Consider the following 57671-nt stretch of genomic DNA (forward strand, 5'->3'; position numbering starts at 1 on the left):
TCGAATCTCTGAAGCCAGACTTGTCGCAAAGTCGGCGCGAAATCCCAAAAAAGGTGTGATCCAGATAGTCGCATCGGCTGACACTATGGGGCCAAAAGAGTGATGGCGCCGATACCAGTAATTGCTGTTCGAGTCCTGGTAAAACACTCCGACTGCAGCGCCGACTTCAACCAGATTTTGCCTCAGATCCCTTGGGTGCAGGAGGTTCTTAAACTCCTGAATGCTCTCTTCCGAGCCCCCGAGAAAAAAATCTCGCATTTGTTCCGCAACTTCCTGCTGCTGGGTCTCCACCTCCACCGTCACGGGCTCCTGAGCACCCTGCTGGTCAGTGGCAGGATCTGATCCGGGCTTGGCGTCAGTCTTCTCTTGGGTCGATATCTTAGGCTGGACTTTAGTACCATCGGTCTTTGGTAGAGTTTGTAGCGAATCCGTTCGAGGTGTGGTCTTTGTTTCTGGCCGGACCGTGTAGCGACTGGAATCGAGAGAGTTTTTATCTGGAGACTTCCCACTTGAACGCAAAAGAGTAGCACTTGAGGGGTCGACCTGGCCAAAAGCCAAGCTCGCTCCCAGTATTCCCGTTACCAAACTGCAAATGAAGAATCTAAAAATCACCCCACTCTCCCCGATTAAAAATCGGCATTATTGCTTATCATCTTAATGGAAATTGACCCTTCTCCCCGAGAGAGAGAAAATAAAATTGAGCGTATTTTTCATGACAAGATGTTACACGTTTGTGCTTTTGTTTTTTTCTCTTTTAGGTAACCTCTGTGTTTCTGTGGCACAGGACGATAGTCGACCTCTAGTTAGCGCTGAAGATGATTTGGTCACCATTCGTAGCATTTCTGTTTTACCTGCAACCGACAACCTTCAGGGAATCTACTCCCGCCCTCTTGAGAACTATCTAATCGAGAAGATCAAAGAAGATCACCATTGGGATTACGTGCAGGCGAACACCGTCGGCCCCGTTTTGTCACCGATGGAAATGGAGCACGACCCCTCCATTGTTCGTCAGGTCAGCCAGGGATTAAATGCCGATGCCTTTTTAGTTGCCAAAGTGACCAAGGGGCCCAACGGTGTTGCGCTCAGGCTTGATCTCTTTCTCGTCAAAGATGCTCTGCTGCTTGCTCAGGCGGAGGTCGCCAATCTTCAACAGTTTGATATAAAGTCCTTACAAGAACAGACGTCGATCCTTTGGTCACGAATTCAAAGTCAACTACCCTATCAGGGACGTGTTCTCAGCCGTCAGGGAACGAGAGTCACGGTCAATCTTGGCAAGCGGGATGGCATTACCAACGACACGGTTGTTAATGCCGTTCAAATTTTAAAACTTAAGCGACACCCAAAATTTCATTTTCTCGTCGGTGCAGAAAAAGAAATCATTGGCAAAATTAAAGTCCTCAAAGTCGATGAGACCTTGAGTTTCGGACGGGTCATTCTGGAAAAGGAAAAGGGGGCGATTGGTAAGGATGCTAAATTGGCCGGCCTGGATTCCGTATCTTACCCTGCCTCCGGCTCTCTTTCCGCTGCGGACTCTGGCGGAGACCCACTGTCCCGGGCTGACAGCGATGTTAGCTTTGGCAAAAGCCCCACCGCTTGGGTTCCCAAACGCCCGCCCACGTTTGGCCAAATCGGTGCGCGCCTTGGTCTTGGTCAGTATGCCGGCAATATGTCGCTAACGGGAGTCGGATCTCTAAGCTCAAGTAACGGCCTATATCCTTCGGTAACCTTGGACGGGGAAATCTGGATCACTCCAGACTGGACGGTGCATGCCCGCCTTACCCAGGGAATCATCCCCGTTAGTAACCCACGTTCAGGCTCAACTCCGGGAGAACTTTCCCAGTCTTTGACGGAAACCGATCTGTCTGTCGGCTACACCTTTCATGCCGGGCCCAGCATTTGGGACTCAAAGGTCGAAGCCATATTTGGCTTTTCAAAATACCGGCTCTATACTGACGACTCTACCGCTCGCGGCTTTACCACCATGGATTTTAACGGCTTCAAGTTTGGCGGCAAAGGCTCTATCCCGGTGACCGAAGATAACCTTTGGAGTGCTGGCGCCTACATTTTCTTCTTCTGGAATCCAACCATGAAAGAGAGTCCCGTCTCGTCAGGTGACGACAACGACGCCACCATCAACCAATTTGGTCTTCTCTGTGGACGCAAGCTCTCAGAACATTTAAGGCTTGAGGCCTCGCTTGATTTTGCCATTTATTCGGCCAAATTCTCAGGTTCCGGCTCGCGAGCCGAACCCGCCACCAGCGCCAGCCATCGACACACCGGCCTCGCCGCCGGTATTTACTACCTGTTTTAATGGTACCAAGTCCCATAAAAAAAAGCCCGGTTAAGCTAACCGGGCTTTTTAGCTGACCTGCCCAACAAAGATCGTCGGGTAGTCACTGGACTAAGATGCCCCTTACATCATCGGCATTCCGCCCATTCCACCCATTCCGCCCATGTCGGCAGGCATTCCTTTTTCTTCTTTCTTAGGAGCTTCAGCGATCATGGTTTCAGTCGTCAGCATCAAAGAAGATACGGACGCTGCATTCTCAAGCGCGCAACGAACAACCTTAACTGGGTCCATGACGCCAGCCTTCAGCAGGTCTTCGTACTGCTCTTCCAAAGCGTTAAAACCGTAAGCAGTGCTCTTATTGCTCAATACGCGATCAAGAACAATTGCTCCGTCAATACCGGCGTTACCAGCAATTTGACGAAGAGGCTCTTCACAAGCGCGAGCGATAATGCGAGCACCGAAGCGCTCTTCCTCACTAAGATCAAGGCCCTCAAGGTTGCGAGAAGCACGCAGAAGGGCCGTTCCGCCACCAGCTACGATACCTTCTTCAACCGCTGCGCGAGTTGCGTTCAGAGCATCTTCAACGCGAGCCTTTTTCTCTTTCATTTCAACTTCAGAAGGAGCGCCAACATGGATGACAGCTACGCCGCCAGCCAACTTGGCTAGACGCTCTTTCAGCTTCTCTTTGTCGTAATCGCTAGTGGTCTCTTCAACCTGAGCGCGGATCTGGCTCACACGAGCTTGAATTTCCTTCTTCTCGCCAGCGCCATCGATGATGGTGGTGTTATCCTTGTCGATAACAATGCGCTTTGCATTTCCGAGGTCGGCCAAAGTCGCTTGCTCAAGCTTGCGGCCCATCTCTTCGCTAACAACAGTCCCGCCAGTCAGGACAGCGATGTCCTCAAGCATGGCCTTACGACGGTCGCCAAAGCCAGGAGCCTTAACAGCAGCAACTTGGAGAGTTCCACGCAGCTTGTTCACAACCAGGGTAGCAAGAGCTTCACCATCAACATCTTCAGCGATGATCACCAAAGGACGACCTTGCTTGGCAACGCCCTCCAGGATTGAGATCATGTCCTTCATGTTGCTGATCTTCTTGTCATAGATAAGAACAAATGGGTTCTCAAGAGCAGCTTCCATTCTCTCGGCGTTGGTAATGAAATAAGGAGAAAGGTAGCCGCGATCAAATTGCATGCCCTCAACTACGGTCAGCTCAGTCAGAGCGGTCTTGCTTTCCTCAACCGTAATAACGCCCTCTTTACCAACTTTGTCCATGGCCTCAGCGATCATCTCGCCGATTTCCTTGTCGTTGTTGGCAGAAATGGCGCCCACTTGAGCGATTTCTTTTTTGTCTTTTACGGGCTTGGCCATTTTAAAGAGGTCCTCTTTAATGGCGGCAACGGCTTTATCAACGCCCTTTTTTACAGACATGGGGTTGTGGCCAGCGCTGACGATCTTCGCGCCTTCGCGGAAGATGGCTTGAGCCAGAACAGTTGCAGTAGTTGTTCCGTCACCGGCATCGTCATTAGTTTTGCTGGCAACTTCTTTAACCATCTGAGCGCCCATGTTTTCGAACTTGTTCTCAAGCTCGATTTCTTTGGCAACGGTCACGCCGTCTTTAGTGATCAGGGGGGCGCCAAAAGACTTTTCAATAACCACGTTACGGCCCTTAGGACCAAGAGTGACTTTAACCGCGTTTGCCAGAGTGTTCACTCCGCGCAAAATTGCGTTACGAGCATCTTCGCTAAAACGTAACTCTTTACTCATTTTTCTACCTCATTCCCGTTCAATAATTAGTTAAAAATTCCCAGAACATCTTCTTCACGCATCATCAAGAACTCAACGCCATCAAGCTTAAGCTCTGTACCTGCGTATTTGCTAAACAACACTTTGTCGCCAGCCTTAACTTCCAAAGGCAGAATTTTTCCATCTTCGGTCACACGGCCGCTACCGGTCGCTACAATTTCACCACGCTGGGGCTTTTCTTTTGCTGTGTCAGGAATGATAATTCCACCAGCTGTAGTCTCAGACTCGTCCAGACGACGAACCAAAATACGATCGTGCAAAGGACGCACATTTAGTTTTGCAGATGCCATTTTAGGACCCTCCTATCGATTCAATGTGTCCTGATTTTTAGACAAACCAAGCTATTCCGCTTTTTCAACGACCTCCGCAATATGAAGGTCGACCAAAAAGAGTCAAGGTCGTGACTGAAAATTTTTTGATGTTCCCCGCCCCCTGCAGAAAACTTTGCTTTCCTCGATTATTTGCGCTTGGCGTTATTGCCAAGCCCACCCACTCCGCGTAGGTGGCTAGCGACGGCCGGACTGGCCGCGGCCTCTGCGGCCGAGCGCCGCTCTTTTTCTCTCATAAGTGCTTGAATTAGTTGGGCCGATTCCTCTGAGCTCAGGCGCTCAAGAAGGCCCGTAAGGGCTTTAACATCGTCCCGATAATTCACCAAATACACAGTAATATACTCTTCAAGACCCAAATCATGGGCATATTGAAGGCTCTCGTAGGCCGAACGAACCTCACGGCCCTGGGCCTTGGATGGCTGTGGCGCGCCAGAAACTTGAATTCTCCGAGAGCTTGGCAACTCAGTGGCTACAACCTTTTGCTGAGCCCCCTTGTTTGCGGCCAGTGAGGCCGGCTCACCAGCCACCCTCTCAAGAGCCTCCTGAGCCTCACGAATTTGCTGGTTCTTCCAGTCACGAAAGGCCATGGGCGCTGCCGGATCAGTGCTCACCAGTACTTGTGTCTTCTCTGGCATCGCCGCCCAGGCTGACAGACACAGACTATATAGGATGACGGTTAAAAGAATTCGTACCACCAAAACATTCCCCGGATATTACGTACCGACGCCCATTCCACCTGGGCTCATCGGCAAACTGTTCAAGGCCTGTGCCACCGTGTTCGTGGATTCAGAACGAGTTGAATAAAGAACCCAGGTCCAAATTCGTCATTAAGTTGCTATGCGTTGCCGAAAATTGATCCTTGCTCTCGCCCGCATTTGGGGCGATTTCCTAAGTAAGACGCTGGGGGTAAATTTTCCATGTTCAGTTACTTGGCAGTTTTCACAGGCGCCGCAGTGGTTTTGGCCGCGGCATTTGCTTTCCTAGCTCTTTATATGCGACGGACCAATTCGCGGCTCAACGAAGATCTCAAGCTTGCCGAATCGGAAAAGCAGTCGGCCCTTTCTAATCTCACGATCTCTGAAAGCCGAACTCAGCAGACATTGAAACACAATGGTGAACTTGCGGAACAGCTCCAAGCTCAGAGGGAGCGAATGGAGCAAGTACTAGCCGACTGCGCTCGCCTGGAGACTGAAAAAAGGGGCCTGGCGCAAAATCTGGAAGATCAAAAGAAGTTCGTTTCTGATTCTTCTCAACAAATGGAAAACTCCTTCCGCAGCTTGGCTGCCAAAGCCCTGGAAGGCAACAATCAGCAGTTTATCGACCTGGCCAAGCAAATCTTGTCTAAAGAATCCGGCACCTACATTGCCGATATGGATAAGCGAGACCAGGGGTTTCGTCTACTACTGGAGCCCCTAAAGGATTCTCTCACCAAGTACCAAAGCTTTGCCCAACAGATGGAGGTCGAAAGACAAAAGGCCTACACCTCAATTGAGTCCGAACTCAAACGCATCACGGACACCAGCTCATCTCTTGCCCAAACCACGGCCGCCCTTAAAGACGCCCTTAAAAAACCCCATGTGCGGGGTCGATGGGGTGAAGTTCAGCTGCGCAACTGTATTGAGCTGGCCGGCATGTCTGAATACTCGGATGTGAATTTTCAAGACACAACGACCATGGACGACGGCCAACGGCTGATCCCGGATATGACGGTGCGTATGCCCGGAGGACGGTTGGTGGTGGTTGATGCCAAAACACCCTTGGACGCCTTCATCGCGTCACTTGAAACTACTGATCCAGAGGTACGCGAGGCCGAGATGATTCGCCACGGCCGTCATGTGAAAGATCATATCAAGCGCTTATCTACAAGGGCCTATGGTGAAATACTCGATGAGTCGGCCGACTTTACTGTGATGTTTCTTCCTAACGAGAGCTTTCTTTACGCGGCACTTGAGTCGGAACCGGACTTGGTGGAATACGCCCTTCAGCGCAAAGTTCTCATTGCCACCCCTCCGACTCTTATCGGTCTTTTAAAAGTCATTCGCTTCGGTTGGAACGAGGAAAAGCTGGCCGCCAACGCCAAATTGATTTCCGACGCGGGCAAAGAACTCCACAAGCGAATCTGTGATTTTGTTGAGGCCTACACAGGTGTTGGCAAGGCCCTGGATAAAGCTCGCCAGGAGTTTGATGTGGGCATGATGCGCCTGGAGCGGCGAGTTTTGGTTCAAGCCCGTCGCCTGGAAAAGCTTGGTGCCAAAAGTGCCAAGTCTTTGCCTGAGGGCCTGGGTGAAGATGATTCCCAAAGTTTTGAGGATTCCCCCTCGCCCGAGCTTATTGAGGGTGCAAATGAGCCTAACATTGAGGCGGAGCCTGACTCCAACTTGGAAACAGAAGCTTAGCATTTAAGTGACAAAAGTCTATCCCCCAGAGCCAGACTTCCACCACTCAGATCGGCGTGATGATCGGGCGATTTCTCGCCGGCTCTTCGCCCCCAGCGAACAGTACTGCGCCCAAATCCAGGTAGCCCCATGTTGTTCGCCAACTTCGAACACAAACACTCATCACACACTGCATTTCTTTGCCTCTCTCGTGTGTGTCTCTTTAGGCTGACCGCAGATTTTTTAACAACACAATTCCTTAGGGGGAATTTATGAAGCGTCTACTTTGGGGCCTTTTGCTAACAGTCGGTTTTACTTTTAATGCTCAGGCTTACATCAACGAGGATAGTTCCTGGGACGAAATTCTGAGCACCATCAACATTGAGGTCGCTGATCCTCTTGGGGTTATGAGCGACTACGCCAATCCTGAGGGGTTTCTTAACAGCTGCCTAGTTGACGGCGCCATTCGCACCATTAATCCCGTAAGCTACTGTGCCGAATACCGTGAGTGGGAAACCAACCCTCGCCGAGGTAGAGAGTCCGAGTGCGTCCGCTATGGGAAGCGCCATCTGGCGCTTCCTCTTGTTTACGAAGCTAAGCGCTGTGTGAACTGGGAAGACCTCGGGCCTCGTCGTGGTCTTGGAGAGTGCATCGAGTGGAAAACTCAAACATTCACTCGCCCGACAGATTATCAAATCAAGGTTTTTCGTAAGATTGGCAACAATAACAAGTCAGTGATCTTTACCAAAGCCTTTGCTGTACCGGGCTGTTAAACAATTTGACCTACCCTCCATTTGGGTCAACCCCGACAACGATCCTCACAGATTCGCGGGGTTGACCCGAGTCTTGACCCGGAGTGTTTATGGAAAATGATTCGACCGACCGCCAAAGTGGGGAGAAAAAATTCACTTTATCACGAGTTGAGCAGGCCGGACGTTTACAGGGATCGGCGATTGCAATAAAAGCCCAGTCAGATGACCGGGGTAATTACAAGATGGAACCACGCCAAGACCTTCTGCGCCACGCGGTTGAGAGCTATCTACACCAATCGCACCTAAGCCTTTCTGCTCTTGCAGGCAAGCTTGATATATCCAAGTCCCATTTGTCAGACATCAAAAACGGCAAGGCAAAAGCCGGCCTTGATCTTGGTCTAAAGATCCTTAAGCGCTGTGGGGCTGATCTCAATATGCGCCGGGAGTGGCTTGATGAGTACATGAAGGAAGAAGTTCCCGAGTATTCGGATCTTCAACAAACCGCTGTCGCTGACAGCTCATCCAGCAAACTCTCACAGGAGTTTTGCCAGAGACTTGAAACCAACAGCACTCTGATGCACATCATTTTAGATGTGATGGAACAAGGGGAGCTCGGCCTTGCTCGGTCAGACATCTTAACTCGGTATGGACAGGCGGGCATCGAGTTCGCCGAGTCTCTGGTGGAGGCCGGACTCGTTGTTTCGCGCCTTGAGCGCTACTACGCCTCGGACCAACGCCTTCAGCTTTCACGCAAATCCTCTTATTCCTTTGTCGAGAATACCTTGAGAGAGCAGCGGGAAAAGTATTTGGCTGGCCAGTATGAGGGCCGGTTTGAATTTCAGGTGGATGACGTTACGGAGGTCGCCATGGAAGAGTTGTTTCAGTTACATCAGGATTATATGAAGCGAGCCGCAGAGATAGTTAAAAAAGTCCGGCACCAGGATGGGGCTAAAAAATGCAAGCGGGTGATGGTCCAAGCCATGACCTCGGTGTTGCGTAACAACCTAGTAGTGATGGTCATGGGGGCTCTTCTTACCTTCTTCAGTTTATCGGATGCCATTGCAGATGGAGGAGGCCTCGGCGGAGGCTCCAACTCGGCTGGCGTCAAAGCCCTTAGAATGATGGGATTCCCAACAGAATTGCGGGCCATTGAAGCCGGAGGAGACATTGAGGCTGTCATTGAAACGGCTCAGTACCAACCCGCCATCAAAGCCGGCCATGAACGCTGCCAGAATCTTCCCGGCTATAAAGTCCTTGATCAGGTCCGCCTGAATAAATACACCGTGGATCGATATTTTAAAGATCGGCAGCAGCTGTATGAGCTCACTCTCTATTTGGAAGTCTTCTGCCGCGATACCCGTGAAAACGGGTGGGCCAAACAATAAAAAGCCTCAGCGGCCCGGAACCGAATCAAATGGTCCCGCCTGTTGCCAGGTGGAGGCCGCTGAGCGCGGGGAAGGGGAGGTCACGTTTTGGTCAATACCTACTAGTACCAGAGGCGATTGAATCGATTCTCTGGCACCCCGGATGACAACCGAGTAGTAACCTTCATTACCCTTCTGAAAGTTAAAAAGGGTCAGAGTCGGTCCCTCGGCGCCTGGAATCGGGATCTTGTTAAAGTACCACTGGTAGTGCAGCTCATCGCTACGACTTGAGTGGGCCTCAACATACATGAGAAGGGGCTGCCCTGCGACCACAGCCTGTGGACGCGGGGCCTTTACTATATGCAGTCCGCTTTGCTTTGCGGGCAAAAGGTCTGCAGGTTTTGTGTTTTTGGCTATATTCCAACCCAACCAACCAATCACACCAACCAAATAGAGCTTGAGCACCTTCTCAATCAATCCCGGCTCCTTATGCCTGTTAACTAGAGCAATGAAAGTGCCACTAATCTTTGCGCCTATACCCGGCAGTTTTAATTTGGCGCCCCGGCCTCATGTGGTTTCTGAGCAGACGTATAATCAAACTGACGGTCACCAGGTCAATTTTCAGGTGTTAACGGTGTTGACACTTTTTGCCAATATCTTTGTTGTTTCAAATGCTTAGCTGCATCGATGGGCGGTGATCTTAATTCGAACCTAAGTTGACGTGGTGCTCGCCAGCCTGCTACTAGGCTAATTAAACATAATAAGGGTGTGGCCATGCTTATCTTTGGCGTGAAAAACAAGGTGATCAGCTCCAAACCTGTTGATGTTGTATGCACCGAGTGCACGCGTACAGAACAACGGGTTCATACCTTTCAGAGGTATTTCCATTTTTTCTGGGTTCCCGTGTTTCCCCTCTCCCGCCAATCGGTTTTGGAGTGCCAGCATTGCAAGAAGGTGACGCTGGAAAAAGAATTGTCCGACCAACGCAAGGCCATCGTTAGACTTAAAGCTGGAGCCATCAAAGCACCTATCTATATGTATGCGGGCTCGGTGATTATTGTTCTTCTTGTCGGCTGGTCCTATTACTCCATCAAAGTAGAAAACAAGCAGACCATGCAGTTCTTGTCTTCCCCGGCGGCTAGTGACGTTGCTGTGATCGAGGCCGGCCAAGGACAGTTTCAACTGCTTAAGCTTATTGCCGTTGAGGGCAACCGGATTCGCTTTCAAATTGGCCAGTACGTCTACAAGAGTGCGGCCTCTGCCAAGACAGCAATCCGCAAAGAGGTCTTTAAGGAAAGCGGCTACTTTAGTGATGACCTGTTTGAAATGCCCATGGATAAGTACAAGCAAAGCCAGATTAAATTCGTTAAGCGTGAGAACGGCCACTAAGGATTCAGGCTGTCCCGTCCTTGATTGAAGTTTTACTGGGCTCCGGCAGAGGCCCTTTCGGCCGCCGTTCTCACGGATTGACCAATGTCGCCCACACCCTTCAGCCGATTCAATTGGGCCATATCAAGAGCACAGCGCTGAGACAGGTTGCGCAGCCGGGCCAGTCGCGAGCGGGCATTGCCCAAGGCGCTCTTTGCCCTTCGTGTGGCGTCTTCTGCTTTGCCCACGAGAGAATGAACCTCTTGAGTCACGGCCCAGGCGTCGCCCTTTAGATTTTCGGGGCCAAACCTTGCTTTGAAATGATCCTCGCGGGGCTGGATGTACACATCCTGAATCCGATGCCTTTCATCCGCCAGCTGCTCGACGCCATTGCCGAGCCACTTCCGATACTCGTCGAAGTTGTTTTCGGTAAAGCTAATGATCTCATTGCCTCTACCATCATCCCGATCAAAGGCATTGGCGAGATCGCGAAAGAACTGCCTTTCGGGGTTGAGCCCGTAGGTCTTTGCCAAGGGTAAGAGGATTTCCCGACCGCTTCGTCCGTCGCGCTCTCTTTGTCTTTTCTGCAAGAGCTCAATCGCCGCCACCATGATCTGCAGATCATCATAGGAGTTCTTTAATATCCCGTTGGTGGAGTCATACTTTCCCGGGTCCATTTCGCGACTGAAGTCGCCACCGTCTCCACCGTCCAAAAACGAATCAAAGGCTGCCGCCCGCTCACGAATCCGTCTCGACTGGTAGGTTTGCCAAAGCGCCGAGCTTTCATAGTAGGCTGCCCCTAGGGTGTCATAGCCCTCGACGTCCTTTTTTGCCATGGACTCTATTTCATCGACTAACTCGGCTTGATCGCTGGCGCAATCTGCTGCGGAATTCATTTGCGGCAACAGAGCCAGGACCATCGTCGAGAGTAAAAGAGACCACTTCACTGGAACCTCCTTGGGATTGCTCTTTCTATTTTCTCGAAAGCTCTGGTATGGGACAAGGCCAGCGGGCGGGAACTGGCCCCTGGGACGCTTCGCATTTGCCAAGGCCGCGCCCACAGTTCAAATCCCTTTAATGTGGTTCTTAAAACACAAAAGCCATCAGGCTGTGATGGCTTTTCTTTGAGTAACCCGGCACATGGGTAACACTTTGTACCGGACACATAGGTTACACTTTTCGGCATAGGAGGAAAGTCTTATGCCTTGGAAGGAGTGTAGCGTCATGGATGAAAAGCTGAGGTTTATCGCAAGGTTAATTGACGGCGAGAAAATGGCAAGCTTGTGCAGGGAGTTCGGGATTTCAAGGAAGACTGGGTACAAGATTTGGGACCGGTATAAAGATTGTGGACTGGAAGGTCTGCCTTCCCAGTCTCGCAGGCCCTATAAACAAGCCAACCAACTGCCCTTCCAAATTGAAAGTCTCATCGTACAGATCAAGAAGGACAAACCCAATTGGGGAGCCCGTAAGATTAGAGAGCGACTGAGACGAAAGCATCCGGGCATTAAACTTCCGGCCAATAGTACCGTGCATGCTGTTTTAGATCGGCATGGCCTCGTTAATGCTAGAAAACGACGACGTTACAAGGCTGAAGGCACGAAGTTGTCTTACACCTCTGAACCCAATGCCCTGTGGTGTGCCGATTACAAGGGCGAGTTCCTCCTGGGTAACAAGAGCTACTGTTATCCTTTGACCATCACTGACTTCAGCACCCGGTACTTGCTCACCTGCGAGGCCTTGGAGAGTACCAAAGAGCGCTATGCCTTCACTGTATTCGAAAGAACCTTCAAAGAATATGGTCTACCTAAGGCCATCAGAACCGACAATGGAATCCCCTTCTCCAATGTACAAGCCATGTTTGGCCTTAGTCGCCTGTCTGTATGGTGGCTGAGACTAGGAATCCAGATCGAGCGTACAGCCCCAGGCTGTCCCCAACAAAATGGCAGACACGAGCGAATGCACCTGACGCTGAAAAAAGAGGCCACCAAACCCTCCGGCCAAAACCTCCTGCAACAGCAAGAGAAATTTGATCGCTTCACAAGCGAGTACAACCACGACCGTCCCCATGAAGCTCTGGATATGAAATACCCAGGAGAGGTCTATAAACCGTCCATGAGGCCTTACGAGGGGATATCGGAGGTGGAATACCCAATGCACGACAAAACAGTCACGGTCACACACTGCGGACGGATCTGTGTGGACAGACGAAAGATTAATTTTAGTAGGGTCTTTGCCGGTCAGGACGTGGGCGTGAGACAGGTTGATGATAGGATATGGCTAGTGAGTTTTATGAACTACGATTTAGGGTACTTTGATGAGGAAGCTGCACGGGTCGAACCCGGAAAAAACCCGTTTGAAGCAAATGTGTTACCTATGTGATCGGAACAATCTGTAACCTATGTGTCCGGTATGGACCCTTTCTAAAATGGCGGAGAGGGCGGGATTTGAACCCGCGGAACGGGTTTACCCCGTTCGGTTGTTTAGCAAACAACTGGTTTCAGCCACTCACCCACCTCTCCGAATCGGTCGGCTTTTCAGCTGAGCGAAAACACTGCCACAAGAGCCTATGAGAATCAAGATCTGTAGTTTTCAGGAAAGAGCTGGCGCTCGACGACCTCAATCACCGTGTGGATGATCTTAATGTGGACCTCTTGAATGCGATCTGAGGTCTGAGCCGGAACGACAATAGCCAAATCAGCCATCCCTTTGAGCTCGCCCCCGTCGCGCCCGAGTAGAGCCACACTGGTGATTCCCAAGGCCTTGGCACTCTTAAAGGCGTGAATCACATTTTTGGAATTTCCGCTAGTAGACAGGCCAACCAATAGGTCGCCCTTGCGACCAAGGCCTTCGAGTTGGCGAGAGAAAATCTGCTCAAATCCATAATCATTGCTTACACAGGTGGTGTGACTAGGGTCACCCAAAGCCAGAGCCCCCAAGGGCTTACGATCCTTGCGATAGCGACCAGTCCACTCCTCAGCAAAATGCATGGCGTCACAGTGACTTCCCCCATTCCCACAGGTAAACAGGTTGCCGCCGCCTTGGAAGGTCTTGAGTAACAGCTCACCAAACTTTTCGCAGGCCTGTAATTGTTGAGAATCATTTAAAAAAATCTCGATCACCTGGTGAGCCTCCGAGAGGGACTTTAGCCAGATATCTTTATTTTCCATGGGGACCTCACTTTCGGTGTGCTCCGAATTCGAAGATAGCAGACCCTCAGGGTCTTGCCTAACCTGCAAATGGCTAAGCTCTCTAAAATTCACAGAGAACTTGATTTATTAGCACATTATGTCTAAACATTGGCCTCTGATTGTAGCCTTGCGCGCCCGTAGCTCAGCTGGATAGAGTACATGACTACGAATCATGTGGTCGGAGGTTCGACTCCTTCCGGGCGCGCCATTTTTCACCCAAAAGGCTCGGCTTATGAAACTCAGGCAGATACTTAAAATCAACTTTTTGATTCTTGGTTTGGTCGTCGTCGTGATGGTCATGTTTCGTCTTAAGGACAAGGGTCTCAATGAGAACATTCAGGCCGTGATGGGGTTGAGTCCGGGAGCTCAGGCCCCTCTGGCGAGGGTCCAGGAGGTGACCTGGTGTGAGACACGGGTGAGTTCCCTTGAGATGGAGGGCTTGCGCCTTTTTCAAGAGGGGCTCAAGTGGTTCATGGAGACCGACGGCAAAAAAGAAGCGGATTTTGTATCGGTTGAAAAATGGTTTGGTCGCTATTGCACCTTGGATGTGGACCCCGTCGTTCTTGAGGGCCTCAAGCTTGACCAGTTCAATCCATTATTTACCATTTCTTTTGTAAAAGGACCCCAACAACATGTCCTCAAATCTGGTGATGGGGTCTATCTGTGGGGAAATCAGGCCTTTCGCTCGCCTGAGCTCGACGAGGCTTTGAGGTCCCTACCAGACCTGCCCCAGAGGGTCCTCCAGTAGTCCAGCTCCAATTTATACGCGGTTGACAAAATGGCGCCTGGTCTTTAAATTTCAGAGCCTTAGTGTTCAGGTGTAGCTCAGTCGGTAGAGCAGGTGACTGTTAATCACCTTGTCGGGGGTTCGAGTCCCTCCACCTGAGCCATTTTTTTAGAAACAAAAAAACCACCTCACGGGTGGTTTTTTTGTTTGTGGAAATGGCGAAGGTGGAGGGACTCGAAGTGAAAGCCCGACCCTGATAGATGCGACCTAAGGGAGCATCTAGCTGGGCAAGTCAGACAAGATGTCTGACTTAGGGGTTGAGCCGGCGGTCTGCAGCGGGCGAGCTGGACGCGAGAACGCGAAGGACAGTCCCTACGGAGCCATTTTTTTTAGAAACAAAAAAACCACCTCACGGGTGGTTTTTTTGTTTGAACTCATTCTACACTGGCCATTAACTTCAGTGCTTCATCAACACTTTCTGAAAGTAAAATATTGCTTTGGCCAGCGCTCAATTCTGATTTTTCAATCAGCTCTTTTGGCTGTGGTCTTAATCCCACGAGGCAAATTTTTCTTTGTCCGGTTGCCAACTTTCGGACAGCACTTTCAAACGCAACAAGCCCAGTAACGTCCATCACAGGAACGTCATCCATTAAAAAAATAACTCCGCGGACATCATCGGTGATTCTAGTAAGGGTGTCAGCGGCCTTCTCTGCGGCGCCAAAGAATAGAGGTCCGTCAATTTCATACACAATAATATCATGGGGGATTTGCTTGTTATTGATAAGTGGGTGTGATTCGCCGACTGAAAGAGCATGCCCCCCTGTCACTTCAGCCATTCTTCTTATAAAAAGAAGAGCCGCAAGCACCACGCCGACCGTTACACCAAGAACCATGTCGAAGATAACAGTAAGAGAGAAGCACAGAAGAAGGACAAGAACATCGCTCCTGGGCGCCACCTTTAAAATATGAAAGAAATGTTTAGCCTCCGACATATTGTAAGCAACTAACATCAATAGCGCGGCCAAAGCGGCCATCGGCAGATATGAAACCAAGGGTGCTAACAGCAACAATACTAATAAAGTAAAAACAGCGTGGAATACCGCCGACAGTGGCGACCTTGCTCCAAAGCGGATATTGGTAGCCGTCCGAGCAATAGCTCCTGTCGCTGGTATTCCGCCAAAAAAGGGACACAATAAGTTCCCAATTCCCAATGCCACCAGCTCAGCGTCAGGATCATGTTTAGTATGAGCGATTCCATCGGCGACCACTGCAGAAAGTAGCGACTCAATTGCGCCCAATATTGCGATGGCAAAGGCAGACGGAAAAAGAGCCTCCAAGGCCTCAAGAGATAATTGAAATGGGCTCCCATCAGCAGCCTTAAAATTCCACGGAAGATTAAGGTGAGGTAAGGCTTGAGGAACACCATGTCCGATTACCCCTCCGAGATCAAAGCTGAAGCGATTGCCAATGGTGGCCACCTCAAAACCTGGGATCCATTTTCTAAGAAGAACCGTTAAGATTGAGACTCCGGTCAAGGCTATCAATGGTGCCGGAATCTTTTTGTTGATCTTTGGCCAGAAAATAAGAAGAAGTAGTGTCAATAACGCAATTGAAAATTCCGTCAGATTTGCCGTCCTCCTAGCGTCGATAAGAACCATTAACTTTTCTAAAAAGCGTTCGGGCATTTCAGGCGTTTGCAATCCGAAGAAGTCTTTGAGCTGCAGAGTAGCAATAACAACCGCAATTCCAGTGGTAAATCCTGTCGTCACCGGATATGGGATAAATTGGATCATCTTACCAAGCCGGGCCAACCCCATAGATAAAAGAATAATTCCCGCAATAAAACCAGAAAGCAGTAGCCCACCTAAGCCAAATTTGTGAGCCACGGGGGCAAGAAGAACCACAAATGCGGCCGTAGGACCCGTGACTTGAAACCGTGACCCCCCCAGAAGGGCTACCACCGCACCACCAATGATTACGGTATAAAGTCCATGTTGTGGGGGAACACCACTGGCTATGGCTAAAGCCATACCTAGGGGTACGGCAATCATTCCTACAACCACTCCTGACATGAGGTCGGAACGCAAATCAGAAAGTGAGTAACCCTCCTCAAATCTTTTTCTAAGTGCAGTAAATAAACGAACTCCAACAAATGGAAACAGGGTTGGTGACAGTTTGCGGGTATAACGTTGATGCATCAAAATTTAATATCAATTATTGCATCATGTTGCAATAAGGGCTTTGCCAGCGCGGGACGGTGCAATAGTTTTTTTGAATGTCTTAAGGGTTCTGTGCCCGATTGTTTTGGCATATGAGCATAAGGTCTTCAGATGAGTTTTCGCTTGCATCAGCTGGGTGAGATCCTCTTAGGCTTACTTGAAGAAGAAAGGCTTTTTGTTATTGACCTCTTTCCAAATAAATTTGAAACGGATCCAGTGATAACTAAAGAAATCATTAGAAGGGTGCATTTGGATGGGGACGTCGAAGATTTGGAGTTTGATCAAAAAGGCAAATTGACAATGGCGATCTCGCGATTTGGATAAGGGAGTTGTGCCATGAAAAAGCGAGCAGATTTGGTTAGCTATTTGAGATCAAAAGGGCTGCGCATGACCCCTTCGAAAGAGCTTCTCATTCAGTTTTTTATCGATAACCAGAAGAGATATGTTTCGAGTAAAGAGCTGCAGGATCATGTTGGAGTTCATCTACCAGATGTTGACCGCACCACGGTTTATAGAAATATTGAAAAATTGATCGCTCTAGAGTTGATCCAGGAATTGGACCTTCCAAAGACAGGAAAGGCTTACCAGTTTATCTTCGACAGAAAAGCTCATCACTACTATATTTGTAAGGGCTGTGGCGAAGTAAAGCAGGGAGATGGGAGACTTTTTGCTCGAATCGAAAAGGCTCTCAAAGAGATTCACGATTTTTCTAAAGCACAGATGTCTGTTGTTTTTTATGGGTACTGTTTAGAATGTAAACCTGGGGGATCAAAAGAGACCTCTATGTGAGCTCAATCAAATTCAAAGCCCAATCCTCAACGATCTTTGCTTTGGGAAACCGCCATTTAAAAACCTTAACGTCCTGTGACGGGATTGATTGAACAGCTCCACAAGAATTTACCATCTCGCGGATGATTCAGCCTCCTTGCCGGGCTACCTCGTCACCCAGTGTTCCCCTGTAATGTTCCCGGTTAAAACTTGTAATGCATGACAGCTGACCTTCTTGGTAACTCAGATGGCGTGCATTACAAGTTTTAACCGGGAACATTACTAACGGGCACCGTAGTGAAAGAGGACCATTTCGCCGCCAAAGTTGGCTATGCTATACATGTGAATGGGAAAGCGATGGGGGTTATCGAATGCAAAAAACTTGCTCCAGCTGTCCGCCACTTCGATATCCCCTTTGCTTAAGGGACCCCGACTTGGGTGGTTGTGGAAAAACTGAACGGAAACAATGTCACCGCCCTCGGGGTTAGCCCTTGAGACGGGAATAATCGCCTTTTTGCCGTCGATATGGGCTCTTGAATGACTTTCGATGATGTGTACCTCTGGATCTCCATGTTTCTTGTTGATCACCAACACACCGATCTCAGTTTCGACCGGTCGGCGGGCAAGTTCCGAGTAGATGGAGATCACAGCTCCTCGCTCGCTAGCGGACAAATGACGAAAACCCAACACTTCAACAACCAACCACTCACCTATAGATTTCACTCCGGGGACCTCAAAACCAAGAAGTCTGCCGTCGTATTTGAGGTAGTCCTCAGCCCCCCACTGCCTCCAAGTCTCCATACTCACCAGTCTGTCGGGCGGTAGGCTTCGACCCTTAAAGCTCCAACTGGCGTACATATACTGGGCTCGAGGCCGACCCTCATTGGCCAAGTCAGCCGCACAAAGGCTTCCCGGCACGCCAAAAGACGGCTGCCAGCTGACCATAAAGTAGACAACTAAGATCCCGAGATAGCTCAGGAATTTTGTGTGCTTCACGCCCTTAGAACTATTCAATCTCCAGGCCATTTGGCCACAATTTTTGTCCCAACCGGAGAGTATTTTCAGGGTCCAAAGGCTCAAGTGGCCCTGGTTTTCAGTTCTCCCGGGCAAGGCCCTTGCTTTGTTGATAGACCAATCTGATTGATTGGGTTCATTTGACTGGGTTGTGGTGATGAAACAATTGTCTCTCTGCTTTACTCTGTGGGTATTGGTTTTTGTGGCTTCAGTAATGGTAAGTCCTGCCCACTCCCTTTCCATTAAAAACATCGATAATCAGGAAATGAGACGGCTGCAGAATACCTTTCGTAATTTTCAGGCTCTCGATTCTAAGGTCGGCAAGGAATCCATTGTCGGTAAAAACTGGAACTGCGACCTATATGGAATCAGAACGCGCCTTCAGGTGGAGAAAGATCTCCTTCTCTACAGCTTTCGTGGGCTGGGAGATTCCATGATCAATAAGGGGGCTCAACCCATTTCCAGGTACTCATGGACTAAGATCGGGCTGCAAGGTACCAATGATAAGCTGACTGATGTTTTGCGCTTCTCACCAGACCGACAAAACCTCATTGCCGAATTGAGCGTGGATATTGCTGACCTCCCTACGACTAACGTCTTGGAAACCAATTCTCTCGTTTCTCCTCGACGACGAGTCGTCGCCTACGCCTTGTGTAAGTGACCTGACTCTCTACTCTCTTCTGGATCACCCGCCGTCCGGGGGACAGCCTCCTGGATTGACCCAATCTTTAGACAAAACATAAAATAGATTGAAAGCACCTCGACACTTAGACGCCAAAGGACGACATCCATGATTGTGCGCCCGACACTGATTCTATTTTTGTTTTCTCTAACTCTGACGTTGACCCCTTCATCAAGCGCCGAGCCCTGGCTTTCAGTTCGCTACGCCCAAAACTGTGCAAGCTGTCACTCCCCGGGCCGGTGGAACCTTAAGGCCGTTGACCGGCGGTGTACTCTTTCTTGTCAGGGCTGCCACGTTAACCCAAACGGGGGAGGTTTGCGCAACCAATATGGAGTGTGGAATCAACAGCGGTGGCTGCGGTCATTTTACTCTAATAACCTCCGCAATAAGAGAACTCCTGCTGCCCTCAAGTATCAGTCATATGCTGAACACCTGAGCTCGGTAAAAGACAAAAAGGGTGGCAAGGGGAAAGGTAAAGACAAGAAGAAGTCAAAGAAGGCCGAGAAGCGCAAACCCTCTTCTGATGAGGACGCGGTTCCAAAACTGGTCGTCACGACCAACTTAAGCCCTCGCGATGCAGACTATGACCGCACCGATTACCACGAATGGAAGACCGAAGTCCCCATGGAGAAATTTCTCTCGACCATTCCCCATGACGACCCCTATCGCTTGGAACGACGGGAATGGATTTATGCCGGAGGCGACATCCGCTATATCTACGGTACGCAAACTGTGAATGACAACAAAACTGACCTGAGTTTTCCTATGGCGGTTGATTTTGGCATTCGCTTTCGCCCAGTCCGAGAAAAGATTTCTTTGGTCCTAGAGCATCGGTACATCAACTCTCCCAACAACAAGGATCTGGAAGAGGCCTTTACTTCCAGCTCTCAGGTTCGCTCAGCCTACTTGATTGCCGATGACCTGTGGTGGAACACTTGGTTTATGGCCGGCCTTTATCGCCCCATGTTTGGCAACTATGTGCCTGACCACAATGCTTTGGCTCAGGAGATGGCCTTCGGTACTCAGTCTTACAAAACCATTTACAAGGCTGCCGGTATTGGCGGCTCACCCAACGTACCCTACGCCAATGTTCACATGATTGCGCCGATGGCTAACACCAACTATTCGCAAGATACAGGCTTCGTGGCCAACTTGGGTGCCCGAGCAGTAACCAAGTCGATGTCGCTCAACTTGTCCTACTGGAACACTTCAAATGAGTCATCTGGAGATAAGTTAGTCAAACAAATGCTCTCCATCTCTGGAGGTCTGATGTTTGCCCGCCTGGTGCTCTCGGGCGAATGGCTGCGGGTGGATGAAGAGTTTCAACCGGGTAAAAAAGATGGCGGTAACGTAGTGACTCTGGATGCCAAGTATCGGCTATGGCGAGAAAATTATCTTACCACCACCTACGCCTACTCTAATGTTTCGCGCAGTCCGAGGCTAAAAACTGGTAAGGCCAGTGAGGTTAGTGTAGGTCTCAAAACTTTTCTCTACTCGGGAATGGAGTTTGAGATTCTGGCCATTAACCGCCCAACGGAATTCAACGGCGTCAAAACCGATGAAAAGCTTATGCAAGGACAGCTACATCTGTTTTTCTAGTTGATTTCTTTTACCCGATTTTGGGGTCCGCGATCATTGCAGCCAAGACGGCTTCATCCATGAGAACGAATTTTTGCCCGCTTGTGTCAAACTCGTAGACCTCGACATTGCCAATATCAAACCACCAGCCGTGAAGGGTGAGTTTTCCGGCGTCAATTCGCTCTTTTACCATAGGCGAAGAGCGCAAATTATCGAGCTGGCGAATTACGTTTGCCTGCGATACCTGGTTTACTTCACTAAGGCCGGGAGTAAGCTTTTCTTCACCATACGATTTCCCCTCCTTCACCTGCTCTACCCAGTGACTCAAATGATCACAAGAGGGCGGCACTTGGCCGGTTACCGCAGCTTGAATCGCTCCACACTCCGAGTGGCCACAAACAACAATATGGGGAACTTCAAGAGCCATGAGAGCAAACTCAATTGCCGCCCAAACCGAGTCATGGCCTTTCGCCTTTCCGTCGGGCCCACAAGGAGCGACGAGGTTTCCCACATTACGGACGACAAAAAGATCTCCAGGGTCGGTCGAGGCAAAGACATTCACCGCAACGCGACTGTCTGAACAGCCAATATAAAGTACGTCAGGCTTTTGACCCAAAGCCAAATCGGCAAAGGCATCCTTCATCTCCATCCGCCGCTCCTTGCGAAACTTGGACAATCCCTGTAAAAGTTTTTTCATCGCCTTCCTCCCATAGATTCAGAGATTAGATATGCAGTCTGAAAGGAGGATTCGTCAACGCCACAGGTAATTTGGGACTGATTGACCTAATAAAAATCACCCACGAGAGGTACCCTCCTCTAGATTTTTTTCCTAACTCTGACTCGGCCGATCAGAAGGCGAACTCGAAGGCTGCAGAATAGAAGACATTGGAGTCAAACTTCACGTCGCCACTGGCAATAAAGGAGCCTGCCTCAAGACTGAGGGCAAACCAATCCACAAACCAAATCTTAGTGCCTAAAAAGGCCTGGGTGTAATTGTAGTTAAACGCCGGAATAGTCACAAACAACTCTCCGGTGTCAGCGTCCTTCAGATCAGTGGAGTCATTTTCAACGCTGGTGTAGCGAACGCTAGCAAAGGGCTCAAAGGTCTTGGACTTGTAGCTGACGAAGAGTGCCCCATTGTAATAGCTGCCGCCAAAGGAAGTTCCCGTTCCGGCCCCCAAGGCCACGGAAAGGCCTGATTTTTGGTTATTCACCAGGGCGTATTTAAGCTTCAATCCGGCACTCAAGGCTTCCCACTGGACCCCAATATCAAGATCATCCGTCAATCCATAGTCGTAATGAAATCCCCAAAGGCCATCGACTGAGGACATAATCTTGATGTCATGATTGCCATCACCGTTGGATCTGGCCACATCGTGATTGAGAATGGGGCCGATCGCACAGCTGGATACAAAAACCACGAGCAAAAGGGCATAGCCTCGACGAATTAATGACATAATTTTTCTCCTGATTCTATGAAGTGTAGCGAAGATCGGAGGGAGAGCAACCTGCAAGATGTAAAAGAGGCCGCCAGTCGGTGTAAAATCTGATCTTTGGTTGTTGATTCACAAAATCCTTTGTCAGTGACGTCAGCCGTTTGCCGACCATTCTCCGCAAATCCTCACGCGCCTTTCGGCCGCGGGCGCGTCTTCGGAACGCATCAGCTTCGCCGCTGCGCTTCGGATACGCCCCGCGCGACGGCAGAGGATTCGGATTTCCGGGAATGGCTCGGCAATCGGGCCTATTCCCAGACAACGGCCGCGCACCGTTTTGTGAATCAACAACAAAAGAGGGGCCAGGATAGAAGCATTTGCCACGGTCGCTCTTTCACTTCGAATCTCCCCTCTCTCCGCCACTAACAAAAAAAGGCCGCTCATCGCGACCTTCTTTTGCTCAGTTGCTGGGGGATTGTCCTACTGTCGCTCGCTTCACGCTCGCTCCATGCAGACCGCCGGCTCATTCGCTCTACCAAGCATCCTGCTTGGTAGCCCCTGTCAAATGGTTCCCATTTGCCACGGTCGCTCTTTCACTTCGAATCTCCCCTCTCTCCGCCACTAACAAAAAAAGGCCGCTCATCGCGACCTTCTTTTGCTCAGTTGCTGGGGGATTGTCCTACTGTCGCTCGCTTCACGCTCGCTCCATGCAGACCGCCGGCTCATTCGCTCTACCAAGCATCCTGCTTGGTAGCCCCTGTCAAATGGTTCCCATTTGCCACGGTCGCTCTTTCACTTCGAATCTCCCCTCTCTCCGCCACTAACAAAAAAAGGCCGCTCATCGCGACCTTCTTTTGCTCAGTTGCTGGGGGATTGTCCTACTGTCGCTCGCTTCACGCTCGCTCCATGCAGACCGCCGGCTCATTCGCTCTACCAAGCATCCTGCTTGGTAGCCCCTGTCAAATGGTTCCCATTTGCCACGGTCGCTCTTTCACTTCGAATCTCCCCTCTCTCCGCCACTAACAAAAAAAGGCCGCTCATCGCGACCTTCTTTTGCTAGTGGCGGAGAGAGGGGGATTCGAACCCCCGAGACCCGCAAAGGCCTGCCGGTTTTCAAGACCGGTGCTTTCAACCACTCAGCCATCTCTCCACCGACCAAATTACGCAGGACCCCTAGCCCTGGCAACAAATTTGGTGAGGGATTTTAATGGTTTTGCTTCGCGGCAACCAGGAGGTGTTTACTTTTTACTCGCCTCAATGCACTTCAGTCCGCGCATATAGGGCTGAAGAACTGCCGGCACGGAAATGCTACCATCTTCATTTTGGTAGTTCTCTATAATGGCAATCAAAGTGCGCCCCACAGCCAGGCCCGATCCATTCAGAGTGTGGACATATCGAGGCTTTGCCTTGGGCCCGCTGGGCCTAAAGCGGATCTCCGCCCGCCGAGCCTGGAAGTCCTCAAAGTTAGAACAAGAGCTGATTTCCCGATACTTCTGTTGTCCAGGAAGCCAAACCTCCAAGTCATAGCATTTGGCCGCACCAAATCCGATGTCCTTGGTACAAAGAGCCATGACTCGATAAGGAAGCTCCAACTTTTTCAAGATCGTTTCCGCGTGACCCGTTAACTGCTCATGAGCCTCATAGGACTTGTCCGGATGAGCAAAGACCATCAGCTCTACCTTGTTGAACTGGTGCTGGCGAATGAGTCCCTTGGTGTCTTTTCCATAACTGCCAGCCTCTGAGCGAAAGCAGGGGGTATAGGCCACAAATTTAGTTGGCAGGTCTCCCTCCTCGAGGATTTCCTGGGCAAAATAATTGGTCACGGGGACTTCGGCCGTTGGTACCAAGTAGTAGTCTGTGCTGTCCAAATGAAAAACATCTTCCTTGAACTTTGGAAACTGCCCTGTGCCGAACAGACTTGAGCTATTCACGACAAATGGAGGAATCATCTCCTCATAGCCATGTTCTTCACTGTGAACATCCATCATAAACTGAATCAACGCCCGCTCAAGAGCAGAGGCCGCTCCCCTCAAGAAGGTAAACCGGGCCCCTGTGACCTTTCCCGCCCGATCAAAATCGATGATGCCAAGAGACTCTCCCAGCTCCGTGTGCTCCTTAGCCGCAAAGCCCTGGCCCCGAGGCTCTCCCACTTTGCGGACTTCCACGTTGTCCTCTTCGCCCTTGCCGACCGGAGTTGTGTGGTGGCATTTGTTGGGTAATCGGGACAACAGGTCATTAAGTTCCTGCTCCTTCTGAACGGCGGTTTCGGTCATTTCCTTTACCCGACCACTCAGGGCCTGCATTTCCTCCAACAGAGATGAAGCGTCCTCTTTATTCTTCTTGCGCTTAGCGATTTCCTGACCAACCTTGTTTTGTTCAGCCCGCGCCTGCTCGGTTTGGGTGATCAGTGCCTTTCGTTCTGTGTTGAGCGCTAGAAGGCGATCCACTGCTCCCGGATCATCCCCCCGGTTCGCCAGACTATCCTTGTATTCGTCGGTATAGGCCTTCCCGGTCTCCGGGTTGACGTCGTTTTTTTCCAGGGCCTTAATATCAATCATCGAATCAGCTCCTTATTGTCCGGGGGCAATCAAAATATAAAGCCTGAGAAGCATACCCACCAGGACACAGATCAAATCAAATACCAGAACTCCGACGACTCGCCAACCCCGAGATATGCGCATAAATGCCGCCGTGACTGTAACAATGACAAACAAAAACGCCAGGGTCCCATAATCGAAAATTTGATCGCCTATCAAAGAGAAGGTCAGGCCCAGGATTGTTCCCGAAACCAAGCGAAAGGCCCCAAGGGCAAAGCTATTCGACGAATTTCGCCATTTTTCCTGCATAACTTCAACAAATTGGCCCACACGACCTCCTGTTCTTTCTCATACTTATCACTTCATCGACTGGCGCGCCAGAGTCTCTAGCCTTTGCTCAATTTGTTTCTTGTCCGCAGCACCCGGATTGAGTTGAAAATACTGATTGAAGGCCTCTGCTGCTTCATCAAACTTTCCCTCGGCCAGATAGATTTCGCCTTTTTCGCGATAGATATCCGGCAATCCCGAATCGTACTTGGATGCCTGGTCCAGCATTTTGCCACCCATATCGTAATTACCCATGAGCCTAAAACAGCGGGCCAAGCGCACATATGTGTCTGCTCCCTGGGGCCGAAGTTTGATGGCCTGGGTGTACTCCCGCGCGCACAAACTGTGCTGATTCATCTTATAGTAAGCCTCAGCTGCCAACAAATATGCGTCGGCCAGATTGGGATTAATCTTTCTCTCCGCATCTGCATGGTCCAGAGCCTCTTTGGGATCGTTCATCAGCAGTGCGGCTCGCCCCATGTAGTAGTGGACAAGAGGATGGCGGTTGTTGATGCGTAAAACCCGCTGAAACTGTGTTCTCGCCTGAACCGGCTGCTTGATCTCCAAATAGAGAAGGCCCGCCTCAAACAGTGGCTCGGTATCCGCCGGATCTAGAATCGCCGCCTTCAACAAAGACTCCAGAGCGGCCTGATTTTCACCAAGAAGCCTCTGAGCCTTGCCCAACAAGAACCAAGCCTTCTTGGGTTTGTCCTCTATCTCAATCACCTGCTGAAACACCTGGATCGCGAGAGGAAATCTCTCATCTGCCACGTACATTTCACCCAGAGCAATGCGGTACTCTGTAACCAGAGGATAGGTACTCACTAGACGCAAAAGATAGTCCAATCCCAGTTCCACACCCTTTGTGGCGGTTAACGCCTGGGCATAAACGATCTGCCCCTTGCGACTATTGATGTCGATTTCCACGGCTTTGGCTGCATGACGATAAGCTTGTTGTCCCGCCTGCGGGTCACCCTTAAGGAGCAGATTGGCCTCAGCCATCAGGATATGGGTTTCCACGTCGGTTTCATAAAGACCCAGGGCCTTTTGTCCGTAGCCTATCGCCGCCTTGGCATTCCCCCTTCTGAGTTCCACCAAAGCATAACCCCGAAAGACTTCATAGCTTTTTGGCGCCACCCGATGAGCCTGAGCCAGAATTCGGGCGGCCGCAAGAAAGTCATATCGCTGGGTGTAGTAATCGGCCAACGTCACGTAAGCATCGATCAACTTGGGATCAGACTTGATCGCCTTGTTGAGCCATTCGATTGCCTCACGGCTAAAACTCAAATCCCAAAGGCAACGTGCTGCCTTCATCGCCGCCATGGCATTTTGTTTATCCATTTCCCAAGCGGATTTGTAATGAGCCTGAGCTGAATTACAGTCCCCCTCACGAACATACTGATCCCCCTCGTAGACCAGCTGCTGGCTTTTGACTTCGGTCTTCGCCAACTTTTCCTTGCCCCCTAGGGCAACAATCAGGTTTTTCGCCTCCATGTTTGTGGAGTCGTGGGAATAGGACTCCTGAGCATGCTTGAGGGCCTGAGAATTATCCTTTCTCATCAGCGAAATCTCCGCAAGGCCAAAATAAGCGCGAGAAAGGACCGGACCGGGAACTTTTTCACTTGAAGACAGGGCTTCCTGGAGGAGGGCCAACCCCTTGTCCATGTGGTTAAAGTGTTTAAACTCAATCAAACCCAGCTGAATCTTTGAGATTTTGTGTTGTGGATTGATCTGCAAAATATGACGGTAAATCTTTGCCGCTTGAATTCGATTACCCAGTCGCGATTGAAGATCTGCCTCCATCACAAATGCCGTCAGCCAACGGGGGGATAGCTGTTGAGCTGAGTTGAGATAGTTGATCGCCGTTTGAAGTTCATTCTCCCCTGACAACAGTACCGCCTTAAAAAAGTAAAAAGGAATCGGCGGGTTGGCGGTCGCACTGTAGGTGTCGAGAATTGTCTCTGTCATGCTCTTTGCTTCGGAATAGCGGCCACGAACCAACAGATCCACAACCCGACAGGTTGCTGCATTTTGCCCCGCAGGGTCCAGACCGCTCACCCTTTGATTGGCAATCGAAACTGCCTTTAAGTCGTTTGAGTCCTGATAGGAGTAAGGCCACAATTCGTAATAGGTCAGACACAGTAGCGCCAGCATTCCAGGATTTTTCGGGTCACCCTCCACCACCTGTAGGAGGTTATTCTGTGCCTTGAGAAGACTCGAGTAGGTTCCCTCCGTATACGCCTGCTGAGCCCGTCTCATTCGGTCAATCAACTGCTCACGAGTCAGCGGCTTTGTTGCTGCCTGAATGGCTGTCAGGTGAATCCGATCTCCCGTAGGCTTTTTTCCCATTTGGCTGAATATACCAATAACCACTATGACGATGGCGACGAAGATCGGGAGCTTTAATCTCTTGGCCCGCTCCTTCTTTATCAACTGTCCCATGTCCATCAGCTCAATGACCGAGTCCGGGCCTGATCTGGTCTTTTTTCGCCGATCTGACTTTTTGTCTTCCTCAGGCTTGGCATTCTTGCCAATTGGATCCTGCTCGGAGCTTTCCCGACGAACTTTGCCCCGCTTTGGGCCCTCAGCCCCCGGCGGCAAATCTCCTGTGGGTGTTAAATTGTCTTCATTGCCGAAGACCACCGTTCTGGCTTTGGATTTAGACTTGCCCTGTTGTTCACTGACTGGAGTGTACTCGTCGAAATCGACCGGATCATCCTCTCCTGATCCTGCCAGAGCCTCAATGAGGCGATCATAGAACTGAGGCTCTCGAGAAATGGGAAACCACTCCCCTCCGGGATAAACGGCGATAGATTCCTCACCACTGATTTCCCCGCGGCCAATTTTATACAGCACCTTTTCCGTTGGAAAAGGTCCCGAGATCCGACCGTCGCCATCTTTGATGATCCAGCGCTTTCGTTGTTTGGCCATTCTATGATTCTAGCAATGATTGCGCGCGGAGGGACCTCTGACCCTCATGATGAGGGTACAAACTTCGACCAAAGACTGGCCCAGATTTCTACTTAGTTCTCTCGATTTTTGCGCCCAATGAAGACAGTTTGCTTTCGAGATTTTCATAGCCCCGATCCAGGTGGTAGATGCGACTAACAGTCGTTTCTCCCTGTGCCACCAGTCCAATGAGCACCAAGCAGGCACTGGCCCGAAGGTCAGTCGCCATAACCGGCGCACCCTGAAGTTTTCCCGGCGTTCCTCTGACAACCGCAACTCGGGTTTTGGGTGTAATATCCGCCCCTAGACGAACAAGCTCTTGAACATGCATAAAGCGATTTTCGAAAACTGACTCTGTGATCACACTGGTTCCCTCTGCCTGAGTCATAAGCGCCATAAACTGAGCCTGCAGGTCAGTGGCAAACGCGGGAAAGGGCGCCGTAGTGACATCCACACCCTGCCACCCTGAAGGGGAATGAATGGACACCTGGGTTCCATCGCGCGTGACCCTAAAGCCGCTCTCCTCCAGTTTTAGTAACAAGGCCTCAATATGATCCACAACACAGTTCTTGACCAAAACCTCTCCGCCAGTAATTGCTCCCGCCATCAGCAGAGTGCCTGCCTCAATTCGGTCAGGTATGACCTCGTGTTCGGCCGCCTTGAGTTTTTCAACCCCTTCTATTTTTAAAATACTGCTGCCGGCGCCGCTGACCTTTCCACCCATGGCATTAATGTAATTCGCTAAATCAACAATTTCTGGTTCCTTCGCCGCATTCTCAATGACCGTGGTTCCATCTGCCAGAGCTGCTGCCATCATAATGTTTTCTGTTCCCCCGACGGTGGGGGAATCAAAAAGAATCGTGGCTCCTTTAAGTCTCTTACACTTACCAATGACATAGCCTTTTTCCGTCCGAATTTCGGCGCCCATTTCCTTTAGGCCTTCAAGGTGGAGGTTGATTGGCCTGGTCCCGATCGCACACCCCCCCGGCAGACTGACTGTGGCTTCTCCGTAGCGGGCCAGCAACGGACCCAAACACAAGATACTTGCCCTCATTTTGCGAACAATATCGTAGTGGGCCTCAAGAGAGTCAGCTTTTCCCACCTGAACAAACACCCGATCACCGCGCCTCTCCAACTTAGCGCCAAGCGAGTTTAAGAGAAGTGCGGTCGAATCGATATCCATTAGCCTTGGAACATTTCCAAAACTGTGTTCGCCTTCAGCCAAGAGTGTAGAAAACAAAATCGGTAGCGCAGAGTTTTTTGAGCCTCCGGCGGCCACCTCTCCCTTTAGGGGCGGACTCTTTTTAACGACCATCTTATCCATGGCAATCCTCTCGACTTGATTCCATTACTTCTTTTTTTTAGCGGTAACCATTCTATCCCATCCGGCTAAATCCCGATAGGATTGAATCCACTCAAAATGACCCGAGTCGGCGAGATGTTTACAGACCGCCTCGCCCTGCTTGGCCCCGTGTTCAAGGCAGAGCAATCCACCAGGGCGCAAGAGAGTGACGATTGTCGGAATCCACTCTCTGATTTCCTGCAGGCCGTCTTTCCCGGCAAACAGAGCCTGGCTCGGCTCGGTACGCCTGACTTGTGGGCAGACGTGAGGATCAGACTCTGCAATGTAGGGCGGGTTAGCCAGGACAATGTCGACCTCACCCATATTCCAATTGGGTGGTAAATTGTTACTACTGAGATCTTGTACTCGACATTGTAAAAAGTTGGTCTCTCCCTCCAAGCCCAAATTCACACAATTTTGATAACTGACTCGAATCGGAATCTCTCCCGCATCAACAGCCAACAGTTTTCCGCCACAGGCCTTGAGTAAGGACAATCCCAAACAGCCGCTTCCACAGCCCAAATCGGCAATAACTGGACTCTTGAAACCATGAGAGCGAATCCAACTCTCCCCACACTCAACCAGCATTTCTGTTTCATTACGCGGAATCAAAACTCCGGGCTGGACCAGAAATCGGTCTCGATAAAAATCCTTGTATCCCAAAATATAGGCGAGTGGTTCACCCTTTTGCCTGCGACGCAACAGGCCTTTCAACCGATCTTCACTAAACAGATCCAATTCATCATTGTGCCTTAGAATCAAACTGGATCGCTCACAACTGAGCACTTCGGCCATGAACATTTCAACTTCAAGACGAGGGCTTTCAATTTGCGCTTGCTTTAAGGTTTCTGTCGCCGAGCTTAAAAACTCCTCGACTTTCATTGGTGGCCCGCACCCTGTTGCTTAAGTAGCTCCGCTTGAAAATGTGCAATCACTGGCTCAATGACTGGCTCCATATTCCCGCCCATGACCTCAGTGAGAGCATGAGTGGTCAAGCCTATGCGGTGGTCGGTAATTCGCGACTGGGGAAAGTTATACGTTCTAATTCGTTCGCTCCGATCGCCCGTTCCAATTTGTGAAAGACGGGCGTTCGAGGCTTCGGCCCTAGCCTTTTCCTCTTCAATCGCCATCAACCTTGAATAAAGAACCTTAAGAGCCTGTTCTTTGTTGGACAACTGGGATTTTCCATCCTGACAACTGACAACCAAGCCGGTTGGCAAGTGAGTCACGCGAACAGCTGAATCCGTTGTGTTCACCGATTGGCCGCCATGGCCGCTAGAGCGGAAAACATCGATGCGCAACTCGTTAGGATTGATTTTTACACTGACCTCATCAGCTTCGGGCAGCACTGCCACCGTCACCGTTGACGTGTGGATACGCCCTTGGGATTCCGTCTTAGGAACACGTTGTACTCGGTGCACACCACTTTCAAACTTGAGGCGCGAGTAAACACGATCTCCAGAAATTGAGCCAATGATCTCTTTATAGCCACCCACGTTTCCTGGAGATGATGACAATAGGGTGACCTTCCAGCCCTGCTTAGAGGCATAATGCGAGTAGGCCGCAAAAAGTTCGGAAGCAAAAAGGCTGGCCTCATCCCCACCGGCTCCGGCTCGAATTTCGACAATAACGTTTTTGTCATCATTGGGGTCTTTGGGCAAAAGCAAAATCTGCAGTGACTTCTCCAGGGCTTCCTTTGATTCCTCTAAAGGAGCCAGTTCTTCTTTTGCCAGAGCCCTGAGGTCACTATCACTTTCCTCTTCCAGTATCTCCTTGTTGCCTTCGATATCCCTAATGACTGTCTTATAATGACGAAATGTCTGAACAATCTCTTCGAGGTTGGCCAGCTCCTTCATGAGGGCGCGAAATTTCTCCTGATTGTCCGTGATTCCAGGCTCTTGAAGGTTTTGTTGGATTTGCTCGAAGCGCTTTTCCACTTCCTCGAGCTTCGAAAACATTTTCTGCTCCGCTTCACTTAGGGTTTTCGAATTCTTTTTTCTTTGCAGCGAATTTTCAGCCGTGTTAGAAAATTTGTTCCGAAAAATTTTACACACATCGATTGGGGACAAATCCCCAGAGTTATCCACACCTGTGGCGCCTTGCGTTTTTTCACGTCCCGTGAAAGCCCCGCATGGGGCCTTTGCTTTTTCTTAAGAATTATCCGCCGCTTATCAGCCACTCATGTTGGTGAGGAATTCGTTGTTCGTCTTGCAGTCCTTGAGCTTGTCGATCAAAAACTCCATGCTATCCACAACATTCATCGGTGCTAAAACTTTACGCAAAATCCACAGGCGGTTGAGGTCTTCCTTCTTTATCAGCAGGTCTTCTTTTCGAGTTCCCGACTTATTGATGTCCATACAGGGGAAGATTCGTTTTTCCATCAACTTCCGATCGAGATTGATCTCCGAGTTACCCGTTCCTTTAAATTCCTCGAAAATCACCTCATCCATGCGTGAACCTGTATCGATCAGGGCTGTGGCAATAATTGTAAGGCTACCACCCTCTTCAATATTTCGTGCCGCGCCAAAAAAGCGCTTCGGTTTATGAAGAGCGTTTGAGTCCACACCACCAGAAAGGATCTTTCCTGATGGCGGTACCACGGTGTTATAAGCGCGGGCCAAACGAGTGATGGAGTCGAGCAAAATCACCACATCGTGCTTGTGCTCAACCAATCGCTTCGCCTTTTCAATAACCATTTCCGCAACCTGCACGTGGCGAGTCGGGGGCTCGTCAAAGGTCGAGCTCACCACTTCGCCCTTTACCGTGCGAGACATGTCAGTCACCTCTTCAGGCCGCTCATCAATCAGAAGCACAATCAATTTTACTTCCGGGTGGTTGGTGGAAATGGCATTGGCAATGTTCTGTAACAAAACAGTCTTGCCCGTTCTTGGTGGCGCCACGATCAGAGCCCGCTGTCCTTTTCCGAGCGGGGCCATCAAATCCACAACCCGTGTTGTGAACTCGCCTGGCGAGTGCTCCAACTCCAGCCTTTCCTGGGGATAAAGCGGAGTTAAGTTATCAAACAAGATTTTGTTCTTAGCCTTCTCAGGCGGCTCAAAATTGAGGGCATCGACCTTGAGAAGAGCAAAGTAACGCTCACCATCCTTCGGTGGTCTGACCGTACCCGTAACCGTGTCACCTGTGCGCAATCCGAACCTGCGGATTTGCGACGGACTCACGTAGATATCGTCTGGACCTGGAAGGTAATTGTAGTCCGGCGAACGTAAAAAGCCGTAGCCATCGGGAAGAATCTCTAAAACACCATCACCATAAATATCCCCCAACTGAGCCGCTCGCTTGAGAATCCAGAACACCATGTCCTGACGACGCATACCTGCAGCATTTTCAATTTTCAGCTTAAGAGCCAAGGCCGTGAGGTCGCGAATATCCTTGGACTTTAAGTTCTTCGAACTCAAATCCCGGCGTTCATCGTCCGTCAAATTGATGTCAGATAAATCCACATTCTCATCAATGGGTTCGACTTCATCCTCGTCACGCATCTGGGCCATGCGATTCTTATTGCTTTGATGATGTCCACCCTTTTTGCCGCCACCATTGCGATTCTTGTTTTTACGAAAATCTTTTTTACCTCTTGGACGGCCATCGCCTCCACCGCCACCACCGCCCTGCGGACGACCCTCTGGCTTTTCAGAAGCTTCTCTCGGTTGAGGCTCTTTTTCTTCCGACATGATTCCCTCACTTTTTGGGCTACCACTTTTTTGGTTACGGCCACGCAACCGATGGTTTCCTCTGTAATTGATTTGATCCTTTGGCTCCAAATGATGAATTCTGAGGGGTTTCGCCTTAAGAGTGGAATTTATCGGGTTTCCAGCTAACTAAATTGGATAGGATTCTTTAAGCGAAAAAGTCCTCTAATCGAACTCTTGAGTTACTTGGTAAAAATGGAGATCCAAATCTTGGTTCCCCTTAAGTATGGCCGGGCAACATCCCTTGTCAACGGCCAAAAACGTTAAAATAACGCCAAGCACTATTGTCGCCTTGAATCTAGACTTCCGCAAGGCTTGTTCGGGCAATTTCCTCGACCATTTCAGCGAATTGAGATTTGTTGCGTAAATCTAGATGGTTATAGGTGACAAAAGAACCGATTGTATGAAATTTGGCACTGATTTGTCGAATTTCATTGCACCTCTTTGATCCGCCTCAAAACAGCACGCGAAAACCGGCTTTTTCGTCAAAAAACCTCACACTTGACCAGAAAATTTTTAAACAGGGCCTCAACCTTTCTAGAGTCTAGCCGATAATTTAAATGGTGTGGGAGGGTCTAGCATGGAGACGAATAATACTACAGTCCCTGCTCCTAGGCTTCCTCTAGCTATGGATGTGGAATACCGACGCAGTTATGCCCGGCATTCCGATAGGGGTAAGTTGCGCAACATTAGTCTAACAGGAGCATTCCTGGAAACTGATGTTTTGGGCCTGGGAACAAACGACAAACTGATGGTCACCTTCATAGTGAGTGGCCGCAAAAGAAATGTCACAGCCACTGTCGTGTGGAAAAACGAGAATGGATGTGGCGTGCGCTTTCACCCAACAAATAACAGAGACGTCCAAATCGTGGATGACCTCATGTACTTTGTTGAGTCGAAGCGGGAAACTCGCAAGGATGTTTTAGATAGCATTTTTCGCCGAGTCTCCTAGAGAGCATTGAAAGCCAAGTAAAAAAAAGAGCACCCAGGGTGCTCTTTTTTTTGCCATCCTCGACGAAAGTCGGGGCTTACTCGATCTGAGTCTGAGTGGTGGTGTTGAAGTCCAATGACTGCCGGCGCTTTTTCTTTCTCACGACAACAAACAGCGCAACAGAAGCAAGCAACAGCAATGCGCCCACGCCCAAGGCCATCGTCTGGTTTGGATCATCACTATTTAAGAAGTCCAACTCAGACATGGCATCCGCCGTCGGACCACCGTCTCCTCCGCCAGGTGGCGGTTCCGCAGGTGGCGGGGGAGGAGGCGGCTCTACACTTCCGGCGCCGACCGGTGGTGGTGGCGGCGGTGGTGCCTCAAAGTCTCCCGGTGGGGGAGGTGGAGGCGTATCCAGATCTGCCACTTCTGTGGGAGGAGGTGGCGGCGGTGGTGCCTCAAAGTCCCCAGCCGGAGGCGGCGGGAGTTCATCAGTCATAGCCATTTCAGGCGGCTCATCCGTAGGCCCGCCAACTTCAGGCATTTCATCGTCAGCGGGTGCTGCTGCCATAGGCGGCGGGGCCGGTGCGGCCGCTCCTGCAGCCCAGTATCTGAGCTGGGTGCCCTCAGCTAACTCCCCTTTGGACTCCACATCGGCATTTGTCGCCCAGACTTCTTTCCAGCTGTTCTCGTTACCCAAGAGCTTTTTGGAAATGACTCGGATGTTTTCGCCGTCCTTTGCCGTATAGATGTCGGCGGACATTCCGCTGTCTTCGTAAAAAGTCATCAGTTGATTCTCGTCCGCGGGCCTGCGCGGAGAATTGTAATAGACCTTATCTCCTACTTTCACGCCACGGCTGCGGAGAGTTGTATTGACCTTATAGAGCTCTTCCTTCTTATTGGCCCCATAAATCTTTTGGCTAATGCCATCCATTGTGTCATCTGGACGAGCCAGGTAAACGGCGTTCACCAAAACCCCATTTTTACGATAAGGCGTTGAGGCAATCTTTTTTACCGGCACCCATTTCTTGGGCTCATCCATTCCACCCATATCGTCGCCAGAAGCTGCCGACATTCCACTGTCGCCAGAATCTGCATAAGAAGAGGTATCTTCACTCGTGGTTTCTTCTTCATAAGCGGGGGCTGATGAATCCGCCAGGTCTGCCGTTTCGGTTGGCTCGGGAGTTGGCTCAAACCCATCGCCACTGTCGGCCATGTCGCCGGCAGGCTCCTCGCTGATATCCGACAACATATCGTCCGACTCGCCGCCAGCCTCATCGGCAAAGCCATCGTCAGTGAATCCGTCTTCACTCATGCTGTCACCGACATCGGAGGACTCGGCAAACTCCGACTCTCCCTCAGAGGTCAAATCGTCTCCGCCGCCATCCGTACCATCAATGGCCAGATCGTCTCCGCCCTCTTCAAATCCGTCGGAATCACCGCCCTCAATAAGTTCGTCGTCACCGCCTTCGGCCATGTCGCCGGAATCGCTGGCACCAGCCTCCGCCGCTTCATCCGAGTCTATGTCGCTGGATGAGCAGGAAGTGAATCCAATTACGAGGAACAAAGGGAGTAAAAGAACTAAGAACTTCTTCATAGGCGCCAAACCTCAAGTTGAGCGATCACCGCTAAAACATCGTAAACATTAGATCATAGATGGATTCTATCTGTAAGAAATAATTAAGCTGCCCCAGCCCTTGGTCATTGACCCGAAGTCGCCGGACCTTGGTCGGTACCTGACTTTTCGTCGCCACCGGACGCCCAATTCCACTGGGTTCCGACCTTTATTTTGTGCCGCTCGAACCACCCCTTGTTAACCTCAAGAGCGTACTGGGCTGGACTTTGGCTGCGATAAAGAGGGGTCTGCTGATCCATCACCGACTTCATGGGCTCCATATCCAAAACCTCAACCAGCCTTCTTCTTTCGTCAAAAAATCCGATCGAAAGAGGAATATAGGTGTTTTTCATCCAAAAAGAGAGCGCCCGCTTTTTCTCAAAGACAAAGAGCATCCCATGGTCGTCCGCCATCTTTTGCCGGTACATAAGCCCTCTGGAGCGGCGAGCATCGCTGTCTGCGACTTCAACCAAGAGTTTGACCTTTCCCAATTGAATTGTCTTTTGGGAGAAGCTGACTTTTTCCTCGCCTCCCGCCCAGCAGGAGTAGAGAAAAAAACTAAGGACAAGACAAGTCGCTATTTTCATTTGCCAACTCCTGAGCCACTCCGAAGCGTACACCTCGGGTCGATACAATCAAGCTATCCTCTGCGAAGAACCTTAGAGACTCTGAAAGCAAAACCAGGCCAGCCACAATCACATCAGCCCGCAAGGGAACCATGCCTGGAAGCTTAGCTCTGTCTTCGACGGTCATTGCCGCAAGCTTCATCAACCATTCCTCAATGACTGTTTGGCTAAGCTCATATCCATGAATTTTTTCTGCATCAAACTCCACACCCAATACGACGGCAGCCAAAGTGGTCGGCGTGCCCGCCACAGCAACAAGAGGGCCACTCCCCTTTTTTATGCCCTCACTCAGCCCATCTAACTGACCCCGAATGGCTGCGCGCATATTACCCAACTCTTCCTCGGGAACCGGGTGGGTGGAAATGAACTTTTCTGTCAGGCGAACGCAGCCCATATCAAGAGATTGACCAATCGGCTGATGCTCGCCACCACCCACAATGTACTCCGTCGAGCCCCCGCCAATATCCACCACCCGACATCGGCGGTCGGCCACCAGATCGTCGACGGCTCCGCGAAAGGTCAACCTGGCCTCCAAGACTCCCGATATCACTTTCACGGGAATTCCGGCCTCGTGGGCAATATTAAAAAACTCGTCTTTATTTTTGGCATCTCTTGCGGCGCTTGTGGCGACGGCCAGCAATCGCGCTGGCCTGTGCTGCCTGATTGTTTTTCCATAATCATCCAGACACTTTTTCGCTCGCGCTAGAGCCTCTGAATGGAATTCTCTCGACGCGTCCACGCCTTGAGCAAGCCGAGTGACCTGACACTCATCATGGTAGACCCGGACGATCTTGCCATTTTCCACTTCAGCAATAAGTAACAAAAATGTATTGGAACCAAGATCAAGAGCTGCGACTTTCATTATGATCCCTTGAGTTTTTCCCTTAGCAATCTGTTGACGACTTCAGGATTGCCCTGTCCCTTTGTTGCCCGCATGACCTGACCGACAAAAAAACCAAATACCTTTTCTTTTCCGGAACGGAACTCTTCTACTTGCGTAGCGTTATTATCCATAACCTCCGAAATCACGGCGAGAATTGCCAACTCGTCCGACACCTGCACCATTCCCTTGGCTTTAACGATGTCCTCCGGATCGCCTCCTGACTTGAACATTTCCTGAAAGACGACCTTTGCCATCTTGCCGGAGATCTTACCTTCATCAATCATAAGAATCATTTTTGCCAACGACGAAAACTTGACCGGCTGGTCCTCAATCGAGAATTTCGCTTCATGCATTTCACGGATCAACTCAACCATAATCCAATTGGCAGCCGCCCGAGGATTGCCACATTCGCCTGCGACACCTTCAAAATAGTCTGCCAGGCTCCGCTCTTCGGTCAGGTTGGAGGCGTCGACAAGGGAGATTCCATAATCATGATGGAATCTCTGCTGCCGAGCCAGGGGCAGCTCAGGGAGATTCTTTTTTAGGTTTTCAACCCATACTTCCTCTAGGCGAACCGGGAGTAGATCAGGATCTGGAAAATACCGGTAATCATGCGCTTCTTCCTTGGTCCTCATCGAGAAGGTTCGGTTTTTTGCAGAATCGTACAAACGCGTCTCCTGGACGATTTCCTCTCCGGCCTCAATGGTATCGATCTGGCGTTGGATTTCGTACTCAATCGCCTTTTCAATAAAGCGAAACGAGTTCAGATTTTTCAGCTCCACTTTGGTTCCCAGTTTGGGATCACCAATCTTGCGTACACTGACATTGCAATCACAGCGCATGGATCCCTCTTCCAGATTGCCATCGCAGACACCTAGATAAAGCAAAACCCTTCTCATCATCCGAGCATACTCGGCAGCCTCTTGCCCGGAATGCATTTCAGGGCCCGAGACAATTTCCAGCAAGGGAACTCCTGCGCGATTGTAATTTACCAATGTGGCGTCGCCTTGGTGAATAGATTTTCCCGCGTCTTCCTCCATGTGAGCTCTCTCAATAGTCACTCTGTGCAATTTTTCATCAACATAAAACTCCAAAAAGCCCTGGCGACAAAGGGGCTCTTCAAACTGAGATATCTGATAGCCCTTGGATAGATCCGGATAAAAATAATTCTTCCGCGCAAAAACAGAATTCCTATTAATCGCACACCCTAAGGCCAATCCAATTTTGGCAGAATACTCGACCGCTCTTTTATTCAATACGGGTAGGGTGCCCGGCATCCCCAAACTCACCGGATGGACATACTCATTATCTCCTCCACCATAACGGGCGCAGTCGGATGAGAAAATCTTACTCTCGGTGAGAAGTTGGGCGTGAATCTCTAGGCCAATAACAGCTTCCCAATCCTTAACCGACATCGGGAATCCCCTGGCTAAACTGCATGAGCTGCTCCAGAGCCGCAGCCACATTCAACATCTGTTGTTCCCTAAATTGTCCTGCCATCAATTGAACGCCAATCGGCAACCCCTCCCTCGAGCGCCCTCCCGGAACACTCATTCCCGGTAGCCCCGCCAGATTGGTTGACGTGGTGTAGATATCGTTAAGGTACATTTGCAAGGGGTCGTCAATCCGTTCACCAATGCGAAAAGCTGGCGTTGGTGCTGTCGGGCTGAGGATGACATCACAGCTTTCGAAGACATCAACAAACTGATCGTGCAACAGTCGACGAACCTGGCAGGCCTTGCGGTAGTAAGCGTCGTAGTAGCCGCTGCTTAGAGCATAGGTTCCTAACATGATTCGCCTCTTGACTTCAGAGCCAAACCCCTCACCCCTGGTCCGACTGTAAAACTCAATCAGATCCTCAGGTGGACGATCTTCAAATTTGGCACGATAACCAAAACGAACACCATCGTATCTTGATAAGTTACTTGAAGCCTCGCTGGTGGCGATTAAATAATATATCGGCACGGCCATTTCTGTCAGAGGAATAGATACCTCGACAATCTCTGCGCCTTGACCCTTGAGTTCTGTCGTGGCCTTTTCCACCACCTTACGAACTTCCTCGCTGAGGCCCTCCGAAAAGTACTCCTTAGGAAGGCCAATCCTGACCCCCTTAATGTCTGTCGCAAGATCACGAGAGAACAAAGGCACTTTTTGCCTAGAGGACGTAGCGTCCATAGGGTCGTGCCCACAGATGGTTTCAAGAATGAGGGCGGCGTCGCGAACCGTCTTGGTCATGGGACCCGCCTGATCAAGGCTGGACGCAAAAGCGATGATTCCGTAACGACTCACTCTTCCATAGGTCGGTTTGAATCCAACAACGCCACAAAAGCTCGCCGGCTGACGAATGGACCCGCCCGTGTCTGTCCCTATTGCCGCCAGTGCCATTCCCGCCGCGACCGCGGCTGCCGACCCTCCACTTGATCCACCAGGGACAAAGTCAAGGTGTTGTGGATTCCGGCACACTCCAAACGCCGAGGTCTCATTGCTCGAGCCCATGGCAAACTCATCTAGATTTGCCTTACCAACAATCAGGGCTCCTGATCTTTTTAGACGCTCAACGAGAGTGGCGGAGTAAGGGGGAACAAAGTTTTCAAGAATCTTAGAGCCTGCAGTTGTCCTGAGACCCTCGGTGCAAATCAGGTCCTTAATGGCCAAGGGAGCCCCTGCCAGGGGGCCCGGCTCTTCTCCCGATGCCAACTTTGTGTCAATGATCTTCGCCTGTTTTTTGAGCTCTTGATTGAGGCTAATGTAGGCACCAACCCTGGGGTTCAGCTGCACAGCTCTTTGAGAGTAGTGTTCACACAACTCCGTCGCCGAAATATCCTTTTTTCTTATCGCCCAAAGGGCCTCTGTCAAATCTCGAAACTCCACTCGACCCTTTCCTAAACCACAGGTGGTACCTTAAACAGGCGACCCACCAACTCAGGCGCCTGTGACAAAGCCTCCTGATTTTTTTCAAAGACAATAATTTTATCTTCCCGCAACTCCGATTCGATCTCGATGGGAGTCACCATGGGCAGGACGCCCTCGGTGGATACCGACGAGATCCTTTCGAAGGCCTCAAGGACCCGCGAAAGCTGACCCTCATAAGCAGACGCCTCCTCCTCTGTTAGACGTAGCCTGGCCAATCGTGCGATTTTAGTGATTGTTTCTCTGTCTATTGCCATTTTCCCCATTCCTCAAAAACAGTTTCGGCTGTTTATTTTATCCATGAGGCGGGAGCAAGGTCACCGCCCGGCCGCCACTGCGCGTCACCCGTCAGGCGCGAGAACTTTGACCCAGACTTTTGGCTCCATTACTTTCCTTTCCATGAGCCATAACCAACAGTCGGCCACTAAGCGCCTTCACGAACTTCGCGCCCTGATACAATCCCACGATCATGCTTATTATGTCTTAGATCGGCCCTCGATCACTGACTACGAGTATGATCAATTGTTTCAGGAGCTGTTGAATATTGAATCCCAGTTTCCCGCTTTGGTCACGGCCGATTCTCCTAGCCAAAGAGTCGGTGGCGCACCTTTGGATAAGTTTGAAAAACGCGAACATCGACGCCCCATGCTCAGCCTGCAGAACAGCTACAGCCCGGAAGACATTCAATCCTTTGTAGACCGGCTCGGTAAGCTACTTGATGACGAGAGAGCGATTGAACTTTTTTGCGAGCCAAAACTCGACGGCCTGGCCATTGAGCTGATTTACGAGCAGGGTCTGCTCGCCGCCGCCATCACTCGCGGCGACGGCCAAACCGGCGAAGACGTCACCGCAAACATCAAAACCATAAGGGCGATCCCTCTCAGATTAGCGGGCAATGACTTTCCCGAGCTGCTCGAAGTTCGTGGCGAACTTTTGATGTACAAAGAGGATTTTAAAACCCTCAATGAAGCCCAGGAAGAAAGTGGCCAATTGCCTTTTGCCAATCCTCGCAACGCAGCCGCCGGAAGTGTTCGCCAGCTGGATTCGGCTGTGACGGCGCAACGGCAGTTGCGGTTTTTTGCCTACGCCTGCGGAGTTATCGAAGGTGCCGCTTTTTCCAGCCAGGCCGAGATGGAGCTGGCCTTTTGCGAATGGGGTCTACCGACGCTTGGTGTGGACCACGGTTCTGATGGAATGGGTGACTTCATCAAGCGCTGCAAGAAGGCCATTGAGTCTCCTCAGCCGGTGCCGCCCACCTTGGGACGGGTCGCGACTCACCCAGAAGATGCAATCTCCTATTATCAATTTGTTGAGTCGATTCGCCACGACCTGCCATTTGAAATCGACGGCGTGGTGATCAAAGTGAACTCTCTTGACCTGCAGAATGAGTTTGGACTGGTCGCCCGTAGCCCACGCTGGGCGACGGCGGCCAAATTTAAACCCGACCAAGCTGAAACCCGCATTAAAGACATTATTGTTCAGGTTGGGCGCACAGGTGCTCTCACTCCGGTGGCCGTTATGGAGCCCGTGCGCGTAGGTGGTGTAACGATCACCAACGCCACCTTACACAATCAGGATGAAATTGATCGTAAAGATGTGCGCATCGGCGACTCTGTCTTGATCCATCGGGCCGGAGATGTCATTCCTGAAGTCGTCCAAGTCCTCCTCGAAAAGCGGCCGAGGAACTCCCAGCCCTTCAGAATCCCCAGCAAGTGTCCTGTCTGTGGAGACTCTGTGGTTCAACCTGAAGGCGAGGCCGTCAGTCGCTGTGATAATCTCTTTTGTGAAGCAATTCTGAAGGAATCACTTAAACACTTTGTTTCCCGCCGGGCCATGAATGTCGATAAGCTTGGCGATAAGATCATTGAACAAATGGTGGACGCGGGACTCGTGAAGAGGTTTTCTGACCTCTACAAGCTCGATCAGGAGAATGTCATGTCTCTCGATCGGCAAGGGGATAAGTCCGCGACAAACATCATCGAAAGTATCGACAAAAGCAGACGCCCAACCTTAGGTCACTTTATTTTTGCTCTCGGAATTCGCTTTGTTGGCGAGCAAACAGCCAAGAGTCTGGCTGCCCACTTTGGCAACCTGCGGTCCTTTCTGCACACCGATGTAGAGGAACTCTTGGGGATTGAAGACATTGGCCCAAAGGTTGCGGGCTCCATCATGGCGAGTCTAAGGCGAAAGTCTTTTGTTCGCGAAGTCAAAGAGCTCCTTGCCTCGGGCGTAGAAGTTCAGGAAGTTAGCACAACAAACTCTGCGGGGCGCCCCTTGGACGGTCTCAATATTGTCGTAACCGGAACCCTTCCCATGGGAAGGGACGAGATCAAGGATCTCATCTCCCAACTTGGCGGCAAAAGCGCATCTTCTGTTTCTAAAAAGACCAATTATGTTTTGGCAGGGGAAGAGGCCGGGTCCAAACTTGATAAGGCCCGTGACCTAGGTGTGCAAATCCTTGATTGGGATCAGTTTCAGACCCTGATAAACAAATAGGCCCAGGATCTCCTGAGCCTACTTCAATACCAAGTTCGTCGCATACGAGATTACAGGTGGTCGACGTTGATATCGCGAGCCATAACTGTTTTGCGACCATCTTTTTTGGCCTGATCCACACCCTTTTGGCAGAGGATTTTAACGGCTTCACTGAGGACCGCGACCGTCTCCGCAGATGTGTTGCATCCGCCGGCGTCCTTAATGAACTTCTTTACCTTACTTGTTACCACCAAAACTTCAGACATCGAGTCCTCCAGTTACTTCTAAATTTGATTTGACCAGCTCTACTGCAATTAAAACGTGTTTCCCGCAAAGGGACCACCCATTTTGCAAACAATTTCCGGAAAAGATCAATGAATATATAAGAGCTGACGAGCCCGATAGCGATGGCGCCGCATCAATTGTCGCGGGGCTTAAAATTAGGCTGATCTTTTTCCGGCGGTTCCAAACACTTCATGCGGCTTGCCATTTTTGAATTGATAAACTCGGGCCTCCCGATTGCCCCGCGCTCCAGGGACAATCCACACAAAGGTTTTCTGATCAATCGGCTTTTCGCACTCGACATCCATGAAGGCGGGGGACCAGGTGCCTGAGTTCAGGTGCTCGACATTACCAATAATCTCGTGACGAACCTCATGGGTATGCCCGTAGATCACTCTGTTCACCTTAGTTATCATGCTCGCCATTCCAAGAACCTTTTCACTCGGCTCTTTAAAGGACAAGACGTCCGAAGTGATCGAGCGGGAGTAGAACAAAAAGAAGGGCAAAAACAGGGTCAGTGGAATAAAGGTCCAAAAGAATGAAATGGAGTAAACGGTTTGAATGAACAGGAAGAGCTGAAAAATCACAAAGAAGGCGATCATGATGAGAAAGGCCCGATCCAGCCACAGCTCACGCATCAAGATCGTTGGGGTGCTGGCGGCCGGAGTGGCAAAAAGCTCTCTCAACTCCCTCACCATTCGCGGAGAAGCATTTGCCTTGGCCGCAATCAACTCCACCTTGTCTTCCATCGTCAGTGGCTCTCGAATGGATGGAATCAGACGATCCAAAAAAGACTGGGCCAGAGTCACGGAGGCCCCCCAGAACCAGGTCCATAACAAGAGTGGCTGCGACCTCACCACATAACGGAAAAAGAAAACCACGTACTCCTTGGTCGTCATGATAAAGTTGCTGTCGACGTGAGGATTAAAGAATCCCATACCATTGATCATGTATCTCGTGGCCAAGTTACCAAAGGGAATCCTTACTTCCAGACGATTGAACCTTTGAATGAAAGGATTAACCGGGTCCTGAGCCATACAGTAGGGGTCATATTGATTCCCATGTTCCACCAGGGTGTCTTTGTTGCTTATATAAAACCACTCCACAAACCGAACCTGAGCGCCCTGCTCTTCGGGGAGGGCCAGGGCCTCCACGATGGCTTCCTGAACACTTGGAAAGTGAAGTTCCAAGTCGTGGTTGCCGATTACAAACACAACGCGATTTCCTTGACCGACAAACCACTGCAGCGCACGAACCCAATCTTCGTGGTGAGCAAGAATACGCTTTATTTTATAAAGGGATTTTTCAGCTTGTGGGTGAAGACCCCGGCGCCTTTCCAGCCAGGTGATTCGGTAGGTTGGATGCTCTGGCACCTCACAGACACTATCGAAATCAAAAATATCTCCATTGAGAATGAGCTCAACTTGCTCTCCCTTTGCCCTATGAACGATAAACTGGAGAAATTCATGGAAAAGCCCGTCGAAAAAAAACTGGCGGGTCTTAAACTTTTTCCATAGCGGGTACCGGGGATGAAGTGGCTCCTCATCACACAGGTGTAAATCACTAACGACAGCAGTGTACTTCGCCTCTGTAAAGTCTTTTAATTTCTCAATCTTTTCGCGGTATAAGCTCATCCGCCGTCCAGTCAATTGTCGCCCAAATTGCGACATTAGTGTTTAACTAATTGACAACCCCATGTGAGATTCGAGTTTTAAGCGCCTGAAATCACTGATGTTTTTTTGAGATTTCTGGCATTTTATTTGCTTCTCACAAAAACATGGGCCCCAGGGAATTAAACGGTCATTTTGAGCATCGGGTTAAGTCGCGGATCACGCTTGGCTCTATTCTGTTATTTTTACTGTCGGTGACAGGCTTGGGCTTCGTGTTTTTTGTCTTCATCCTCAACCTGCCCGAGAACAGCTCTACCAAAGCCTACTCTGAGATGTCCATCCAATGGGTTTGGGAGCAGGGGGAAGACGCCTTTTTTACTCTCTTTCCCGATTCCGAAGTTGAAAGCGAAGATGAGGCGAATCAGATTGAGACATCTGGAGTCCAGAGCCTTCCCGACAGCGACCCTGAGCCTTCGGTATTGGAGGAATCCACGGCGTGGCCTTTTTCTCTGGATCTGGATTTGAGCTTCTCCTTTTTCGAAAACCAATCCCCTTTGGTTGACCCCAACCCTGTTCCTCGCTTACAGGCGCTAAATGACCCACTTGATCGGGTAAGTGACGAATTTGAAATTCCAAAAGAACTCTATGACCGGACGCGCTTTTGGTTCGATGTCTACACAAAACACGACTCAAATGTTCACGTCATTCATCACACTCGTTACCCTTGGGTGGTATTTAAGATCATCGATACCAAAGAAATGGTTGCTGCGGGAAAAGGCCCTCTTTGGCTACGGAGGGATCGCGCTCTTAAGTTTGTTTCTCGCGAGAAAGTTAAAATCATCCGGGAACTTCGGCGGCTTGCCAGACGCAAGAACTTTAAACGCCTAAAGGGATTACAACTTGAACTATACACGATCCTAAATCAAGTCCCCGGTGGACGACGGCAAGTGATCAAGTTCGCTTCACGAAATGTACGCTCCCAATTAGGCCAAAAGGACTTTTTTGTCAGCGGCCTCAAATCAAGTGGCGAATACCTACCTCACATGGAGCGGATCTTTATCGAGCAGGGGCTTCCTGTCGAGTTGACACGAATGCCCTTTGTCGAAAGCAGCTTTAACGTGAAGGCAGAATCAAAGGTTGGAGCCAGCGGCATTTGGCAAATCATGCCGCGCACCGGTCGTGCCTATCTAAAGGTCTCTCCCCATATTGATGAAAGAAACTCTCCTCTCAAAGCAACAAAGGCCGCCGCCCGGATTCTTCGTCGCTACAACCGTGCTCTCAAATCCTGGCCCTTGGCTGTCACAGGATATAATCATGGGATTGGTGGAGTACTTAAAGCAAAACGCCGAGCACGGTCTTCTGACCTATCAACAATCATTCGTCGCTACCATCGCGGCAGCTTCCGCTTTGCTTCGGCGAATTTTTACACATGTTTCTTGGCCGCTCTATATGCCGAAAAGTACAACGACAAGATTTTTCTAGGGACACCCCGTGAAAAAGCCCTTGAGCACAAGGTCGTGAGGCTCACCTCGGGACTCAGACTTAAGCAGGTTTTAAAGTCTACCGGCCTGGATAAGCAGACTTTACTCAAATACAATCTTGACCTGGTCCACTCCCCACACCGCAATCCCTGGCTTCCAAAAGGCTATGAGCTTCACCTTCCTGCTGATGTCGGCGACAGTGTCGTCAATAAGCTTGGCAAAGCGGACGATCACCCTCAGACGATAAAGAAATCAAAGAAACAGGTTTAAAGAGATACTTCTGGAATCACGTTCGTCACTGCAGGCTCAGTGATGATCGTTCGGGTGAGAATCTTGTCAGATCCAGACGGAACTATATTTACTGATTTAAATCCAGTCGGGGTGTTGAACAGAACAAATCCTCCGCCAGCAACACCCTTTTTATCGCGGACAATGAGTCCGTCTTTGTCGAAGTAGACGATATTCTCAAGAGGATAAGACTCTTTCTCATCCAAAAAGACTTCAAAGTCCTTGCCGTTGACGAAGCCAACGACCACTCCCTTTTGGCCCTCTAGATTAACTCTCTTGTCGATCGCCAACTGCTGAAGCCACTCAGAAGGAATCAGGGGCACCTTCACTTCCGTCACGCCTCGATCTAAGCTCATGCGAATAACATCCATCTGCTCGCCACCCTCGGCTTCGAGCAGCATCAATCCGCTTCCCTTTGGCCATTGGACAATAGCCTCTCCGTTCACGCGATATTCCAGATCAGTTCCAATGATTCTAAATGTTGCCGCCTCTGCTGCCTCTCGCTTCGGCGCACTCGTCACCTTTAGCATCGCCGTTGTTGAGTGCCCGACTTCAAGCTCCAAATTGGAAACATATTGACCTTCAACAGGGATAACTTTCGCAGGATAGTGGACTCCGTTTACAATCGCTCGTACGGACTGAATTCCATCCGCCACACCAACGAAGGCAAATAGACCGTTACGACCCGTTCCCTCCATGTTTTGATCAGGAAGATATATTTCATTTAAGTAGACAGGGGAAATTCCATATTCTCCTGCCAACTCAATGACGGCTCCCTCGACGGGTTCTCCGCCCTTAACCACACGACCCCAAATGATTCCCTTTTGGCGTAACTCTTTTTGTTCACTTTCGCTACGAGCAACAAGACCCAGCAGGGCCTCAATCAGCCTATCTGGAAACAATTCCAGAGTTCGCTTTTTGCCGCTAAGGCCAACAGCCAGACTCCCCCAGTAGGCTTTACGCTTTGCCCTCAACAGAAAACTTGAGCCCGGAAGCATGTCTGGGTCATCCACTTCGCCGTCTTCATTTGATTGATGGAATCGATTAAGACCTTCAATTGCAACTTCAGCTCGCGGGACCGGAATCGCGGCTTGATTACCCATTGAATAAGCAGAAACAACTTCCGCCGTGGCGCCAATGGGGACTGGTTTTAGCTTTAGCTGCAAATCGGCAATGGACTGTTGGTTGCGGGCCGGTAGGGGTAGAGACTGGAGAAGAATCTCACTGGAGCCAATAATGTTTTGCTCAATATCGACCAGCCGCAAAACCAACCGCCCTTTGAGTTCAGGAACCACGATCTCAAACCGAGCTTGATCCTCCCAAAGGTTTCCCTGGGCTACTGCCACATCATATTGATAATGAATGAGTTCAAACCTCATCGCCCCGGGAACATAGGCAAGTCCTTCAGAGACGCGGAAAATCCCGCTCAACACGAACTTTTGATCACGATCATCGATTGATTGCTCAATTAAGCTAACAGATGGCGGCTCAAGCGAACTCGGCGGCTTATTGTTAACAGCCACCTTTTGTCCCGCACCCGAATTGCTTTCTGCCGTCGCCGCAGCCGAGGTGGAGCTCTCCCGAGGAGGCGCTGCAACTATGATTTGGCCCCCGTCGGCTGTTGGCACCGTTCGCACCTTAGGTTGGTTGGCCTGTTCCTGTCGGCGCCTGAGCTCTTCCTGAACGAGCTCCTGAGCCCTTTGTTCAAAACTCATCGCCTCCGGATCTGAGGCTGCGACCAGCATTTTATCAACCTCAAGTTGATTAACCTCTACACCCTGGGAAGTTACAAAAACCGGCGGTTGATCAGCCGGAGCCACTGGCAACGTTGGAGCATCTTGGTTCGGTGTCCGAGCTTCGCTCACTTGCCTGATCTCCCCTTGGATTCTCTGGCTGATGATCATACCATTGAGCGAGGGATACAGGTGAGCCGGAGGCTGCTTCTCAGGCAACCATTTCTCCATAGACATGCTTTCTTGCCCAGCCAAAAGAGTGTCACCTTGCTCTTTGGGAATCACATCTTCATTATTGTCGATTTCGCTCTGTTCAGAAGCGCGAACATCTTCGTAAGCAGCCCATGACGGCGACACCGGAGATTGTTGAATGACTAAAGCTTTTCGGGGAAGTGGGCGGCTGTCGACAAAAGCAATATCATTTGACCATAATTGAATAGCCAGGAAAACAATGGTCACCATTGGCCAATTGGAGAGGTGGATTAGGCGGCGCTTCTTAGTTGTCCTCACATCACCCTATGGTTTTGATAATATTTTGAAATTGCCTAGTCTGATTATTTTAGAACACACGAAAATCGTCAATGATATTGCGGTCCTCACGACGTTTGGAGAGGTTGCCTTTGATCTTTCGCATAAGGACCTTGGTTAGTCGTTGATCAACTCCCGCATCTGAGTACTCAGGCCCGACCACCCCTTTTTCACGAACTTCCTTGCGAACCAATCCCTCTACAATGTAGGGACGGCGATCCCCTAGCACGTAAACATGGGCATAATAGCGGGTAGTTAGCTTCGTTGCTGGACGGGCGCGATTTTGCACAACGACAAAATACTCTGAAAAGAACTCTCTGCCATTGGGGCTGACGTCCCGTTTTCCCAGAGGTAGGGCGTCTACGACCGCCCTTTGCAGGTCAACTAGAGGAACGTCCAGGTCGGTGATGCGTATGCCCCCGTGAGTACATCCCACAAGGGCAAAATAAAAAAGAAGTAGAATCGGCCAACGCATCTAGTACAGATACTACGCCATTCCCTTGGCATCCTTCAAGAACTGTTCGATGCCTCGATCGGTTAGTGGGTGCTTAGTCAACTGTTGGATAACCTTGTAGGGGATAGTCACGATGTCAGCCCCAATCAGAGCGGATTCCAGGACGTGAATAGGGTGGCGGATACTCGCCACGATCACCTGAGTATCAAAACCATAGTTCTGGTAGATTTGACTAATCTGACTAATCAACTGCATTCCATCCTGACTAACATCGTCCAGACGACCTACAAAAGGCGAAACAAGGGTTGCACCAGCCTTCGCCACCAAAAGAGCTTGAACAGGTGAGAATACGAGAGTCACATTTGTCTTGATCCCGTCAGCGGCAAGCCTGCGTACGGCAACTAGACCTTCGTCGGTCATGGGAATCTTCACCACCACGTTGTCATGAATCTTGGCTAATTCCAGACCTTCTTTATACATCTCGTCAGATTCCAGGGACAGGACCTCTGCGGAAACCAATCCGTTTACTTCCTGACAGATCTCTTTAATGACTTCGTTATGAGGCTTACCCGTCTTAGCAACCAGGCTGGGATTGGTCGTAACTCCATCAACCAGACCACGCTTATTGGCCTCCCGAATTTCCTCAATGAGAGCCGTATCAATATAGAACTTCATATAAATTTCTCCTCAGATAGACAGGTATGGGTAACATTTAAGGCCGGCCTGATTAAAAATCAAGAAGGGTTTTCCCTTGCGCGTAAAACCGCCCCCACTGCTCATCGTGAAACTGCCGGGTGAGGGTATAGAGGTTTTCCTTGAGTACCGGGTGAACATACTCGCCCCAGACCTCCGCTGCCAACAGCAGGGATTCTGGCCGACGATGAAGCTCGGGATGAGGAAGAGTCAGCTCCGGGGTCATATAGGTAAGGTCCTCATAAACCAGAAGGTTAAGACTGATACTTCGACGCAAAACCTCACTGCGGTATTTGATCTCCACATCCTGAAGGAATTTCAAAAGCTCATGGGGCGATAGGGTCGTCCGGGCCTTGATGACGGCAGCCAATCCATCAAAACTCTCAATACGTCTCAGATCATGTATATGCTCTGGATGATTGATATTTCCCCAAACCCGATAGACGGAAGATGCCCCAACAAAAGCCATCTTCTCGCGGAGGTCCTTAGCCACATCAGCCAATAACTCCTGTCCTTCATTGGAGAAGACTTTGATCCCAACTAGGGTTTCGTGAACTTCACCCGCCACATCATTCCCCAACACCCAGCATGTCTTTGATTTGATACTGCCCAGGGGGCCGACTCAGTATCCACTCGGCAGCCCTTACGGCGCCCCGCGCAAAAATCTTGCGGTTAAGAGCTGTATGCTCAAGAACCAAATACTCCTCTTCTGCCATCACCCAGACCTTGTGAATGCCAAATATCCCACCACCGCGAATAGCCACCGGGTCCGGCAAATCTCGGCCAAGGGACTCTACCAGTTGGTTCTGCAAAATCTTGGCTGTACCACTTGGGGAGTCGAGTTTTCGATTATGATGAAGCTCTTCTACCTGGATATCGTAACCATCCAGAGCCCTCAGCTGAGGCAGGAGACTCAACAGAAAGTTAATTCCAAGACTCATATTCGCCGCCCACAGGACTGGAATTTTTTGCGCCGCTTTTTTGAGCTCGGCAAAATCAGACTCCTCAAGACCTGTGGTTCCACTGACAAACGGTATCTCCTGGGTCTGCGCCCAAGCCAGAGCCTTGCGAAACATCTCCGGACTTGAGAAGTCGATCACCACATCACTTGATGATTTGACACTACCAAACTCGGTGACAACCCCATTTCTGTCGACTTCACAACCAAGATCAAGAACCGAGCTCTCTCGTACAAGTTGCTTGATCTCCTGGCCCATCCGGCCAAGAGCTCCTGATAAAACCACAGCCTTTTGCGACATTAGATCAACCCTATCTTGGTCATCTCCGTAGCTAATTGCTCAGAGCGCTCATTATCCATGCTCACCAGTGGCAAACGCAACTCAGGCGACTCAATTATTCCCATTTCAAATAAAGCCCTTTTTATTCCCATCGGATTTGGTTCGGCATAGACGGCGGTCAGCAAGGGTGCAAATTTTTTGTATTCGGATTCAGCCTTTTCTGGAGCGGATTCAGCCTGATTCATGAGTTCACCCAACGGGCCGGGAATAATGTGCGAAATAACGGAAATCACCCCTCTGGAGCCTTCCCCAACCAGGGCGACGCATGTGGCGTCATCTCCACTGGTTACGACAAACTCGCTGCTGCAAGCCTTGATAACCTGGGAACCAAAATTTAAATCACCCGTTGCCTCCTTCACACCAATGATATTGGGGTGACGAGAGAGGGCTTCAATAGTTTCAACACTCATTGAGATCACCGTCCGGCCCGGCACATTGTATAACATGACCGGAATCGACACTGCGTCTGCCACAGCCGAAAAGTGAGCAACCAGACCCCGCTGGGGTGGCTTGTTGTAGTAGGGGGTCACAACCAAAACGCCGTCGGCCCCCCATGCCTGGGCTTCTTGTGAGGCGGCAATGGTCTTTTTTGTGTTGTTAGACCCCGTCCCAACCAACAAGGGGAAGCCATCGCCCGTCCGCTTGCGGACAAAGGCGTAAATCTCCTTAACTTCCGGCATATCGAGAGTGGGGCTTTCCGCCGTGGTACCATTGACGACAAAACCATGGACGCCACCCTTAAGCTGAGTAGCAATTAGATTTCCAAGAGAGTCAAAATCCACCTGCCCATTTTTAAAGGGAGTAATAAGTGCTGTAACAACCCCGGCAAAGTTACTTTTCATTCTTAGTCTCCTCTTCGTTCTCTTCATTTTCCTTCTTTATCGGTGGTAAGCTTGGGTAAGGCATGCCTTTCGTCGCCCGACTATATGAGGGCTTCCCTCGCCCCAACTCCGGTGGTTTTTCTGGCGGCAAGGGGTCTCCCTTAACGCCACAGCCAAGGCTGTAAACACTGAGAGCTAAACTCGTTATCAGTAGAATGTGGCTATTTCTCTTCATGAACCGGATCCCTTTGCCAAAGCCTCTTCCAAAACCTTTACCCAGCTGCAAACACGTGGCTCATTCTTATACCGGCGCAAGAACATTTGGTCACTTTTTTTGCAAGTTGTGATGTAACTTGCTGCCCAGTTCCTACGCGCCGGCGACTGAGGGGAATGCTTCCAAAGCAGGTAAAGGGGTTCCGGAAACTGAGGGTCCTCTTTGAGGAGCTTCCTGGCCAGGGTTGGGATCGACTTTTTTATTCCCTGGTTCTCTTCCAAAATCAGCCTGTACCAACTGACCTCAAATGAAAACTCCGCCTCTAGAGCCTTTACTTCCTCCTCCCACTGGCTTCGCCCCTGAGCGCTGAGGTCCCGGCACAAATCCAAACGAGCCTTCAGAATCAATAGTTCACTGTCATAGGGATTGATTGATAGCCCCTCTTCCGCCTGACCACGCGCTTCACCACAATTATTCTCAGCCAACAAGTTCCTTCCCAGTGCCGCTATGATCTGAGTGTTTTCGGGCTCTAACTCAAGAGCCTCCCGATAGCGCTTTAGGGACTCTGCCCTATTACCAGAAAAGAAAAGGGACTCCCCTGATTCAAATGCCGCCTGTGCTCTGTCGGTCAAAAAGTTCCGGGAAATTTGGTTGATTCCCTCAACAAGCTTTGGCCTTTCTTCGCTCGAAGTCTGTTTGTCACTCAAAGCCTCAATCAGAATCAACTGTCCCTGTCTGCGCTGACCGGAAATGGTCAGCCTTTGTGCTTGCTGAATCTTCCCCGCCGTAACTGAGTCGATAGAGGTGGCCTTGGAAATTTCAAAAGGGAGTGCCGATAAAAAAACGGCGACCCAAATGAGTGTCGCCGTCTTTGAGAAGTCTCTCTTTTGACTCATATTAGAGCTTTGTGAAACTTGTCAGCTCCATGGTTACGTTGCCCATCGGGCCAGGAGCAATTTGTTTGATCATGCCTGCAATAGGAACGATGGATGGGTTGATCCATGCCTCTGAAGACTGGTTTTTATCCAAGTCCTTAATGCGGGCGTAAATGCAATCAAAGGTACCAGCAGGCACTGTAATGCGATCTTGCTTGGTCTCTTCGATTTCCGTGTTGCCAGGCTGAGGAGGATTCTGCTTTTGACCATTAACGATCAGCTGCAAAATCTGTCCTGTGTTTTTGTCGATTAGGGCTTCGATCTTCTGCTTGCCCATGAATCCGAGATCCATGTCCTGATCCAGCCAAAATCCATCGGCAACTTCTTCGCGAACACGCATAACAGCCGTGCCCTTAATGAAACCCATGTCGAGATTGTAGTTGGCAACCTCACCGATCTTCCAGGGAAGACCCATGATGCCGACTTCACCCATGATGGTGTCTTGCATCTCGCCAAGGTTAATGATTGGGGTATCGATTGTTTTGGCTTCCGCCTGCAGGCCAGCCATCAAAAGAGCGGCGGCCAAAATCCGTTTGAACATTCCTATCCTCCTTGAGTTAGTAGGAGTATCGAACCACAACTTTCATCCAGATTGCAAGGGGAAGACGTTGGGCTAAAAATCCAAATCCTAGACCTTTGTCTGGTCCAGTACGAACTATCGGGTCTAAGCAAATAAATTTCTTTTACCGATAAACAGGTTGCTACAAATAAGGAGACATCATGAGCCGGACTGCGCACGACGACATCGAAATTTTGGATTTTTCTCAAAACAAACCCCTTCAACTTATTCGCCAGGACCGTTACTACATCGAGGACGAGCCTTGTGAACTACTTGTTGATGGCAAGAGGCTCAAAGTACTGGATTTCTCCGCGTTCGGCATCGCAGTTGACTCCCCAGGTAAACTGCCCAGTGGGTTTGAACAACACGAAACGCAGTTGATCTTCGAGGGTGTCCAGGTTGCCACCCCCCACCTCAAGTTGGTTCGCCATGAAGTACGTGATTCGGGTGACTACAAATTGGCTTTTGAAGTTATTGGTGAACCCATACATGTGGAACGGGTCCAGGCGGTGCGCAGCTCCAGAGAAATCCTGAATGAACATGACCAGCGATTTCGCCAACTTGACGACCTTCCCGAAGAGGCCCGGGTCCTTATCTACCAACTCAAGGATTGGCTGGAGGAGCTGGGCGAACGAGTCAACGCCCTTGCCCAGGGGCGTGATCAGACCGACAGTCGGCGCACATTTGAGTTTGAGAATACTTTGATCCCTATCGTAGGAACTTACATTGGCCAGGAATTTCCAAAACACTATTCTCGCCTGGCGCAACCCTTAAGGGACCTGCCACCTGAGTCTCGTAAGCTGCTGGTGGAGCTCTTTCGCTCAAAGTTGTGCGACATCATTCACCAATCACCCTTTGCCAATCGGGTCTTTAAAAAGCCCCTCGGCTATGCCGGTGATTTTGAGATGATGAATCTCATCTATAAGTCAGAAAACATCGGCGAGTCTCTCTTTGCCCGCTGTCTTCAATATTACAGCGTCCGGGAGCCCGCAGCCCAGGCCGTGCGGAACCGGGCCGATTATTTGACCCATAAACTTTCATCCATTCTGGATACCCGCAAAGATGAGCCCCTTAAGTTCTTGTCTGTTGCCTGCGGGCCCGCTCGGGAGTGGTTTAACATTGTATCTGAAGTTCAACGATTCAACGATCGAAAGTTAAAGGTCGACCTGATTGACCAGGATAGCCGCGCCCTCAAGTACGCCCAGAGGCAAATGAAAGAAATGTCGGCCCACCATCCCAACGCTGTGGACTTTAGCTTTATCCACAAGGCCATCAAGAATGTGATCGCCCGGGGGGTTGAGGGACAATACGACGTCATCTATTGCGCCGGCCTTTTTGATTATCTCTCAGATCCTGTGGCCCAGTTGGCAGCAACACGCCTGTTTGCCTCACTCGCACCCGGTGGAACATTGATCATTGGCAATTTTAACGTCGCCAATCCCAATGAGGTTATCATGGACTTGGCTCTCGACTGGCATTTGATCTATCGCTCGGAGAAGGATTTAAACTCTTTGTTTGGCCATATCGGTGGGGCCCTGGAGATCGAATCGGAAAATTTGGACATTAATCTTTTTTGTGTGATCCGTAAGGAGTGACCAAAGCTGAATGACCTTAATTGACGACCTGCGGAGGCGGGAAAAATTAAGAGAACTAAAGGCCATCTTGGGGGTTATTACTCACAAGATGGTCATTCCGCTTTTTATGGCCTTTTGGCTTTGCGATCTACTTTATGTTCCGGAACTCAAGTGGGAGTTCTTGATAGCCCGTAGTTTGGTGATCCCCCTGAGTCTCCTCACCCGTTGGCGACTTCCAAAATTGCAGACTTTCGCGCCAGCTCAGTGGCTGGCCTTTTTCTATATTATGGGCCTCGGGGCCATCATTAACTTCATGATTATCCGTATTGGCGATTGGAGCACTCCTTACTATGCAGGACTCGGACTTGTCGCGATTGGCTCCCTGTCCTTCGTGCCCTGGAACTGGAAGTTTTTTTCCATGAGCTCCATGGCTATCTTTGGCCCTTATTACATCGGCGCCGCCATGAGCGAACCCTCACCAGAACAGATGCAGCAAATTGGCATCAATAGCTTTTTTATTGTCAGCTTTGTGGTGATCACCCTCTTCCTGCGTTACCTAACTGAGCAACTTCGCCACAAAGAACTAGAGAGCCGACAGAATCTGCGCCAGGAGATCATTTCACGGGGAAAAATCATTGAGGAAAAGACCGCCGAAGCCTTAAAGCTGTCTGAGCTCAGCCGCCAGTTTTCTCCCCAGGTCGTTGAAGCCATTCGGCAGAATCAGGTGACTCTGTCAGAAAAGGTTCATCGATCAAACATATGCGCCATTTTTATCGATATCGTCAATTCAACGGAGCGCGTGACCCGCATCGACAAGGACAGGGTGGACCGGGTGATTTCGCGCTTTATGCAGGACTCCGCCCGCGCCCTTCTTAAGTACGACATTACGATCGATAAATTCCTCGGTGATGGCCTGTTGGCCTTTTCCAATGACCCCGTGGCTTATGATGATTACATTGAGCGAGCCATCCGGGCATCAATGGAAATCCGCGAAAAATTTGCCCGCGATCAAGAGTTTTATGAGCGCAATTGGCTTAGGCCGCTGGAAGTCCGCGTCGGCATTGCATCGGGATTTGCCAACGTTGGCTTTTATGGCAACGAGAAGTACTACCACAGTTACACCGCCATCGGACCGGTCATCAATCTTGCGAGCCGCCTATGTAGCGCCGCCAAACCCAGCCAAATCCTCGTCCCCTATGATGTCGTCGACGCTCTAGAGGGATGCCCTGAATTCAGTTTTGATTTTGTCGGCAAAAGGACCCTCAAGGGTTTTGGTGACGATGTGATTCAAACCTTTGAAGTTCATTCCGCCAGCGAAAGCCATTTGTCGTCACTCGATGCGCTGGACTGCCCGTCGTGCAATCATGTCATGCACATCGATACTAACAATGACGGCATATTTGTATTTAAGTGTCGAAGCTGCGGTCACTCCATCGACAAGATGCCACCCTCAGCCTACACTAATGACTCAAAAAAAGCTGCTTAGGTGGGTGGGGGACTGACCAGCACCTGACGGGGCTTGCTGCCATTTGGCGGACCAACCACGCCTTCAGATTCAAATATTTCAATTAGCCGCGCCGCCCGTGGATAGCCAATACGAAACCGCCGCTGAATCAATGAGGCACTGACTTCCTTGAGGCCTGATACATAGCAAAGAATTTCGTCGTAACGCTCATCATATTCCATGTCGCCACCACCAAGACCTTCACCATTTAGCTCAAAGCCTCCGCCGGTTCCCTCAAGGATTTTCATCGCCAGGGGATCGAAGTCCGGCTCCCCCTGAATTGACCAGTGCTCGGTCAGGCTGGCAATTTCTTCTTCAGTCAAGTAGGCACCATGGTGGCGCTCTGGCTTGGCCACTCCGGGTGCCAAGAACAACATGTCTCCGCGAGTCAGAAGACGTTCGGCACCGCTTTCATCGAGAATAATCCGCGAGTCCATTTTACTTGCAACTTTGAAGCTCACGCGGCCGGGAATGTTTGTTTTAATCAAGCCGGTAACCACGTCTTTACGTGGACTCTGCATAGCCAAAATCAGATGAATTCCACAGGCGCGTGCCATTTGTGCTAGACGGACCACAGCGTTTTCCACATTGGCCTTGTCCACGGCCATCAAGTCACCAAATTCTTCCACCACGATGACAATGTAGGGTTGGGGGGTAAAATAATAGTCATCAAGCCGGGCCGCACCCTCAAGTTCAGCATGGTAATTTTCGTGTTCTTCAATATCGCCCTTGGGAAGTTTGCTGACGATCTCGTTAAAACCCTCAAGGCCACGGGCGCCAAACTTGGACATGGATCTATATCGCTTTTCCATTTCACGAATGGCCCACTTAAGCGCAACCACAGCCTTTTGCGGCTCCCGAATAGGTGGCATCAGAAGGTGAGGACAGTGACTAAAGGCCGCTAGATCCACCTGCTTCGGATCGACCAGTATCAAGCGAAGCGTTTTAGGCGAGTGTCTAAACAACAAACCCACAATAAGACTAACAACAAAGACAGACTTTCCTGACCCGGTTGAACCCGCCACCAACATATGGGGCATGCGTCGCAAATCCACCACCTTGGGCTCCCCATCAGCCTGTCTCCCCAGGGCGATCGGCAGCCTCATGTCCTCTTCCCAAAAATCTTCCTGGGTTAAAATGTCTTTCAGATATACTGTCTCTCGATGTTGGTTGGAAGTTTCGATCCCCACCACATCTCGACCGGGAATTGGAGCTATGATACGCACCGACTCACTGCTGAGGGCCAGGGACAGGTCATCTGCCAGGTCCGTAATCTTGCTGATTTTCACATCGGCTGCCGGCTTGAATTCGAACATAGTAATCGCTGGGCCTGGTTTGATCCCCACCACCGAACCGCGAACAGAAAACTGGGCCAGCTTGTCCACGAGAATCTTGGCCTTGGCCTTCACCTCTCTTTCATCTACCGATGATTCAGAAGATGGTGGGTCCTCCAAAAGCGAAACTTTTGGCAGCTCCCAATTTTCGATTCGTTCGACCTTCTT

General features: G+C 50.3%; 52 protein-coding genes and 4 tRNA genes (2 of these 56 cut by a window edge). 18 read left to right on the forward strand and 38 right to left on the reverse strand.

Annotated features, from left to right (window positions below):
• On the reverse strand, positions 1 to 612 hold the 5' portion of the coding sequence (locus tag H6624_13555) for a hypothetical protein (protein ID MCB9085369.1). The gene continues 528 nt to the left of window position 1, outside the view; the window shows 612 of its 1140 coding nt (coding positions 1-612); it begins with the start codon at positions 610 to 612; its stop codon lies off the left edge, out of view.
• Positions 613 to 712: 100 nt separating this feature from the next.
• On the opposite strand from H6624_13555, the gene H6624_13560 reads away from it, so the two are divergent.
• Entirely contained in the window at positions 713 to 2311 is a 1599-nt protein-coding gene (locus H6624_13560) for a hypothetical protein (GenBank protein MCB9085370.1), read from the forward strand.
• A 102-nt stretch (positions 2312 to 2413) separates the two neighbouring features.
• Here H6624_13560 and groL read toward each other — a convergent pair whose 3' ends face one another.
• From groL to H6624_13575, 3 genes are all read right to left on the reverse strand, one after another.
• Positions 2414 to 4057: a chaperonin GroEL gene (gene groL / locus H6624_13565; protein ID MCB9085371.1), complete on the reverse strand. Its 1644-nt coding sequence runs from the start codon at positions 4055 to 4057 to the stop codon at positions 2414 to 2416.
• A 26-nt stretch (positions 4058 to 4083) separates the two neighbouring features.
• The gene (gene groES / locus H6624_13570) at positions 4084 to 4386 is read right to left on the reverse strand and encodes a co-chaperone GroES (protein ID MCB9085372.1); all 303 of its coding nucleotides are present in this window, start codon (positions 4384 to 4386) and stop codon (positions 4084 to 4086) included.
• 167 nt (positions 4387 to 4553) lie between these two features.
• On the reverse strand, positions 4554 to 5123 hold the full coding sequence (locus H6624_13575; protein ID MCB9085373.1) for a hypothetical protein: 570 nt from the start codon (positions 5121 to 5123) through the stop codon (positions 4554 to 4556).
• A gap of 219 nt (positions 5124 to 5342) precedes the next feature.
• On the opposite strand from H6624_13575, the gene rmuC reads away from it, so the two are divergent.
• The 3 genes from rmuC to H6624_13590 all read left to right on the forward strand — a co-directional run bounded on the left by rmuC (position 5343) and on the right by H6624_13590 (position 8937).
• Positions 5343 to 6821, forward strand: a complete 1479-nt coding sequence (gene rmuC / locus H6624_13580) for a DNA recombination protein RmuC (protein ID MCB9085374.1) — start codon at positions 5343 to 5345, stop codon at positions 6819 to 6821.
• Between the two features lie 251 nt (positions 6822 to 7072).
• Positions 7073 to 7573, forward strand: a complete 501-nt coding sequence (locus H6624_13585) for a hypothetical protein (protein MCB9085375.1) — start codon at positions 7073 to 7075, stop codon at positions 7571 to 7573.
• A gap of 89 nt (positions 7574 to 7662) precedes the next feature.
• Complete coding sequence (locus H6624_13590) at positions 7663 to 8937, forward strand: helix-turn-helix transcriptional regulator (protein ID MCB9085376.1); 1275 nt, start codon at positions 7663 to 7665, stop codon at positions 8935 to 8937.
• Between the two features lie 6 nt (positions 8938 to 8943).
• Here the strand turns inward: H6624_13590 and H6624_13595 are convergent, their stop codons facing one another.
• Positions 8944 to 9393 carry a hypothetical protein gene (locus tag H6624_13595; protein ID MCB9085377.1) on the reverse strand — a complete coding sequence of 150 codons (450 nt, stop codon included), beginning with the start codon at positions 9391 to 9393 and terminating at the stop codon, positions 8944 to 8946.
• 297 nt (positions 9394 to 9690) lie between these two features.
• On the opposite strand from H6624_13595, the gene H6624_13600 reads away from it, so the two are divergent.
• The gene (locus H6624_13600) at positions 9691 to 10305 is read left to right on the forward strand and encodes a zinc-ribbon domain-containing protein (GenBank protein MCB9085378.1); all 615 of its coding nucleotides are present in this window, start codon (positions 9691 to 9693) and stop codon (positions 10303 to 10305) included.
• A 32-nt stretch (positions 10306 to 10337) separates the two neighbouring features.
• Here the strand turns inward: H6624_13600 and H6624_13605 are convergent, their stop codons facing one another.
• Positions 10338 to 11231: a hypothetical protein gene (locus H6624_13605; protein ID MCB9085379.1), complete on the reverse strand. Its 894-nt coding sequence runs from the start codon at positions 11229 to 11231 to the stop codon at positions 10338 to 10340.
• Positions 11232 to 11484: 253 nt separating this feature from the next.
• On the opposite strand from H6624_13605, the gene H6624_13610 reads away from it, so the two are divergent.
• On the forward strand, positions 11485 to 12663 hold the full coding sequence (locus H6624_13610) for a transposase (protein MCB9085380.1): 1179 nt from the start codon (positions 11485 to 11487) through the stop codon (positions 12661 to 12663).
• Positions 12664 to 12710: 47 nt separating this feature from the next.
• Here the strand turns inward: H6624_13610 and H6624_13615 are convergent.
• Positions 12711 to 12803, reverse strand: a tRNA-Ser gene (locus H6624_13615).
• Positions 12804 to 12857: 54 nt separating this feature from the next.
• Positions 12858 to 13451 carry a D-sedoheptulose 7-phosphate isomerase gene (gene gmhA / locus H6624_13620; protein ID MCB9085381.1) on the reverse strand — a complete coding sequence of 198 codons (594 nt, stop codon included), beginning with the start codon at positions 13449 to 13451 and terminating at the stop codon, positions 12858 to 12860.
• 152 nt (positions 13452 to 13603) lie between these two features.
• Between gmhA and H6624_13625 the strand changes: the two genes are divergently transcribed.
• The 3 genes from H6624_13625 to H6624_13635 all read left to right on the forward strand — a co-directional run bounded on the left by H6624_13625 (position 13604) and on the right by H6624_13635 (position 14362).
• Positions 13604 to 13680: transfer RNA gene (locus tag H6624_13625), tRNA-Arg, on the forward strand.
• 24 nt (positions 13681 to 13704) lie between these two features.
• The gene (locus H6624_13630) at positions 13705 to 14220 is read left to right on the forward strand and encodes a hypothetical protein (GenBank protein MCB9085382.1); all 516 of its coding nucleotides are present in this window, start codon (positions 13705 to 13707) and stop codon (positions 14218 to 14220) included.
• Between the two features lie 66 nt (positions 14221 to 14286).
• Positions 14287 to 14362, forward strand: a tRNA-Asn gene (locus H6624_13635).
• Between the two features lie 271 nt (positions 14363 to 14633).
• On the opposite strand, the gene dauA is transcribed toward H6624_13635, so the two are convergent.
• Complete coding sequence (dauA, locus tag H6624_13640) at positions 14634 to 16400, reverse strand: C4-dicarboxylic acid transporter DauA (protein MCB9085383.1); 1767 nt, start codon at positions 16398 to 16400, stop codon at positions 14634 to 14636.
• A gap of 129 nt (positions 16401 to 16529) precedes the next feature.
• On the opposite strand from dauA, the gene H6624_13645 reads away from it, so the two are divergent.
• Together H6624_13645 and H6624_13650 are read left to right on the forward strand one after the other, a co-directional pair.
• Positions 16530 to 16742 carry a hypothetical protein gene (locus tag H6624_13645; protein ID MCB9085384.1) on the forward strand — a complete coding sequence of 71 codons (213 nt, stop codon included), beginning with the start codon at positions 16530 to 16532 and terminating at the stop codon, positions 16740 to 16742.
• Positions 16743 to 16754: 12 nt separating this feature from the next.
• Entirely contained in the window at positions 16755 to 17207 is a 453-nt protein-coding gene (locus H6624_13650) for a transcriptional repressor (protein ID MCB9085385.1), read from the forward strand.
• Between the two features lie 261 nt (positions 17208 to 17468).
• Here H6624_13650 and H6624_13655 read toward each other — a convergent pair whose 3' ends face one another.
• A complete protein-coding gene (locus H6624_13655) occupies positions 17469 to 18200 on the reverse strand; it encodes a hypothetical protein (protein MCB9085386.1) in 732 nt (243 codons plus the stop codon).
• Positions 18201 to 18357: 157 nt separating this feature from the next.
• On the opposite strand from H6624_13655, the gene H6624_13660 reads away from it, so the two are divergent.
• Both H6624_13660 and H6624_13665 read left to right on the forward strand, forming a co-directional pair.
• On the forward strand, positions 18358 to 18861 hold the full coding sequence (locus H6624_13660) for a hypothetical protein (GenBank protein MCB9085387.1): 504 nt from the start codon (positions 18358 to 18360) through the stop codon (positions 18859 to 18861).
• A 129-nt stretch (positions 18862 to 18990) separates the two neighbouring features.
• Positions 18991 to 20481, forward strand: coding sequence for a hypothetical protein (locus tag H6624_13665; GenBank protein ID MCB9085388.1), 1491 nt, complete (start codon positions 18991 to 18993; stop codon positions 20479 to 20481).
• 10 nt (positions 20482 to 20491) lie between these two features.
• Here H6624_13665 and H6624_13670 read toward each other — a convergent pair whose 3' ends face one another.
• The 10 genes from H6624_13670 to rho all read right to left on the reverse strand — a co-directional run bounded on the left by H6624_13670 (position 20492) and on the right by rho (position 32737).
• On the reverse strand, positions 20492 to 21157 hold the full coding sequence (locus tag H6624_13670; GenBank protein MCB9085389.1) for a carbonic anhydrase: 666 nt from the start codon (positions 21155 to 21157) through the stop codon (positions 20492 to 20494).
• 151 nt (positions 21158 to 21308) lie between these two features.
• Positions 21309 to 21917 carry a hypothetical protein gene (locus H6624_13675; GenBank protein MCB9085390.1) on the reverse strand — a complete coding sequence of 203 codons (609 nt, stop codon included), beginning with the start codon at positions 21915 to 21917 and terminating at the stop codon, positions 21309 to 21311.
• 1036 nt (positions 21918 to 22953) lie between these two features.
• Positions 22954 to 23043: transfer RNA gene (locus H6624_13680), tRNA-Ser, on the reverse strand.
• Between the two features lie 88 nt (positions 23044 to 23131).
• Positions 23132 to 24451 carry a serine--tRNA ligase gene (gene serS, locus H6624_13685; protein MCB9085391.1) on the reverse strand — a complete coding sequence of 440 codons (1320 nt, stop codon included), beginning with the start codon at positions 24449 to 24451 and terminating at the stop codon, positions 23132 to 23134.
• 12 nt (positions 24452 to 24463) lie between these two features.
• Positions 24464 to 24739, reverse strand: coding sequence for a hypothetical protein (locus H6624_13690; protein ID MCB9085392.1), 276 nt, complete (start codon positions 24737 to 24739; stop codon positions 24464 to 24466).
• A gap of 48 nt (positions 24740 to 24787) precedes the next feature.
• Positions 24788 to 27688, reverse strand: a complete 2901-nt coding sequence (locus tag H6624_13695; GenBank protein ID MCB9085393.1) for a tetratricopeptide repeat protein — start codon at positions 27686 to 27688, stop codon at positions 24788 to 24790.
• A gap of 88 nt (positions 27689 to 27776) precedes the next feature.
• Positions 27777 to 29030 (reverse strand): UDP-N-acetylglucosamine 1-carboxyvinyltransferase, encoded by a 1254-nt coding sequence (gene murA / locus H6624_13700; GenBank protein ID MCB9085394.1) that lies wholly within the window; start codon positions 29028 to 29030, stop codon positions 27777 to 27779.
• A gap of 24 nt (positions 29031 to 29054) precedes the next feature.
• The gene (gene prmC, locus H6624_13705) at positions 29055 to 29930 is read right to left on the reverse strand and encodes a peptide chain release factor N(5)-glutamine methyltransferase (protein MCB9085395.1); all 876 of its coding nucleotides are present in this window, start codon (positions 29928 to 29930) and stop codon (positions 29055 to 29057) included.
• Positions 29927 to 31006 (reverse strand): peptide chain release factor 1, encoded by a 1080-nt coding sequence (prfA, locus tag H6624_13710; GenBank protein ID MCB9085396.1) that lies wholly within the window; start codon positions 31004 to 31006, stop codon positions 29927 to 29929. Before prfA ends, prmC begins: the two co-directional genes overlap by 4 nt.
• Before the next feature lie 213 nt (positions 31007 to 31219).
• On the reverse strand, positions 31220 to 32737 hold the full coding sequence (gene rho / locus H6624_13715) for a transcription termination factor Rho (GenBank protein ID MCB9085397.1): 1518 nt from the start codon (positions 32735 to 32737) through the stop codon (positions 31220 to 31222).
• Between the two features lie 598 nt (positions 32738 to 33335).
• Between rho and H6624_13720 the strand changes: the two genes are divergently transcribed.
• Entirely contained in the window at positions 33336 to 33707 is a 372-nt protein-coding gene (locus H6624_13720; GenBank protein ID MCB9085398.1) for a PilZ domain-containing protein, read from the forward strand.
• A gap of 76 nt (positions 33708 to 33783) precedes the next feature.
• Here H6624_13720 and H6624_13725 read toward each other — a convergent pair whose 3' ends face one another.
• From H6624_13725 to gatC, 6 genes are all read right to left on the reverse strand, one after another.
• Positions 33784 to 35283, reverse strand: coding sequence for a hypothetical protein (locus H6624_13725; GenBank protein MCB9085399.1), 1500 nt, complete (start codon positions 35281 to 35283; stop codon positions 33784 to 33786).
• A 104-nt stretch (positions 35284 to 35387) separates the two neighbouring features.
• Complete coding sequence (locus H6624_13730) at positions 35388 to 35888, reverse strand: DUF192 domain-containing protein (protein MCB9085400.1); 501 nt, start codon at positions 35886 to 35888, stop codon at positions 35388 to 35390.
• Positions 35860 to 36789, reverse strand: a complete 930-nt coding sequence (locus H6624_13735; GenBank protein ID MCB9085401.1) for a Ppx/GppA family phosphatase — start codon at positions 36787 to 36789, stop codon at positions 35860 to 35862. Before H6624_13735 ends, H6624_13730 begins: the two co-directional genes overlap by 29 nt.
• Positions 36789 to 38225 carry an Asp-tRNA(Asn)/Glu-tRNA(Gln) amidotransferase subunit GatB gene (gatB, locus tag H6624_13740; protein MCB9085402.1) on the reverse strand — a complete coding sequence of 479 codons (1437 nt, stop codon included), beginning with the start codon at positions 38223 to 38225 and terminating at the stop codon, positions 36789 to 36791. Before gatB ends, H6624_13735 begins: the two co-directional genes overlap by 1 nt.
• On the reverse strand, positions 38215 to 39681 hold the full coding sequence (gene gatA, locus H6624_13745) for an Asp-tRNA(Asn)/Glu-tRNA(Gln) amidotransferase subunit GatA (protein MCB9085403.1): 1467 nt from the start codon (positions 39679 to 39681) through the stop codon (positions 38215 to 38217). Before gatA ends, gatB begins: the two co-directional genes overlap by 11 nt.
• An 11-nt stretch (positions 39682 to 39692) precedes the next feature.
• Positions 39693 to 39977 carry an Asp-tRNA(Asn)/Glu-tRNA(Gln) amidotransferase subunit GatC gene (gene gatC, locus H6624_13750; GenBank protein MCB9085404.1) on the reverse strand — a complete coding sequence of 95 codons (285 nt, stop codon included), beginning with the start codon at positions 39975 to 39977 and terminating at the stop codon, positions 39693 to 39695.
• A gap of 142 nt (positions 39978 to 40119) precedes the next feature.
• Between gatC and ligA the strand changes: the two genes are divergently transcribed.
• Positions 40120 to 42216, forward strand: coding sequence for an NAD-dependent DNA ligase LigA (gene ligA / locus H6624_13755; GenBank protein ID MCB9085405.1), 2097 nt, complete (start codon positions 40120 to 40122; stop codon positions 42214 to 42216).
• 50 nt (positions 42217 to 42266) lie between these two features.
• Here the strand turns inward: ligA and H6624_13760 are convergent, their stop codons facing one another.
• Together H6624_13760 and H6624_13765 are read right to left on the reverse strand one after the other, a co-directional pair.
• Entirely contained in the window at positions 42267 to 42461 is a 195-nt protein-coding gene (locus tag H6624_13760) for a hypothetical protein (GenBank protein MCB9085406.1), read from the reverse strand.
• Positions 42462 to 42635: 174 nt separating this feature from the next.
• A complete protein-coding gene (locus H6624_13765; GenBank protein ID MCB9085407.1) occupies positions 42636 to 44111 on the reverse strand; it encodes a metallophosphoesterase in 1476 nt (491 codons plus the stop codon).
• Positions 44112 to 44350: 239 nt separating this feature from the next.
• Here H6624_13765 and H6624_13770 point away from each other — a divergent pair, with 239 nt between their 5' ends.
• On the forward strand, positions 44351 to 45838 hold the full coding sequence (locus H6624_13770; GenBank protein MCB9085408.1) for a lytic transglycosylase domain-containing protein: 1488 nt from the start codon (positions 44351 to 44353) through the stop codon (positions 45836 to 45838).
• Here the strand turns inward: H6624_13770 and H6624_13775 are convergent.
• From H6624_13775 to H6624_13815, 9 genes are read right to left on the reverse strand one after another with little or no spacing between them, the layout of a single operon-like run.
• Entirely contained in the window at positions 45835 to 48099 is a 2265-nt protein-coding gene (locus H6624_13775) for a hypothetical protein (GenBank protein ID MCB9085409.1), read from the reverse strand. The genes H6624_13770 and H6624_13775 overlap by 4 nt on opposite strands.
• Before the next feature lie 49 nt (positions 48100 to 48148).
• The gene (locus H6624_13780) at positions 48149 to 48592 is read right to left on the reverse strand and encodes a hypothetical protein (GenBank protein MCB9085410.1); all 444 of its coding nucleotides are present in this window, start codon (positions 48590 to 48592) and stop codon (positions 48149 to 48151) included.
• A 12-nt stretch (positions 48593 to 48604) separates the two neighbouring features.
• Positions 48605 to 49246 carry a fructose-6-phosphate aldolase gene (gene fsa / locus H6624_13785; protein MCB9085411.1) on the reverse strand — a complete coding sequence of 214 codons (642 nt, stop codon included), beginning with the start codon at positions 49244 to 49246 and terminating at the stop codon, positions 48605 to 48607.
• A gap of 52 nt (positions 49247 to 49298) precedes the next feature.
• Complete coding sequence (locus H6624_13790; protein ID MCB9085412.1) at positions 49299 to 49832, reverse strand: 2-amino-4-hydroxy-6-hydroxymethyldihydropteridine diphosphokinase; 534 nt, start codon at positions 49830 to 49832, stop codon at positions 49299 to 49301.
• A 1-nt stretch (position 49833) separates the two neighbouring features.
• Positions 49834 to 50523: a 4-hydroxy-tetrahydrodipicolinate reductase gene (locus H6624_13795; GenBank protein MCB9085413.1), complete on the reverse strand. Its 690-nt coding sequence runs from the start codon at positions 50521 to 50523 to the stop codon at positions 49834 to 49836.
• Positions 50523 to 51404, reverse strand: coding sequence for a 4-hydroxy-tetrahydrodipicolinate synthase (locus H6624_13800; protein ID MCB9085414.1), 882 nt, complete (start codon positions 51402 to 51404; stop codon positions 50523 to 50525). Before H6624_13800 ends, H6624_13795 begins: the two co-directional genes overlap by 1 nt.
• On the reverse strand, positions 51394 to 51618 hold the full coding sequence (locus H6624_13805) for a hypothetical protein (GenBank protein ID MCB9085415.1): 225 nt from the start codon (positions 51616 to 51618) through the stop codon (positions 51394 to 51396). The genes H6624_13800 and H6624_13805 overlap by 11 nt, the downstream gene beginning before the upstream one ends.
• Positions 51615 to 52493, reverse strand: coding sequence for a hypothetical protein (locus tag H6624_13810; protein MCB9085416.1), 879 nt, complete (start codon positions 52491 to 52493; stop codon positions 51615 to 51617). The genes H6624_13805 and H6624_13810 overlap by 4 nt, the downstream gene beginning before the upstream one ends.
• Before the next feature lies 1 nt (position 52494).
• Positions 52495 to 52965, reverse strand: coding sequence for a hypothetical protein (locus H6624_13815; GenBank protein MCB9085417.1), 471 nt, complete (start codon positions 52963 to 52965; stop codon positions 52495 to 52497).
• A 287-nt stretch (positions 52966 to 53252) separates the two neighbouring features.
• Between H6624_13815 and H6624_13820 the strand changes: the two genes are divergently transcribed.
• Both H6624_13820 and H6624_13825 read left to right on the forward strand, forming a co-directional pair.
• Positions 53253 to 54686, forward strand: a complete 1434-nt coding sequence (locus H6624_13820) for a class I SAM-dependent methyltransferase (protein MCB9085418.1) — start codon at positions 53253 to 53255, stop codon at positions 54684 to 54686.
• Positions 54687 to 54696: 10 nt separating this feature from the next.
• On the forward strand, positions 54697 to 56151 hold the full coding sequence (locus H6624_13825) for an adenylate/guanylate cyclase domain-containing protein (GenBank protein MCB9085419.1): 1455 nt from the start codon (positions 54697 to 54699) through the stop codon (positions 56149 to 56151).
• On the opposite strand, the gene H6624_13830 is transcribed toward H6624_13825, so the two are convergent.
• Positions 56148 to 57671, reverse strand: partial view of a DNA translocase FtsK 4TM domain-containing protein gene (locus H6624_13830; protein ID MCB9085420.1) — the 3' portion only. The gene runs 879 nt beyond the window's last position; 1524 of the gene's 2403 nt are visible here — the last part of the coding sequence; its start codon lies off the right edge, out of view — the gene reads right to left on this strand; the stop codon is at positions 56148 to 56150. The genes H6624_13825 and H6624_13830 overlap by 4 nt on opposite strands.

The organism is Pseudobdellovibrionaceae bacterium, from assembly GCA_020635075.1.
Classification (GTDB): Bacteria; Bdellovibrionota; Bdellovibrionia; order Bdellovibrionales; family UBA1609; genus JADZEO01.

Bases quoted from the DNA above. Each gene is read 5' to 3' on its own strand.
- H6624_13560 (MCB9085370.1), top strand. From the start codon at position 713: ATGACAAGATGTTACACGTTTGTGCTTTTGTTTTTTTCTCTTTTAGGT.
- groL (MCB9085371.1), bottom strand. From the start codon at position 4,057: ATGAGTAAAGAGTTACGTTTTAGCGAAGATGCTCGTAACGCAATTTTG.
- groES (MCB9085372.1), bottom strand. From the start codon at position 4,386: ATGGCATCTGCAAAACTAAATGTGCGTCCTTTGCACGATCGTATTTTG.
- rmuC (MCB9085374.1), top strand. From the start codon at position 5,343: ATGTTCAGTTACTTGGCAGTTTTCACAGGCGCCGCAGTGGTTTTGGCC.
- H6624_13585 (MCB9085375.1), top strand. From the start codon at position 7,073: ATGAAGCGTCTACTTTGGGGCCTTTTGCTAACAGTCGGTTTTACTTTT.
- H6624_13590 (MCB9085376.1), top strand. From the start codon at position 7,663: ATGGAAAATGATTCGACCGACCGCCAAAGTGGGGAGAAAAAATTCACT.
- H6624_13600 (MCB9085378.1), top strand. From the start codon at position 9,691: ATGCTTATCTTTGGCGTGAAAAACAAGGTGATCAGCTCCAAACCTGTT.
- H6624_13610 (MCB9085380.1), top strand. From the start codon at position 11,485: ATGCCTTGGAAGGAGTGTAGCGTCATGGATGAAAAGCTGAGGTTTATC.
- gmhA (MCB9085381.1), bottom strand. From the start codon at position 13,451: ATGGAAAATAAAGATATCTGGCTAAAGTCCCTCTCGGAGGCTCACCAG.
- H6624_13630 (MCB9085382.1), top strand. From the start codon at position 13,705: ATGAAACTCAGGCAGATACTTAAAATCAACTTTTTGATTCTTGGTTTG.
- H6624_13645 (MCB9085384.1), top strand. From the start codon at position 16,530: ATGAGTTTTCGCTTGCATCAGCTGGGTGAGATCCTCTTAGGCTTACTT.
- H6624_13650 (MCB9085385.1), top strand. From the start codon at position 16,755: ATGAAAAAGCGAGCAGATTTGGTTAGCTATTTGAGATCAAAAGGGCTG.
- H6624_13660 (MCB9085387.1), top strand. From the start codon at position 18,358: ATGAAACAATTGTCTCTCTGCTTTACTCTGTGGGTATTGGTTTTTGTG.
- H6624_13665 (MCB9085388.1), top strand. From the start codon at position 18,991: ATGATTGTGCGCCCGACACTGATTCTATTTTTGTTTTCTCTAACTCTG.
- H6624_13670 (MCB9085389.1), bottom strand. From the start codon at position 21,157: ATGAAAAAACTTTTACAGGGATTGTCCAAGTTTCGCAAGGAGCGGCGG.
- H6624_13675 (MCB9085390.1), bottom strand. From the start codon at position 21,917: ATGTCATTAATTCGTCGAGGCTATGCCCTTTTGCTCGTGGTTTTTGTA.
- serS (MCB9085391.1), bottom strand. From the start codon at position 24,451: ATGATTGATATTAAGGCCCTGGAAAAAAACGACGTCAACCCGGAGACC.
- H6624_13690 (MCB9085392.1), bottom strand. From the start codon at position 24,739: ATGCAGGAAAAATGGCGAAATTCGTCGAATAGCTTTGCCCTTGGGGCC.
- H6624_13695 (MCB9085393.1), bottom strand. From the start codon at position 27,688: ATGGCCAAACAACGAAAGCGCTGGATCATCAAAGATGGCGACGGTCGG.
- murA (MCB9085394.1), bottom strand. From the start codon at position 29,030: ATGGATAAGATGGTCGTTAAAAAGAGTCCGCCCCTAAAGGGAGAGGTG.
- prmC (MCB9085395.1), bottom strand. From the start codon at position 29,930: ATGAAAGTCGAGGAGTTTTTAAGCTCGGCGACAGAAACCTTAAAGCAA.
- prfA (MCB9085396.1), bottom strand. From the start codon at position 31,006: ATGTTTTCGAAGCTCGAGGAAGTGGAAAAGCGCTTCGAGCAAATCCAA.
- rho (MCB9085397.1), bottom strand. From the start codon at position 32,737: ATGTCGGAAGAAAAAGAGCCTCAACCGAGAGAAGCTTCTGAAAAGCCA.
- H6624_13720 (MCB9085398.1), top strand. From the start codon at position 33,336: ATGGAGACGAATAATACTACAGTCCCTGCTCCTAGGCTTCCTCTAGCT.
- H6624_13725 (MCB9085399.1), bottom strand. From the start codon at position 35,283: ATGAAGAAGTTCTTAGTTCTTTTACTCCCTTTGTTCCTCGTAATTGGA.
- H6624_13730 (MCB9085400.1), bottom strand. From the start codon at position 35,888: ATGAAAATAGCGACTTGTCTTGTCCTTAGTTTTTTTCTCTACTCCTGC.
- H6624_13735 (MCB9085401.1), bottom strand. From the start codon at position 36,789: ATGAAAGTCGCAGCTCTTGATCTTGGTTCCAATACATTTTTGTTACTT.
- gatB (MCB9085402.1), bottom strand. From the start codon at position 38,225: ATGTCGGTTAAGGATTGGGAAGCTGTTATTGGCCTAGAGATTCACGCC.
- gatC (MCB9085404.1), bottom strand. From the start codon at position 39,977: ATGGCAATAGACAGAGAAACAATCACTAAAATCGCACGATTGGCCAGG.
- ligA (MCB9085405.1), top strand. From the start codon at position 40,120: ATGAGCCATAACCAACAGTCGGCCACTAAGCGCCTTCACGAACTTCGC.
- H6624_13760 (MCB9085406.1), bottom strand. From the start codon at position 42,461: ATGTCTGAAGTTTTGGTGGTAACAAGTAAGGTAAAGAAGTTCATTAAG.
- H6624_13765 (MCB9085407.1), bottom strand. From the start codon at position 44,111: ATGAGCTTATACCGCGAAAAGATTGAGAAATTAAAAGACTTTACAGAG.
- H6624_13780 (MCB9085410.1), bottom strand. From the start codon at position 48,592: ATGCGTTGGCCGATTCTACTTCTTTTTTATTTTGCCCTTGTGGGATGT.
- fsa (MCB9085411.1), bottom strand. From the start codon at position 49,246: ATGAAGTTCTATATTGATACGGCTCTCATTGAGGAAATTCGGGAGGCC.
- H6624_13795 (MCB9085413.1), bottom strand. From the start codon at position 50,523: ATGTCGCAAAAGGCTGTGGTTTTATCAGGAGCTCTTGGCCGGATGGGC.
- H6624_13800 (MCB9085414.1), bottom strand. From the start codon at position 51,404: ATGAAAAGTAACTTTGCCGGGGTTGTTACAGCACTTATTACTCCCTTT.
- H6624_13805 (MCB9085415.1), bottom strand. From the start codon at position 51,618: ATGAAGAGAAATAGCCACATTCTACTGATAACGAGTTTAGCTCTCAGT.
- H6624_13810 (MCB9085416.1), bottom strand. From the start codon at position 52,493: ATGAGTCAAAAGAGAGACTTCTCAAAGACGGCGACACTCATTTGGGTC.
- H6624_13815 (MCB9085417.1), bottom strand. From the start codon at position 52,965: ATGGGTGAAGTCGGCATCATGGGTCTTCCCTGGAAGATCGGTGAGGTT.
- H6624_13820 (MCB9085418.1), top strand. From the start codon at position 53,253: ATGAGCCGGACTGCGCACGACGACATCGAAATTTTGGATTTTTCTCAA.
- H6624_13825 (MCB9085419.1), top strand. From the start codon at position 54,697: ATGACCTTAATTGACGACCTGCGGAGGCGGGAAAAATTAAGAGAACTA.